Raw genomic sequence first — 57,671 nt, forward strand, 5'->3', positions numbered from 1 at the left:
GGCTGTCCGTGTACCGAATCCGCGTCCTTCGCTTCATACGCAACACTCCTGCTGCCCTGGCAGCTAGCCATGTGTTGCATCGATCGTATGAAACCGCCCCCGGAAGCAGACACTCATGCGTTCGGTGGGCAACCCTTTACTTTGCAGGTCCCTATTGGGGCAGCACAGTACAGCCCCTAGCCGGTGCCGCTATTAGTTCGCTTGGCTGGAATCCCTAGCACCCCGCGAAAGCCGCATCGCTGCGGCCCCGATTCACTTCAATTCCCAGCTGCCCCCTCTCCCGCCACCGGGAGAGGGGCAGGGGTGAGGGCGCGCGACAGTAGCGAGCCGGCGCAAGTATCGGCACCAAGCCGCGCCCACCAATCGATCGGGCACGCACCGCCTCAGGCACCCGTCCGCCTACGGCGGCACCATCCCAGCGGCGCGGCCAATCGCCTCAGAGCTGCGGAAGCAGATGCTCCGTCAGCAGCTTGAACGTCAACAGGTGCGGCTGGCGCTCCTGGTAGTTGGTCGTCGTGATCACCACCACCGCTTGCTTCTCCGGGAACAGGAACACCGCGTTGCCGCCATTGCCGGCCATCGTCGGCGCGGTGACCACCGTGTCGCCGACGGGGATATGCATCAGCCACCACAGGTAGCCGTAGTCCGCCTCTTCGCCGGGCGTAGCCTTTGGCGACAGCGACTGGCGCACCCAGTCCGCGGGGATCAGCTGCCTGCCGTCGGCGCGGCCGCCGTCCAGGTACAACTGGCCCAGCTTCCACAGGTCGCGCGTGCGCAGTCCCAGTCCGCCGCCCGCCTGCGCCAGCCCGAGCGGCGAGAACTGCCACTTCGGCGCCTCGATCCCCAGCGGATCGAACAGGCGCCGCTGCGCGTAGCGCTCCAGCGGCTCGCCCACCGCGGTTTGCAGGACCTCGCCCAGCGTCGTCACCCCGGCCGTGCAGTAGCGGAAGCTGCGCCCGTGCGGCGAATCGGCCGGCTTGGGCATCCACTTGGGGAATCCCTGCACCGGCAGGTCGGCGTAGAACTGCACCCAGTCCTCGATCAGGTACATGCGCTCCTCGTTGCCACGCGAGTACTCGTTCTCGTCGTTGCATTCCACCAGCGATGACATCGTCAACAGGTCCTCGACCGCAATGGCCTGCTTGCGCGGATCGGGGTTCTGCATCCGCTCCAGTCGAACTGGCGGGAGATGCTCGAAGATCCGCGCCGACGCACCGGGGAGATGGCCGTCGGCCATCGCGGCTCCTGCCAGCATCCCGGCCACCGTCTTGGTCGCCGAACGCGTATCGCGCCGCGCCTGCGAGCCGTCGCTATCGAAGTAGTGCTCATAGACCACCTCGCCGTCCTGGGCGACCAGGATGCTGGTGATGGCCTTGAACTCGCCTTGCTCGACCGCTTCGCGGGCCGGATCGAACGCGGCGGCATCGGCCGCATCGGCCGGGCCAATGGATATCGCCAGGCACAGGCACAGGGTGGAAAGGGTTTGCTTCATCGGGTTCTCCTTTGACCGCCCAAGGCTACCGGCTTGCGAGCCGCGCATCTTGTATCCGCGCAACCTCGCGCGGCCCGAGCGCCAGCCGGCGAAACGCACCGGGCGTCATTGCGTACTCGGCGATGAAGCTGCGGTGCAGGTGGCTTTCGTCCACGAAACCCAGCGTCGCGGCCGCATGCGCTAGGCTGCGGCCGCGGGCGATCAGCGACACCGCCTGGTGGACGCGGCGCTTGCGGATGTAATCGGCCGGGCCGATGCCGTAGTGCCTGCGGAACGCCCGGGCGAGGTAGACCGGGTGGTAGTCGGACAGGTCGGCCAGTTCCTGGATCGAAGGCAGCGGCAAACCGATCGCTTCCAGCCGCTCCAGCACCCGCTGCAGTCGATCAGTGGGCCCGCTGCGATCGGCGCCCGGCGGCCGCGCGTCGGCCAGCACTTCGCTGAAAACCGACTCCACGGCCAGCGGCGACTCGCTGCCCCACTGCCGGACCTCCGGCAGCAGTCGCATCGCGCAGGACAGCGCCTGCCGCGGCAACCGGCGCGGCCCGTCGCCCAGCCGCACATCGCCATAGCGCTGTTGGAACACTTCCGTGGGCATCGTCAGCGTCAGGAACAGCCCGTCGCGCGAACGGAATCGGTCCCGATGCTCGGTCCCCGGCGGATTGAAGATGAGCGAAGGCTCCGCGCACACATCCGGCATGCCGGTCGCATCACTGACATAGGCCCCTTCGAGCACCAGCACCAGGTGCATGTCGTCGTGCTGATGCCGGTGTATCCCGTGCTCCGGGATTGTGGGCCGCAGGTGCGCGATGGCCAGCTCGCTGGTGGCCTGGTGGCTCAGCGCCAGGCCCTTCACCCCAAGGGAAACGGTGCGCTGCAGGGCGCGCGGCGTGGACTCTATGGTCGACGGCATGGCGGCTGATGGCGTTGTGGGTGAGCCCGAAGCCTACGCGGGAAGCCGATGTGGACGCCAAGGCCAAAAGGCGGGGCACCTGCGAGCCCATCGATGCCGCCCCGCCGCATTCCGTGCGTCGAGGAGGTCTGAGGCCGACCGCAAGGGCGGCGACTGGAGCGGGCGGTTGTTCCAGAGTGGCGGCGGTGGCGCCATGTGGGGTTCACCTGCAGCAGCGAGAGTAGAGCGACCGCTATCGACCCATAGTGGACGTGCAGGCGACAAAGAGCCGCTCGTACCGGTCGTCCGAATCGCCGGGGTGGGCGAACCCGAGGCACAGGCGCGCAGGTCGCCGCGTGGACCGAGCACCAGCACGGTCGCTTCATCCGCATCGCGTGCCATGCCAGACGCGCGCAGGATCGATGCGTCCCTGGAAATCCGGGTTTCGAAGGCCTCACCCGCGTCAACTTCGCGACGTTGCGGATGCGGCTGCAACGCGACGACGGTTCACAAGCCAGTGCCCGCTACACCCGGGGCTCGTTGACCGCACTGCTGCGGGCCTCGGGGTGCTCTTCGATTCGGCGTGCGGCGAACAGCGTGAGCAGAGGCCCGGCGGCGCAGGTCAGCAGGATCACGATGATCACCGCATCGACGATCGAGGCGTCGAGTAGCCCGGCCTCCTGTCCGGCCACGCTGATCGCAAGCGTGGCTGCGGCCTGTGGAAGCGTCAGGCCGATCATCAGCAGCCGTCCGCCGCGGCGGTAGTCGTAGCGCGCGCCGATGGCCCATGCGGCCCCGGACTTGCCGAGAACGACCGCCAGGCACATCAGGCCTGCAATTCCCCATACGCGCAGGTCGCCGGTCAGCACCTGCAGTTCGAGCTGCATGCCGGTGGATACAAAGAAGAACGGCACGAACAGCATGCGGCCGACGAACTCGACGTGACGCCGTGTGTCCTCATGGGCCGCGAGCACGCGGTTGAGGCACAGGCCGGCGATGAACGCGCCAAGTATCGTTTCGCCACCGGCCAGATCGGCGGCTGCAGCGAGGCCGAGGAGCACGAACAGCGCGAACAGCGAGCGCTCGGTGGGCGTGATCCACTCGCGGGCGTACAGCGCGCGGGTCAGGCGCGGCAACAGCATGGCCGACGCGCCGGCCAGCAAAGCGAGCAGCAGAAACGGGATCCACCAGCGGTCGAATGATCCATGGTCGCCGCCCGAGGCCTGCAGCAGAACGGTCAACAGCACGAGCGCCAGCGTGTCGGTCAGCACTGTCCCCCCGACCGCGGCGACCGCGGGGTGCTTCTGCAGTAGACCGAAGCGCTTGAGCATCGGATACGCGACCAGGGTGTGTGACGACAGCAGCGTTCCGACGAGCAGCGCCGCTGTCCACTCCAGACCGAGCACGAAGCCGGCGGCCGTGCCGAGCGCCAACGAGAACCCGAACGCCGCGGCGCCGAAACCGAAGGTTTCGGCGCGATGTTCGCGCACGATGTCGAGGTCGATCTCCAGGCCTGCCGTGAACATGATGTAGACCAGGCCGACGGTGCCGAACAGGTCGACGACCGGTTCGTGTTCGAGCACGCCGGCGCCCCCGGGGCCGAGCAACATGCCGAGCAACAGCAGGCCGAGCAGGCCCGGGATGAAGATCCGTTCGAGAGCGACTTGCACGAACAGCACCGCGCCGATCAGCAGGGTGAACTGGAACAGAAGATCGGTGATCGGGAAGTCCGGCTGCATCCGTTTGTGCTCCTCAGGTCATGTGTTGGTAGCGCTCCGGAATCTTCGCGCGCGCTAACACACGGTACCGGGACACCCCATAACAGCAGGCCGATTGGGATGGCATCGTGCACGCGTCCCTGATCCTGCGGCACGCACCCGTGTCACATCTCGGCCCAGGCACGCATGGCCCCGGCGTCGTCGCTGCTGGGTGTCACGGTCCGCACGCTTGGCTGGCCGAGCAACGCGCCGGGGCCGATGCACTCGTCGTTCCAGGACGCCGCATCGAACCTTTGAACTGCGTCGGCACCGGTGTCGCCTGCGCGAGCACAGCGGCACCCGGCAAGACGGTAGCGCCCTGTCCATACCGACCGTGCGAGCTGCATGTACTAAACGCGTTGATCTCTAGTATCGGTCGGGCCTGATCGTTCGGCTGGTTCTGACCACGACCGCTTCTGGCCGATAGCGGACCTGCAGGAGTCAAGCGTCGGTCTGTTCGCCGCCACGCGTTCATTGGCAAGACGGCACAACACAGTGGCGTGGACATCAAGGCGCCGCTCGGAGCCTCGATCCACGCGCCCGCTGGCGGCGAAGAGCGACAAGTACGGCACTGTCGCTAAGATCAGGCGTCTCGGTGGCTTCCGCACCACGTATGCACACCTGCAGTCCACGCAGCTGAAAGCCGGCGACGTCATGCCTGTGGGCGCAGAAATCGGTCACGTCGGGGCGCATGTGACGCCAAAAACTGCTGCAGGATGTGCAGGGCCACGTCGGCAAACGGGGAAAATTGTGAATAAGGCAACTCACATGACGAGCAGCGGTGAGCGTCTCGGTGTGCTCGACTTCGTTCGTGGCATCGCCGTATTGGGCATCTTTGTCATCAACATCGAGAGCTTTGCCTTTGCCGATGCCTTCAGCCCGAGCCGTTTTGGTTTCTCTACCGATCTAGACCGCGACTTCCGCTTCTGGACGTACTTCTTGTTTCAGGGAAAATTCTTCGCCCTGTTTGCGTTGCTGTTCGGTGTCGGCTTCTACCTGTTTCTCGAGGGGGCAGCCAAATACGGGCGGCAGGGCGTCGACCTGTACGCGCACCGCATGCTCTGGCTGTTCGTGTTCGGTGTGTTGCATGCCTACCTGCTGTGGCCCGGTGACATCCTTTATCACTATGCAGTCTGCGGGTTGCTGTTGCTTCCCGCACGCAGCTTACGTGTGTCGCAACTGGCCGCTTGTGTCGTCGCGCTTGTCGTGCTGCTCGGCTGGCAGAGCGTTGCCTCCACAAACCGACTGCTGAATCAGCAGGCCGAGTACGAGCACGCTGTCGCCACGCCGGCAGCCGAACGGGACAAGTTGCAGCTGGACGTTGTCGCGCGCTGGGAGGAGCGCCACTCGCCCAGGGCAGCAGAGACAGAAGCAGGGGGCGGCCCGAGGCTTGGCGGCTATGCGAGCAACGTTGCGGCGAATTTCGAATCAGTGGATGTCTGGAAAGGCCAGATTTATTACCGCGGAATTCTGTTCCGGACGTTGTTGCTGATGCTCTCGGGCATCCTGCTTTACCGGATCGGAATATTCCACGAGGTCCTCAAGCTGAAGGGCTATTGGTCAATCACCGCTGGCATGCTCGCGGTGGGCCTGACAGCAAACTACTCGCGGCACTGGGCCTGGACCTACGAGTACTTCAGCCCGGTCACCAGCTACATACCTGCGCTCGGGCACCACTTCTCCAAGGAGATCCTCGGCATCGCCTACTTGCTCGTCCTCAACGGCATCTACCAGAAGTACCTTCACCGGCTGTCGTTCAATCCCCTGGCCAGCGTCGGCAGGATGGCGCTCACCAATTACCTGTTCCAGTCGGTGGCGGCGGGCTTCATCTTCTATGGGTACGGGTTTGGCCTGTTCGGCAGCATAGGCCGCTCCGAACTCTGGCCCCTCGTCCTCGCTGTCTGGACGGTGCAGCTGGTGCTCAGCGTTGTCTGGCTGCACTACTTTCGCCAAGGGCCGATGGAAGCGCTGTGGCGATGGCTGATGTATTCAACGGCGATACGCCGCCAGGGAGAGAAATGCCCGTCTTAAGCGGCAAGGAGTCGCCCTACCTGGTCCGGAACAAAACGAGAGCCACGTTGCTCGCCGCTCTTACCTAACGGGCGCAGCTACCGGAGCACAGAAGCTTCACCTACGCGCAGGCCCAATCAAGGCCCGGAGGAGGTGCCGCATGCCACGTACCGTCGAGATCAGTCTGCCGGGAGAGCGCAGCGGCGAGTTGCTGGACCAGGTCGGCGCGATCGACGAGGTGATCGCCATCCGCGTGCAGAAAGGGATTTCGCTGAAGCCCCCCGGGCGATCTCGTCGCCGTCACGCTCACTGACCGTGGGCTGCCGTCACTGATGGAGCTGCTCGACCAGCTCGAGCTGACTTCCGGCAGCTCGTCGTCGATCAGCACCAGCCGCCCCGACAGCATTATTTCGCGCCCGGACAGGGCCCCGATCGCGCACGACCATAGTCACGCCAGCTGGGAGGAGCTGGAGAGCGTGCTCAACAAGGAAAGCGCCATGGACGCCAGTTCGATGGCGACCATGGCGATCGCCGGGACGATCGCCGCGGCCGGCAGCGTCTGGTGGTCGAGATCGCCATCGTGGCGCTGATGACGCTGCTCGTGTTCGGACTCAAACGATGGCGGGTCGAGCGGCGACGATCTTCGATGTGAAAATGCCGCCCCGGCACTGCAGGAACACTACGTCGAGCTCGACGCACACCGCACGGCAGCTTGGACGCCATCTTCCGGCGCAAGCTGTCATGGCGTCTTCCCCCCTCCTCCTGCAAGGCGCCACGCCGCAGAGCTGAAGACGCTCGAACCTGCTGTATGCGTGTTCAGCGCCGAAACGGCTCCGCAACCGGGTTGACCGCGTCGGCGGGCCCTGAAGGCAGCTGATCATCGGGACCGGAAAGTCCGCTCCCGGTCCAAGCGGCCATCAGCTCACGAGCGGCCTGGCAGGTGATGCCTCCGGAAATGGTCAACTGAAGCCTTCAATTACCTGGGCCGGTGGTGCGCACTATGGTGACCGGGTGATGAAACAGTTAACGCTACGAGACGTAGACTTCGCCCCCAGTCGGGTGGGCGCCGGAGGGAGCCTAGCAATGCAAACTGTGTGTGCTGAGTCGGCCGACGCTTTGAGCGCCATGTCTTTGCCCGAACGGCAACTTCTCGTCATGGAGGGCATCCTGCGCGCCGAGCCGCTGCCCGACCTTCTGGCGCAGCTTTGCCAGATTGTTGAGCAGGAAGCTGACTCGCTTGTCCGTGCGGCGATATTGCTGGTCGACGAGTCCGGATCCCGGCTCGTGCACGGCGCAGCACCCAGTCTTCCAGATGAATACAACCGTGCGATCGACGGGCTGCTGATCGAAAACGATCGAGGCACCTGCCTGGCGGCGGCAGCCTGCAACGACGTGGTGGTGACCCCCGACTTCGCGGCCTGCCCCGGATGGGAAGGAATTGCTCACCTGCCGCAGCAGATCGGGCTGGCGGGCGCCTGGTCGATGCCGATCCGAGACACCCATGGCCGGGTTCTGGGAACCTTCGGCACGTACTTCACCGAGCCGAGCGAGCCGAGCGCTGTCGAGCGCACGCTTGTGGAGACGTGTGCCAGAACGGCGGCGATTGCCATTGAGCGAAGCTGTGACGAGGCACACCGCGTCGCAAGGGCTCGGCGCACACAGTTCCTCGCCGATCTGGGGGAGGCAACGCAGCCATTGGTCGAGCCGGCTGAGATCATGCGGGTTTCGGCCCGCCTGCTCGCGGAATTCCTTGGCGCCGACCGTTGTGCCTATGCCAACGTGGACGACGAATCCGTATTCGTCATTACCGGCGATTACAGCCGAAACGGCCTGGACAGCATCGTCGGGCGCTGGCCCGTGGCCGCGTTCGGCAGCGTGTGCGATGCCGCCATGCGCGCCGGGTCGACTCATGTCGTGACGGACAGCAACAAGGATGGCCGGCTCGAGCCGGCCGATCGCACCGCCTACGGAGCCACGCGGATAGTGGCCGTGGTCTGCGTGCCCCTTCTCAAGAACGGCGTGTTCACCGCGGCGATGGCCGTCCATCAGGCGTCTCCACGGCACTGGACGCCCAACGAGATCGACCTCGTCGAGCAGGTCGTGTCGCGTTGCTGGGAGTCGCTCGAACGCGCCCGGATAGCCCGCGAGCTGCAGGACAGCGAGGCGCGATACCGTGCCATGGTCGAGGCCAACCCCGAGTGCGTGATGCTTGTCTCCCAAGACGGGACGTTGCTGCAGATCAACGCAGCGGGCTTGCGCATGATCGAGTATGCAGGTCCAGAGGCCGCGGTCGGCACCTGCGTATATGACGTCATCGCGCCCGAACACCGGGAGGCGTTCCACGCGCTCAATCAGCGGGTATGCGCCGGCGAGCCTGGGCACCTGGCCTACGGGATCATCGGACTCCAGGGCACGCGCCGGACCATGGAGACCACGGCCGTTCCGCTTGCGCTGCCGACCGGAGGTCACGCGCACCTGGCCGTTACGCGGGATGTCACTGAGCGCCATGCGTCCGACCGCGCCCTGGCCGACAGTCGTGCGCGGCTGGACTATGCGGTACGCCTGTCGGGCATTGGCTTCTGGTATTGCGACCTCCCCTTCGATGAGCTCAGTTGGGACACTCGCGTCAAGCAACACTTCTGGTTCGAACCCGATGCCCGGGTGACGATCGGGGCCTTCTACGAACGCATCCAGTCACAGGACCGTGGCCGCGCTCAAGAAGCGATTGAATCCTCGATTGCAAACCGCACGCCCTACGACGTGCAGTACCGGACGCTCGACCCCGAGACCGGAGCGGTCAAGTGGATCCGCGCACTCGGCGGTACCGCCTACGATCCTGATGGAGTGCCCACGCGGTTCGATGGGGTGACAGTCGATATCACTGCGCAGAAAAACGTCGAGCATTCGGTCAAGGCCCTTGCGGCCCGCCTCCAAACCATCATCGACACGATCCCGACCGGCCTGATGATGCTGGATGAAGACGGCGCAGTCACGCTGGAAAACGATGAGTGGAAGCGGATCTGGGCGGGCAACGCTGATGTGAATTCCGTCGTCGACTACGATCGCTACAAGGGCTTCCGCCCGGACACGGGCGAGCGGATATCGGCGGAAGAGTGGCCGTACGCGATTTCCCTCAAACAGGGCATCGAGACCCGGGACGTGGTCCTCGATATCGAGCGGTTCAACGGGACGCGCGGGACGATCGTGGTATCCAGCTCCCCGCTCCGCGACGACACCGGGCGCGTGATCGGAGCGGTCGCCGCGAACATGGACATTTCGGAGCTTCGCGTTGCGCAGAAGCGATTGGAGGAGGCTGACCGGCGCAAGGACGAGTTCCTGGCCATGCTGGCTCACGAACTGCGCAACCCGCTGGCCCCGATCGGCACCGCGGCCCAGATCCTGAAACGATCTCAAAACGATGCCGCCAGGATCGGCCAGTCGGCCGAGGTCATTGAGCGGCAGGTTGGCCACCTGACGAGCTTGGTTGACGATCTTCTCGACGTGTCGCGTGTTACCCGCGGCCTGGTCGCCATCGAGCGTGCACCAGTCGATCTTCGACGCGTGGCGGCGGCGGCGGAGGAGCAGGTTCAGCCGTTGCTGCATGGACGGCGCCACGAGCTGCGCACCGCGGTCGCCGCAGGCGAGTTCTTCGTGGAGGGTGACTTCAACCGTCTGGTCCAGGTCGTGACCAACCTTCTGACCAACGCGGCGAAGTACACGCCCCAGAACGGCAGCATCGCGCTGCAGATCAGCTCCGAAGGCAACCAAGCGATCATCGGCGTGTCCGACAACGGCGTTGGGATCAGTCCGGACATGCTGCCCGGCGTGTTCGAGCTCTTTACCCAGGCAGAGCGCACTCTAGACCGCACTCAGGGGGGCCTTGGCATCGGGCTGGCCCTCGTGCGCAGCCTCGTGGGTCTGCACGGCGGTACCGTCGACGCCCACAGCGAGGGCGCCAATCGCGGCAGCACCTTCACGGTCCGGCTACCGCTGGTGTCATCGCCCGCCCGAGTGCGGCCGACGAGCCCAGTGGAGGACAGCGCTACGCAGCTGCACCGTGTGCTGGTGGTGGACGACAACGCCGACGCCGCCGATACGCTGGCCGGACTCCTCCGCCTGCTCGGACATGAGGTCGCGACCGCTCCGGATGGTGCGTCCGCGCTCGAGGCTGCGGCGGCGGGCCATTGGGATACCTACGTCCTGGACATTGGCCTGCCGGACATGACGGGCTTCGCATTGGCCCAGCGCCTGAAAGGCGGACCTGCGGCTCCGGATGCGATGTTCATCGCACTTACCGGCTACGGGCAAGCACACGACCAGGTGATGTCGAAGGCCGCAGGATTCGACCATCACATGGTCAAGCCGCCGAACGTCGCCAAGCCGATGTCCATTCTTGAACATCGCGAGCGTTGAGCAGGCGCAATGTCCACCCGGGCGCGAAGCGGCCCCTGTTGATGCGAGGCACCTGAGCCCCGAAGCTCCGCGGTGAACTCGCTGATCTCCGAAAGTTGGCGCTTTGTCGCCAAGGGCCCCCACGGGACGCGTTGCGGAGCCGTTGGGCTGGCCGACGCGCCGGCGACGCTCAACCCTCGCCCATGCCCTCGGCCGGCTCCGGCGCGCTGCCGGCGCGGACCTCGTTCTCGATCCGCTGGCCGACATCGAGGTCGATGTTCTTCCAGTACTCGAACGCGCGTTCCAGCACCGGGCTGCGGACGCCGCCGAGCAGGCTGCCGGCGACCTGGTCGACCAGCGCCTGGCGCTGGGCGTCGTCGAACACCTCGCGCACCATCGTGCCGGGCTGGCCGAAGTCGTCGTCCTGGGCATGCAGGGTGTAGGCGCTGCGCACCATCTCGCCATCGGCTTCCCAGCCATCTGCCACCGGTCCGCTCTGGTCGGCCCACGGGCGGCCGCCGCTGTTGGGTGCGTGCACCGGCGCATTGCCGCTGTGGTGGTAGGTCATCTGGCCGTCGAACAGATAGGTATTGACCGGCACCTTGGGCTGGTTGACCGGCAACTGGTGGAAGTTGGTGCCGATCCGGTTGCGCTGCGCGTCGGCGTAGGCGAATGCACGGCCGAGCAGCATCTTGTCAGGCGACAGCCCGATGCCCGGCACCGTGTTGCCCGGCGAGAACGCCGCCTGCTCGATCTGGGCGAAGAAGTTCTCCGGGTTGCGGTTGAGCGTCATCCGGCCGACCCGGATCAGCGGGTAGTCAGCGTGCGGCCAGACCTTGGTCAGGTCGAAGGGGTTGAAGCGATAGTCCTTCGCGTCGGCGTACGGCATCACCTGCACCGACAGGATCCAGCTCGGGTGCTCGCCGCGCTCGATCGCGTTGAAAAGGTCGCGGCGGTGGAAGTCCGCATCGTGGCCCGCCATCTCCGAGGCCTCGGCATTGCTGAAGAACTGCATGCCCTGCTCGGTGTGGAAGTGGTACTTGACCCAGAACTTCTCACCATCGGCATTGATCCACATGTAGGTGTGCGAGCCGTAGCCGTTCATGTGGCGCCAGGTGCGCGGCAACCCGCGCACGCCCATGAGGTAGGTGACCTGGTGCGCCGACTCCGGGTTGCTGGTCCAGAAGTCCCACTGCATGTGGTTGTCGCGCAGGCCCGAGTCGGGCAGGCGCTTCTGGCTGCGGATGAAGTGCGGGAACTTCATCGGGTCGCGCACGAAGAAGATCGGGGTGTTGTTGCCGACCAGGTCGTAATTGCCCTCGTCGGTGTAGAACTTCAGCGAGAAGCCACGCACGTCGCGCCAGGTGTCGGGGCTGCCCTGCTCGCCGGCGACGGTGGAGAAGCGCGCCAGCATCTCGGTGCTTGCGCCCGGCTGGAACATTGCGGCGCGGGTGTACCTCGACACGTCCCCGGTGGTCTCGAACACGCCGAACGCGCCGGCGCCCTTTGCGTGCGGCTGGCGCTCGGGCACCTTCTCGCGGTTGAAGTGCGCCATCTGCTCGAGGAAGTGCACGTCGTGCAGCAGGATCGGGCCGTCCGCACCGATGGTCAGCGAGTTGCGGTCGCTGGAGGCGGGGGCGCCGCTGCCGGTGGTGGAGCCAGCCGCCGGCTGCTTGTCTGCGGGGGTGCTCATGGGCTACTTGCTCCGTTCGGTGGGTCGTTCAAGTGTCCTCCGCGGCATGACGGGTCGCAAATCGAACGTTCTGATCGCAGCGATAGGCGGCGCGCGCGATCATCACGCCGCCGCCAGCATGTAGGTGACACTTATATGGTCGCGGCCGGGGCCGTCGTCTGACGGCAACAGGCCGCGTGGCCGCGGCAACGATGAAGTCGATCATGGCGCAGGCAGATGTGACCCGGCTTGACCGATCTAAAGCATCCTCCGCTGGAGAAGAGGCGAACTCGGTGCGGTCGCCCGCCTCCGCGCGCGGCGCACACCAAGCTCGCGGGAGGAAGCCGCGGCCACCAGCCCGAGGGAGGATGCTCCCACTCTGGCAAATCAGTTGCGCTTCAGATCTCCGGCGTGGACGATCTCGTCCAACACACCAGGAGTCCGCTCGATCCCAACGGTCTGCTGGACGGGATCGATCCGATACGTGAGGTAATGCGACAGGGTCGCCTCCGACAGCGGGTCGGGCCTGAAAGCGGCGAGGCAGCTACCGTTGCGGCAGCGCGCCGACGCGTACAGCAGGCCCGGCAGCCCCTGACTGGCAGCGCGCTTCCCGATCGCCTGGGTCGCCGCGTAATCGTTGGACAGGATCTCCGGGTGATCCACATGCTTGTCGCGCAGCTCCAGGAACAATCCCTGGGCCCTGACCTGGTACACCGCGCGGTACCGGACGACCACGTCGGTCTCGCCCTCCAGAGCGAGGACCTGCTGCAGTGCATGCCAGCAGGTCTCTGCACGCGCCGTCGGCTCGTCCATCGCGCCATACCAGACTCGCACCGTGCCGTCGCCAAAGCGGCTGTTTACCGTCACATCGCTGGTGAACGGGTACCCGATCGCCTCGCTGTAGAGCAGGCCACGCTCGATGATCCCGGGTGGCGCATGGCGAACACGCATGTCAGCCGCGATAGCGGCCGCCCGGGCGGCCGCGTCGTCCACCAGATCGTCGAAGAGGTCCCGGGATACGCGCAGCGACACGATATTTCGGGTGACACGCGCATCCAGGTCGATGAGCGTGTCGAACAGTGCCACCTATTGGCCCCGCTGGAAGTCGACGAACCGGGAAATGCGGGCCACGCCCACCAGTCCGTCTTCGACCATGACCTGCAGTGGTGTACGCCCATCGAGCATCCGGTTGCCCACCTGGACCCAGCGGTACCGAAGCGCCTCGTTCTCGGGGAACAGCAGCCGCAGACCCTTGTGGATCCCCAGCAGGTAGCCGGCGCGATCGAGGGTGTCGCGGCTGTTGGGCAACGCCCGCTCACCGCGGCGGTACAGCGGAAGGAGCTTGCGGCTCTCCGGGCTCATGCCCAGCAGGCTAAGTTGAACCTCACCCGGCAGATCCCACTTGTCGAACAGAGCGGACACTACTCGGGCCAGATCCCGGCGGGTGCCTTCCTCGGCCAGCGAAGGCACGGAGACAGGGGGGGCGACAGCGTTCATGGCCCTTTCCTCGTTTACCTGTCCCTAATAATACGGGATACATCCCGCAAATCAAGCAGACTGAGCTCGGGCGACTGGATGCGCGCGCAGCTTCCCGGCGGCAGGCGCAAGACGCTCCCGGCCCATTGCGATGGAAGAAGACAAGCTCTCCGCGAGAGTTGCTTCAGCCCCCTGGTCTACGGCAGGCACCAAACCTGTGGTTGTGGTCGATTGATCTGCCCAGGATGTGACCCCCGTATTGATCCGCGATTTGGCCATTGTGAGCAGCAGGAAAAGCGACATGCGGAACGATATCCGGCACGCGACGCATCATTGGCAAGTCGTCGCTTCTCCTAGATTTGACAGCAGTCCTAGACCCACGCGTGGTGACGGCACGGCATGATCATCGGTCAACAGCGAATGGCTGCTTTTGGCCGGAAGCGAACCTCGACTGGGCAAAAAGTCTCGGACCCCAGAAGTCTTTCATTGCCTGGCACGGCCATCGAGTAGGCGCTGCGCTTGGAATGCTCGGGACCAGCGCGTTCGCGGCCGACGCGTTTCGAGTCCATCAACTGCAACGCAACTTCCTTGCCTCGCACGCAAGCCGGGGCATCCCGCGGCCGTGAGCCGTTCTCGCTGCTATTCCGCAACACCGCTGCCCTGCGCAGCTTATCGGGCCGCTCGTGCATCCAACGCTGGGCGAAATTGCTGCTCTACTGGTGCCGGTCGCGCGCGAGGGCGAAGTCATAACCCATCAGGCGCTGTTCCAGCCAGAGGTTCCCATCTCATTGACAGGTGCGTGGCGTGCTCGTCGACCGCGCCGCGACGGAAGCCGAGCCGCTCGTAGAGTCGCCGTGCCTCGACGTTGTCCAAGCGGACACTCAAGCGCACCCCGCGGCCGAGCGAGGCCGCCAGCGCCTGGGTGCGCTTGATCAGTGCTCGCCCGACGCCTTGGCCCTGAATCTGGGGATCCAAGCTGATGTCGATGATCAAAAAATCGGAATCCCGCAAGAGATAATAACGCCCGACCTGGGCAGCCCTGCACTGCAGCACCATGAAGCTCGCGCCCGGGAAATGCCGGACATAGTGTGCGTGCTGCAGCGCGAACTGCTGGTCCAGGAAAGCGCGCTTCGCAGCGGGCGGCCAAGGCACCTGCGCCATCTCCGCCTCGCGCATGTCGGCATAGAGCTGGCGAAGGTAGGGCAGGTCGGAAGCGATGGCGGCACGTAGCAAAATCCCGCCGGGGATCCCGTGCGCGAGGGCTGCGGCGTCGCCGTCTCCCTCGCGGAGCTCCGGGAAGCCCGGGGGCCGCGTTGCGGTCAAGCCGCGGTTCTCAGTCGAACGACGGATAGATGCCCTGCAAGGCGATGCAGAAGTTGACGCCGAGGTAGGGCTGTTCGTTCGGATGCGCCTGGCCACCGCCGGCGGGGCCGATCAGGCTTGGCGCAAACGTCGTCGTCGGACTGGATGCCACGAATGGCGCGCCGTTACCCGGATTGGATACCGCGCTGCCTGCCGCAGGTGCGCCGCTCCGGCGGCTCGGGTCGGGCTGGGCGTAGAGCGTCAGCCCGTGCTGATGCGCGGGCATCTGCGCCGAAGTCAGTGTCACGGCCGATTCTCCGAACGCCTCACCTTGCCGTCGTGGGGCAAGGCCGGGCCCTTGGCCGCGGTTGCAGGCGGCGCGGCCCATGAGGTTGGGAAGGCCGAACGTGGTCGTGCCGTTGCCGCCGTATGTGGTCCCGAGAAGGGAAAACAGTGCTGTGTTCTGCGAGATCGACAGCAACGCGCCATTGCATTGAGCCCAGCCCTTGGGTGCGAAGTTGAAGCCGACAGCCTGGATCTCACCAACGAATGGTTCAGTCATTACTTGTCTCCTGATCGGTTGGCCGCGCGTTGCCGCGGCTGACTGTACGAAGGCCGCAAACGGCTCACGGCCGCGTCGGGAAGATGCCCTCCGCAGCGATGCAGTACTGCACCGCCAGCGTCGGCATCACGTTGTTGTGAGCTTGGCTCCCGCCCTCGGCGGTGGTCGACTGCGGAGACATCGCCGCCGCCGTGGTGCCGGTGAGGTCGGAGACGTACATCGTGTCGCCGGCCAGTGCGCCCAGACCCAGCGTCGAACCCGGCGTGACGGCGCTGGCGGCCAAGGTCGTCGCGGTGATGGAGTGGGAGTGAGCAGGTATTTGAGTGGCGTTGAGCGTGACCGCTTCGCTTCCACCGAGTTGGCCTATCGTCCTCGGCGACAGGCCGGGGCCCGTTCCAGCGTGCAGCGGCAGGCGGCCGCGCAGGTCTGGCACGGCAAAGGTGCTGGCACCGTCGCCGCCGTAGGCCGTGCCGATCAGCGCGAACAGGGCTTCAAAGCTCGCAATGGGCAGGAGGCCGCCGTCGCAGGGCAGCCACCCCCTGGGAACGCGCGAAAAACCGAGTAGACGGATCTCTCCGATGAAGGGTTCGCTCATGACTGGGGCTCCTATGCTCGATCGTGGCCGCGGGTGGCCGGCGGTGGCTCAGTTTCGCGACGGGAAAATCCCGACCAGCGCGATGCAGTAGCTGGTCACCTGGAATGGCTGCATGTTCTCGTGCGCCCCGTTTCCGCCCACCGGCTCAACCGTGCTTGGCTCGAGTGATACCTGCGGTCCGCTGGCTGCCGCGTAGAGGGCAGTGGAATTCGTGCCGTACAGGTTGCCTGCGGGCTTGCGTGCGGTGCCCTGTGCGGTCACGGCCTGCAGCACATGTGTGTGCGGCGGCAGGTTGGATGCTCCCAGCACCACGGACTCCGCGCCTGCGGATTGCCCCATCTGCGTCGGCGGGGGATTCCACGCCGGGTCGGCGGATACGCCGGCGCCCAAGGGCGTGCGGCCGCGCAGATCAGGAAGTGCAAAGGTGGTCTTTCCATCGCCCCCGTACTGGGTTCCCAGTAGCGAATACAACGCCTGGTGCTGGCTGATCGACAGCAACTGACCGTCGCACAGCGCAAAGTCGCGCGGCGCAAAGTTGAATGCCGTAGGCATGATCTGCCCGATAAAGACCTCGCTCATCTCCACCCCTTTTTGGCGCGGCCGGGTTCGCCCGCAGCGCAACTCTCCTCTTCAGGTATATAAATAGCAACCGGCGGGGGCTCTGCGGACAGCAGGCAGAAGCAGGCTCCCGGCGAGCGGGTGTGTGACACCGATCACACGTTTTGGTGTTTTAATGCTGAACAAGGGGCGGCTGAACACCGGCTGATGATTCCGAACTGATACCACTGGCGTGCCGGCGGCGAGAGCGCCGGCGCCGTCGGCGCACGACTTCCGGGGACACATCATGTTTCAGCATCGGGCGGCGCAAGCCGTGAGCGGTTCGTACCTCTGCGGCGCCTTGGGGCGCGGATTTCGCGTGCTGGGGATGCTGGTTCTGCTGGCACTGCTGCTGCCGTCGCTGGCAGTGGCCCAGACCAGCCCGCCGTCCACGCTTTGCCCGACCCTGAGCATGTCGGTCGCCCACGGGGCCTCGCAAACGCTCAATGTCGATCACTGCCATACCGGGTTCGGCATAGGCACCGTCGGCACCGCGCCCGCGCACGGCTCGGTTTCGATCGCCAACTTTCCCAGCAGCATCACCTACACCCACGTGGGCGGCTCGAACGTCGCCACCAGCGATTTCTTCAGCGTCCGCGATGAGGACGGAAACTGGATGTCGGTATCGGTGACCATCGCGGCACCGACCTCGGCCATTTCCATCGAACCGTCAACTTTGCCCGAGATGTTCGCAGGCACCGCTTTCAGCCAGCAGCTCAGCGCCACAGGCGGCACGGCGCCATACACGTACTCCATCACCGGTGGCGCGCTCCCGCCCGGACTGACGATGACGTCGGCAGGCCTCATTTCCGGCACCCCCACCCAGCGCGGCGACGCGAGCTTCACCGTCGGCGTGGTCGATGCCGTGAGTGATACGGGCAGCCGCGGCTACACCGTAAGCGTCGCGGGGGGCACGCTTTCGGTGTCGCCCAACCCGCCGCCGAGCGGATTCACTGGTCGGGCCTACTCGCAATCGTTCACCGCATCCGGCGGCGTTGCGCCCTACACCCTCGAATGGGAAGCCGATCCGGGCAAGCCGTTGCCGCCTGGGCTTAGCTTCAGCGGCACGACACTGAGCGGGACGCCGACCACAGTCGGCAACTACACGTTTGGCATCCGGGTCACCGATTCGAGCACCGGTACGGGGACTTGGTTCCAGGTCGTCGACGTATCGATGACGGTGAGCGCGCCACCGACGATCACCGTCGACCCGGCCACGCTGCCGGGCGCCACGGTTGGTGCTGCCTACAGCCAGACCGTGACCGGCGGAGGCGGCACCGCGCCTTATACCTTCGCGGTGACGGCAGGCGCCTTGCCGGCGGGACTCGTGCTTGCGTCCACCACGGGCGTGATAAGCGGAACTCCCACGGCGGGAGGCAGCTTCAACTTCACGATAACCGCCACCGACGCCGATGCATTCAGCGGCTCGCGCTCCTACGCATTCACCGTGGCCGCGGCCACTGTCGCGCTGGCGCCGGCGACGCTTCCTGCGGCCACCGTAGGCGCCAGCTACAGCCAAGGGGTTAACGCCAGCGGTGGCACCGCGCCATACACGTACGCCGTGAGCGCGGGCGCATTGCCTGCAGGGCTGACACTCGCCAGCGACGGCTCGCTCACGGGAACCGCATCTGCCGGAGGCAGCTTCAACTTCACCGTGACCGCAACCGACAGCAGCACTGGCACCGGTCCGTTTACAGGTGGCCAAGCCTACGCGTTTACCGTGTCCGCACCGACGGTGACGATCGCGCCTACGACGCTTCCCTCGGCTACAGTCGGCGCCGCCTACAGCGAATCGATCACCGCCAGCGGCGGCACCGCGCCGTACACGTATGCCGTTACCACGGGTATGTTGCCCGCGGGCTTGACGCTGGGAAGCGGCGGCCTCCTCAGCGGCACAGCGACCGAGTCGGGCGCCTTCAGCTTCACGGTGACTGCCACCGACAGCAGCACCGGCACCGGTCCCTTCAACGGCAGCCGGGCCTATTCGTTCACTGTGACCGCGCCCACTGTGACGGTGGCGCCGACGACATTGCCTGATGCCATGGTGGGCGATGCCTACAACGAAACCGTGACGGCAAGCGGGGGAACCGCTCCGTACGTGTTCACCGTCACCGCGGGCGCATTGCCTGCCGGCCTGAACCTGGCGTCGAACGGCACCTTGTCCGGTACGCCCACGGCACCGGGCTCCTCCAGCTTCACCGTCACCGCCACCGACAGCAGTGGCGGTACCGGGCCATTCGCCGGCAGCCAAGCCTATTCCGTGGCGGTCACCGAACTCGCACCGGTCGCCAATCCGGTTTCGGCGACAGTGGCCTACGGCAGCGGCGCCAACGTGATCGCCCTCGACATCGGCGGCGGCGCCCCGAGCTCGGTCGCCGTGGCCAGCGCAGCGACAAATGGCACGGCCGTCGCCTCCGGCACGACCATCAGCTACCAGCCCGACGCCGGGTTTTCCGGAACCGACAGCTTCACCTACACCGCAACCAACTCCGCAGGCACCTCGGCTGCGGCGGCCGTGTCGATTACCGTGTCCGCGCCGACGATCACCGTCAGTGCGAACGATCCGCTGTCCACTCCGGTCGGCACGGCGTACACCCAGACCTTCACCTGGTCCGGTGGCGCCGCGCCCTATAGCGGCTACACGGTCACTGGGCTCCCGGCCGGCTTGGTGATCAGCGCATCAACCACCACCAGCGTGACTGTGTCCGGCACGCCAACGGAGGCCGGCACGTTCGTGCTGGCGGCCACCGCAACCGACAGCAGCACCGGCAGCGGACCCTTCGCCCACTCCGGGGACTTCTCGCTGCAGGTCACCGCGGCGACACCGGTCCTCTCTCCCGCTGCGGGCGTCCTGACCGCCGGCTATGCCACCGCGTACAGCCAGATCTTTTCCGCAAGCGGCGGCGTTGCGCCGTACACCTTCAGCATGAGCGGAGCCTTGCCTGCGGGACTCGTGTTCGACACCGGCAGCGGCACGCTTTCGGGCACGCCGACGCAGTCCGGCAGCTTCCCGATCTCCGTTGCGGTCACCGACAGTTCCACCGGTGCGGGTGCGCCGTTCTCGACTTCCAACGCGTACACGCTCGAGATTGCCGCGCCCACCTTGCTCGTCACTCCGGCCACCTTGCCGGAAGGCACGACTGGTGCGGCCTACAGCCAGACCATCGCCGCCAGCGGCGGCGTCGCGCCATACACCTTCAGTCTTTCCGCGGGTACGTTGCCGGCCGGGCTGACGCTGGCGGCAGATGGTGATCTGGCGGGTACACCGACCGCGGCGGGCACGTTCAACCTCGACGTCACGGTCAGCGACAGCGCCGCTACACCATCGACGACGACGCGTGGCTACGCGCTTGTGATCGGCGCACCGCTGATCACCGTCGCGCCATCGGCGCTTGCCGACGCGACCGCCGGTGCCGCGTACAGCCAGACCTTCACCGCCAGCGGGGGCACAGGTGCCTACACCTTCGCCGTCAGCGCCGGAGCGCTGCCTGCGGGATTGGTGCTGTCGACTGCTGGCGAATTGACCGGCACGCCCACGGCGCCCGGCGACTTTGGGTTCAATGTCACCGCGATCGACAGTCTCGGGTTTGGCGGTAGCGCGACCTACACGCTGCGCGTGACCCAGGCAGCGCCGGTGGCGGCGGATGACAGCGCCGAAACCGGCGCGGGGGAGGCTGTCACCGTTGCAGTCACCGCCAACGACGAAGGCGACATCGACTCCATCGCCATGGCGATGGAGTCGAGTCACGGCACCGCCGTGGTGTCCGGACTGGCGATCATTTACACGCCCGCAGCAGGCCATGTCGGCAGCGACAGCTTCAAATACCGCGCCACCGGGCCGGGAGGCACGTCGGGAGATGCCACGGTAACGATCACGATCGATGCTGGCGCGGTCCCGCAGGGCATAGCACAGGCGCTGACCACGCTGGCCGGGCAGGCAGTGACGCTGCACGCGGCTGACGGCGCCGGCGGCGGTCCCTTCACGGGCGTCACGGTGGTGAGCGCGCCTGCCATCGGCACCCTCACCATCGCAGGCACCGAGCTTCATTACACACCGCCGGCGGATGCATCTGGTCCTGTCTCGGTGGGCTACACGCTGGAGAACGCCTTTGGCTCCTCGGCACTGATCACGTCGACCATCACCGTCAACCCGTTGCCCGTGCCGGCCTCCTCGGAGGTCGAGACGGTGGCTGGCGTGCCGGTGCAGATCGAGCTGACCACGGGCGCGACCGGCGGTCCGTTCACCGGCGCCGAGGTGGTGTCGCTTTCGCCCGCGTCCTCGGGCACTGCGACCATCGCAGCAAGCGGCAGCGGCGCCAGCGCGATGTTCCGCATGACCTTCGCCCCCGCGCCGGATTTCACCGGCACGGCCACGGTCTCCTTCAACCTGAGCAACGAATTCGCGACCTCCCAAGCCGCGACGGTGACAATAAATGTCGCGGCGCGACCGGATCCAGCGGCCGACGCGGAGGTGCTCGGTGTGCTCAATGCGCAGGCGGATACCACGCGACGTTTCGCCACGGCTCAGATCGGTAACTTCCAGCAGCGACTCCGCGCCATGCACGACGGCGGCGCCAATGGGGCCCGCTTCAGTAACCAGCTGACGTTCGTCGTCGACCGCAGTTGCAATGATGCGGTGTACCCCGGCAGCGGGCGCAGCTGTGCCAACGCGCGGCCCGCGGACGAACAGGCGACGGTGAGCGAATCGGCGGCGGAGACGACAGAAGCCACGGCCTTTGCGACCTGGACCGGCGGTGCGCTTGGCAGTGGCGACCGTGATCGCCGCAACGGCAGCAGTGCGCTGTCGTTCGAGACCAGCGGAGTGAGTGCGGGCGCGGATTACCGGGCGACCCAAGCCTTCGCGTTCGGCGCCGGGATCGGCTACGGCCGCGACCGCACCGACGTGGGCGAGAATGGCAGCCGCAGCGATGGCGACAGCCGCGCCGTTGCGCTATACGCAAGCTGGCACCCGGGCGATGCGTTGTTCCTCGACGGATTGGTCGGCTATCAGTGGATGTCGTTCGACATCCACCGCCACGTCGCGGCCAACGACGCCGTGGTGCAGGGCGAGCGCGACGGCACCCAATGGTTCGCGTCCATCTCTGCTGGGCTCGACCACCATCGCGGGCACCTGAGCGTCTCGCCATACGCGCGCCTGGATCTCTCCCGCGCCCGACTGGACGGTTACACCGAGCTTGGCGACCCGTTGTACGCCCTCCGCTACGAATGGCAGGACGTCGATGCCACGACCGGCAATCTCGGTCTGGACCTCGACTACCGGAAGCCAATGAGCTGGGGCACGTTCGCGCCGCAGTTGCGGCTGGAATACCAGCACGACTTCCAGGGCGATGGCACGGCAACACTTCGCTATGCCGACCTGCTGGCCGGCCCGGTGTTCCGCGCCGATCTCAACGGCTTTGATCGCAACCGCTTCATGATGGGCTTTGGCGCTGCGTTCTACTTGCAACGCGACCTGACCCTGCGACTGGAATACCGCAGCCTGTTCGGTAGCGACGACGAGCAATCGCTGCTGTTCAACCTGGAAAAGAAGTACTGAGTCGGCGGGGTCGTCCGGCGTTCAGCGCCGGGCGACCTCGATGTCGACCCCGCTCACCAGCCAGTCATCAGGTTCGGCCGACACCGCGCGACGCCCAGGTGCGGAGATCCAGATCGCTGCCCCTGCCAAGGCGACACACGCACCTGGTGCTCGCCCTCCGGGGTGCCGCTCGGAAGGCTGAAGTGAATTGAGCTGGTTCGGAATTGAGTCGTAAGCATATCCGAGGAGCAGTGTCGGCTTCTGGAGGAGAATAGGCGTGCCGCCCGAGTGGTCGCTTCTGGCCGAGCGCCCATTTGCTAAGCCTCGGTCTGCTCAGATATCTCTAGGGCGTCGTCGACCTCAATCCCCAGATAGCGAGCCGTGCTTTCGAGCTTGGTATGGCCGAGGAGCAACTGCACGGCCCGAATATTTCGGGTCCGGCGATAGATGAGCGCGGCCTTGGTTCGCCGCATGGTATGCGTTCCGTAGGAGCCGCTGTCGCGCCCGATCTCAGCTACCCATCGGTGGACGATTCGAGCGTATTGCCGTGTAGATAGGTGCGGTGAACTGCCAGATCGGCTTGGAAACACGAAATCCGAGCCGCGTAGCCCTGACTGCCTGTTCCACGCCTGGATCGCGTCCCGGCTCAACTCGGTTATCTCGAACTGCACCGGTCGGTATGTCTTCCGCTTCATCCGCAACACTCCTGCTGCCTTCGCAGCTAGTCAGGTGTTGCATTGATCGTATGAAACCGCCACCCGAAGCGGACATTGCAGATCATCAGAGCAAGCCGTTCGCTGCCAGAGCGAGAGCGAGAGCGAGAGCGGGTACAGGAGCGCGACATTCCGAGCCGAGACAGGAGTTCTGCCGAAGCAGAGCGTTTGCCGAATCCGGGCCGGTTGCGAGTCCGGTTTGCGAGCCTGCGCGGTGGTCTCGAGAAGCTGATGGTGATCAACGCATAACGGTATGCGCAGTGGATGTGCCGTGGAGCATATCTCCCGGGGTAGATGGGCATATGACGGCGCCGGTAGGGCGGTCCCGTTCGCTCCACAGGTTGGCTGCTTTTTTACCGGCTAGTCCGGTAGTTGCTTCAATCCTCCAAGTTCCGTCCCCAGAGGCAGGCTAGGATATGCTTCTGATCCGTTTTGGGGGGAGAGAAGTCGGGATGAAACAGGTCAAGGGACTGTTGCTGGGGATCGCTTTGGGAGTAGCAACCCTACCGACGCACGCATTACCTGCGGTGGGCGAGGCGCCGCCGGACTCACTTGGCGTAACGCCTAAAGGAGAAGAAATTCGGATCAGCGATCGGCGGGGTAAGGTCGTGGTGGTAGCCTTCTGGGCATCTTGGTGCGGCTATTGCCGTAAACAGTTACCAGTTCTGGAAGCGATACAGCAAGCGGCGGGTCGCGAGCGGCTGGAAGTGGTACTGGTCAACTTCAAGGAGCCGCCACGGACATACCGCGAGATCGTCCGCAAGCTCAAGCGGGCTACGCTTACCCTGACTCACGACCGCGACGGCACAATCTCGGACGCCTACACGGTCGACTCGGTCCCCCGGCTATTCATGATAGACAAGGCTGGGCGCGTGGGCTGGACCCATTACGGTTATTCGGAAGAAAACCTTCCTAAGATCGGAGCCGCTGTGGACCGTCTGTTGGCCGAGCCGTGGCAACCTGAAGAAGCCACTCCGGTCGCCGCATCCCAAGGTACCTGAGCAGGCGCGAAGACTTAATCCACGTGCTCAGGTGCGGGCCAAGCATCGTCGGCACCAAGATTCGACACGCGAAGTGTCGAGTCACAGTTGTCAAGTGCTCGAAGCCTAATTGCTTTCAAGGCGCGGAGCTTTGTGCAAGCAGATCTATCATTGTCCGCCGAAAGCGGTCGCGTACGTGCGACATCTGCTTTCGACCCGAACGAGGCAGCCGTGAGAGCTCCGCTTCTGGAAGCGTGTCCCCTTCCCCACTGACGGGCGCAACTTGCGGTGACAGCAGAACGAACGACGGGCTTGAGTTCTCAGGGACGTGGTTCAACTACCCTCATGGTGAGCAACTGGTGCAGTTGCCCGATCATCCACGACAGGGTTACGCAACCCGTGCCGGCCATGATCCACGGCAGCGCGCCGCCAGCCGAAGCTTGCTGCACTGCTCGCCACCATTGCCCACCGTAGAGCGCGGTCACGATGACCGAAGCGGCTGCAAGGACAAGCAAGAGGCCACGGAACAGCGCACGCTCGATCCCCGCCTCCCGACGGGCGACCTGCTCCACAACCCCGGCGACGAAATCAGCTGGCGGCTCACGACGGGGAGCGCGGATCACGGCCAGCGCCACCCGGCGGTAGCTTTCCGCTGCCGGGTCCATCGGGTCCTTTCCAGGACCACGCGCTGCACGCATGCCGCGCTCCTGGGTTTCCCACTCGTGATCATCAATGGGAGGCGCCTGCTTGCCGTTCATACGGGAACCCCTATGCGCGTTTCCAGGAGGCTCCGCAGGCGTTTGCGGCTGCGGAACAGGTGGCTTTTGATGGTGCCCTCTGCAAGCCCGGTGACCTGTGCGATCTCGCCGATCGGCATCTCCTCCAGGTGGTAGAGCGTGAGCAGGGTGCGCTGTAACGGCGGCAGGGCCTCGATGGCGGAATGCAGGTGCATGTTGATCTCCTCGTCCGACGCGGTCGCCTCCAGGTCAACGCCGTCGCTGAGCGACTCTTCAAGGCCCGGACCATCCTCGTCATTGCACTTCTCGACGATCGGAATGCGTTTTCGCTCCAGGTGTCGCCTGGCGACCGAGTAGGCAACCTGTGCAATCCATGATTTCAGTGCGCTGTCGCCACGGTACTGATGGAGGGAGCGATGTATGCGGAGGAATACTTCCTGGCACAGCTCGCGCGTGTCATCGGGGTGGCGGACCATGCGATCCACCACATGCCAGCACAGGCCCTGGTACTCGCGCACCAGGCGTTCGAACGCGCCCGGCTTGCCTGCCAGCACGGCATCGGCGAGCGTCCGGTCGGTGGTCAGGACGTCGGTGGAAGGGGAGTCGGGTACGGGCATCGGACATAGGGATACGCCGGGCGGCGTGGCGGTTGCAAGCAGGGGACCGCAACCGCCGAGCCCCTCGGCGTATCTCCTCTGCCGAACCCACTACGGATACGCGCCATGGACTTCGCCCTCCTCATCCCCATTGTCCTGTTCGTCTGCATCGCCTACGCCATCAAGGTGACGGTCGATGCCTATACACGCAGGCGGATCATCGAGTCGCGCGGCTCCGAGGAGCTGGTGAGCTCCTTGCTCGATGGCGACGCCCGACGGCGGCGCCAAGGTTCGCTGCACTGGGGATGCGTGCTGCTTGCGCTGGCGGTCGGATTTGGACTGGTGGAGCTGGTCGGGGCGAACGACGTCACGCCGGGTGTCGTTGCACTGCTGCTGGGCGCCACCGGGCTTGGCAACCTGGCGTACTACGTGCTGGAGCGTCGGTTGAAGCAGCCATGACGGCAGCCCTCCCGTGTCCAGACGCCGGCCCCACTGCCCTCAGCAAGGAAACCCCATGAACCACCTGGCCGCAATAGTGGTTGCCGTCACGGCGGCCGCATCCACTCCGACGATGGCCGGACCCTTCCCGGATCTCGACGGGCTGGCCGACCTCATCCATGAGACGCATGACGCTACCGCGCATCCTTTCGGCACGGCGGTGGCCGTCGTCAAGGACGGCGAGGTCATCTACGAGGGCTATTTCGGCTTCCGGGACATCAAGCGACAGGCGCCGGTGACCCGCGATACGGTCTTCTACATCGCCTCGGCGACCAAGCCCTTCGTGGCACTGAACGCACTGCTGAAAGAGCAAGAAGGGCAGCTGGATACGAGCACTTCAGTGCGGCAGATGTTTCCCGATCTCCGCTTCGCGGGCTTTGATCCGGAAGACGTGACCATCAGGGACCTGCTTGTCCACACCTCCGGCATCGACAATCCCGCGCTGGTCTGGGCGACCGCATTCAGCGGGGTGCACGACGCGCAATCTCGGCGCCGCCTCGTCGCGGCGTCCCGACCGCACGAGGAGGCGGCGCGGGGAGCGTTCGAGTACACCAATGTGGGCTACAACATCCTCAGCGTCTGGCTGGATGAGCGCTTCGGGATGTCCTGGCAGGACCAGCTGGACAACACGCTCTTCGAGCCACTGGGCATGCAGCGCACGTCGGCCCGTATGAGCGAGGCTTCGATGAAGGGCTGGCCGCTCGCAGAACCCTATTCGTTTGCCAGTGCGGAACCGGACGAGCCGCTGTATCTGGTCAAGACCGACAACACCATGCACGCGGCCGGTGGCATGGTCTCCACCGCGCCGGATCTGGCGAAGTTCCTGGTGGCCCAGCTTTCATCCGGCGTGCCGGGTGACCATCCGGTTTTGCCGGCCGCCTTGATAGACCGCTCGCATGTGCCCCAGGTGACGCTCGAATCCAGCTATCTGGACTTCCGGCGCACGGGCTATGCGTGGGGCTGGTACACCGGTGAGTACAAGCACAGGACGATGCTGCATCACTTCGGCGGATTCGCGGGATTCCACGCGCATTTGTCCTTCATGCCGGACGAGAACATCGGGCTGGTGGTCCTGAACAACGACGACTTCCTGGGTGCGCGCCTGACGAACCTGATCGCTGACCATGTGTATGGCGTCCTTCTGGAACAACCGGGGATACAGTCAGGCGTGGCGAAACGATTCGACGAGCTCCGGATAAAAGCCGTGGAATTTCGGGGTTCGGCGCAGGAGCACCTAAAAGAGATCAGGGCGCGTGCGTGGAATCTTTCCCGGCCGCGTGTGGCATATGCCGGTACCTACTCGAACGATCTTCTGGGCGAGATGACGGTCGCATCGAGCGATGACCAGGAGATGCTCATCCGCTGGGGGCGGTTGCTGACAACGGCGACCGGCCATGAGCAGGAGGACCATGTCCGTGTCGAGCTTGCACCAAACTCGGGCAAGGTTCTTCGCTTCCAGGTCAACGGCGGAAGCGTCGAAGCCCTTGTGTTCGACGGGATCGAGTTTGTCAGAGCACCTTAGGTGTACATGGTGACTCGCACTCATGCGGTCCTCGGCGATCGCCCTGGAGGGGCAGCTCGTGGCCGTAAGCGGTCGCGGGCATGGCCCGCTCCTACAAAAGCATCGATCGCGGGTGGCGGGCTCCCGCAGGATCAGACAGTCCTTCACGCAACGCGCCGCAACGAAAAAGCCCCGCATCGGCGGGGCTTTTTTGCTGACGCCATCGGGCGGCGTTTATTCCTTGGCAGCAGCCTTCTTGGCCACTTTCTTGGCCGGCGCCTTGGTGGCGGTCCGGGTGGTGGTGGTCTTCTTCGCCACCGGTGCGGCCGGGGTGCCGGCGGTCTTGCTCACGGCCTTGCGGGCGTTGCCGTAGCTGGAATTGAAACGCTTGCCCTTGGCGGTCTTGCGGTCGCCTTTGCCCATGGTCGTGCTCCTGAAAAAACAGTGTCTAAAGAGGTCGCGCGGCTGCGCGCGAGGCTGCGAAGCCTAGCATATCCGGGGCTCGCAGCGGGTCAGCGGCGTGTGGCGTGGGTCAGGCGCAGGTTGATCAGGTGGGCCGCCGCCAGCGCCAGGCCGCCGATGGTCATCATCACCACGTGGGTCATGGTGTGGTCGTGCAGCGCGGTGAACGAAGCCACCCACACCAGCAGCAGCCCGGGCACCAGCAGCACCCAGGCATGGAAGGCGCGATGGCGGCGGTAGCCCAGGCCCAGCGTGGTCGCGCCCAGCAGCGAGGCGAACACCACGAACGCCTGGTCGAAGTCGATCCAGCCGCCGATCTTCAGCCCGAGCGCCGGTATCAAGCCCAGCAACACCGGCAGCAAGGCGCAATGCACGGCGCAGAGGAACGAAGCGGCGAAACCGACGCGGTCGGCAGTGCGTAGGGTCTGGGATGGGGGCATGGCTGGAGGCACGACGCTCAAGGGGGTGCGGAACGACTTGAAACAATATAACATTTCGATTCGTCTCCGTAGTGTAGCCCTTCTTCATGAATTCGTCTTTCATCCGACGCGACTGCGCTCCACGCGCCGCACTCCAGCGCGCCCCGCTGTATCTCGCCCTGCTGGCTGTCTCCCCGGTGCTCTGGGCCCAGGAGGACCCGCGCCACACCGAGGCGACCGACCTGGATGCGGTGGTGGTGCGGGCCAGCCCATTGGCGCGCACCGCCGAGGATCTCGCCCGCCCGGTCGAAGTGCTGGCCGGCGAACGGCTCGATGCGGCCAAGGCCAGCTCGCTCGGCGAGACCGTGAACAAGCTGCCGGGCGTGCAGTCGTCGTACTTCGGTCCCGGCGTCGGCCGGCCGGTCATCCGCGGGTTCGATGGCGCGCGCGTGCAGGTGCTCAGCGATGGGCTCAGTTCCGGCGACGTGTCGACCGTCAGCGTCGATCACGCGGTCACGGTCGAGCCGTTCCTGGCCAACCAGATCGAGGTCCTGAAGGGCCCGGCGACCCTGCTGTACGGCAGCGGCGCGATCGGCGGCGCGGTCAACGTGGTCGACGGCCGCATCCCCGAGCTCACCACCCTGCAACCGCTGGAAGGCCGCGCCGAGCTGCGCGCCGGCACGGTCAACGACGAGCGCACCGGCATGGCCCGGCTCGATGGCACCTCGGCGTCGGGCAATCTCGTGTTCCATTTCGACGCGCTGCATCGCGAGACCGGTGACTACGAGATTCCCGGTTTTGCCGAGAGCGCGGCGCTGCTGGCGTCCGAAGGCGAGACGCCGGACCCCGACGAGCAGGGCGTGCTTCCGAACAGCGCGTTGCGCACCGACAGCGGCGCGCTCGGCCTGTCCTGGGTCGGCGACCGCGGCTTCATCGGCGTCGGCGCCAGCTTGTTCAACACGCGCTACGGCGTGCCAGGCCATGCCGAACACGAAGAGCACGGCGATGAAGACGAGGAGGAGCACGAGGAAGAAGAGGAAGAAGGCCATGGCGAGGAAGGCGCGGTCCGCATCGTCATGGACCAGCGCCGCAGCGAGATCCGCGGCGGCCTGAACGACCTCGGTACGCTCGGGGGGGCACTCCAATCACTGCGGATAAAGCTCGCCAACACCGTCTATACCCACACCGAATTCGAGGGCGACGAAGTCGGCACCGTGTTCGACAACGACAGCATCGAGGCGCGGTTGGAACTGGTGCACCAGCCGCTGGCGGGCTGGGACGGCGCGCTCGGTGCGCAGTTCTCGCAGCGCGATTTCCTGGCGATCGGCGCGGAGGCGTTCGTGCCCGGCTCCGAGTCACGCGACACCGGCGTATTCTGGATCGGCGAGCGCCGGCTGTTTGACGGCGCAAACGGCGGCGCGATGGTCGAACTGGGCGCGCGCCACGACCGCAACCGGGTCGATGTCGACGATGCCACCGCGATCGGGCCGGACCGCGCGTTCGAGACCATCAGCGCCTCGGCCGCGTTGCGCTGGAACATCAGCGAGCCGTTCCACGTCTCGATCGGACTCGATCGGGCACAGCGCTCGCCGACCGCCGAGGAGCTGTATTCCAACGGCCTGCACGTCGCCACCGGCAGCATCGAGTTGGGCAACCCGCGGCTCGACGTGGAGACCGCCAACCGCGCCGAGTTCGGCCTGCACTGGCACACCGGCCCGCTGCGCGTCGGCGCGCAGGTCTACCACGTGCGCTTCGACGACTTCGTCTACCTGGCCGACACCGGCACCGCCGACGATGGCCTGCCGGTGCGGGTGTGGACCCAGGACGATGCGCGCTTCAACGGCGCCGAGGCCGAGGTCGACTGGACCTTCGCCGACAACGACAGCGGCGCCTGGGCAGTGCGCGTGTTCGGCGATGTGGTCCGCGCCGAGCTGACCGGCAGCGGCACGCGGCCGCTCGATGTCTCGGTCCCGCATGGCGACCGCACCGACGATTACACGGTCGATCTCACGCGTGGCGGAAACCTGCCGCGCATCGCGCCGTCGCGGCTGGGCGGCGAGCTGCGCTGGGAACACGGTCCGCTGCGCGCCTCGCTGGGCGCGGTGCGTTACGCGCGCCAGGATGACGTCGCCGCCTTCGAGACCGCGACGGCGGGCTACACCCTGGTCGACGCGCACCTCGCCTGGCATATCGACCGCAGCGGCGGCAACGCGTGGGAGGTGTTCCTGGACGGCAGCAACCTGCTCGACGAGGAGGCGCGCGTGCATACCTCGTTCCTCAAGGACCTGGCGCCGTTGCCGGGGCGTGGGGTGGCGTTCGGGGTGCGGGCGTTCTTCTGAACCACAATCGCCGCGGCAGGCCCCCGAAACCGTAGGAGCGGCTTCAGCCGCGACCCGTTGTCTCCTGTAGGAGCGACGTGAGTCGCGACCGCGCAGGTTCGGATGCTTGCGCGGTCGCGACTCACGTCGCTCCTACAGCTCCGGCGCGCTTGCTCGCTTCGCACAAGCAGCACACAACCCATGCACTTCCAATGTCTGCGCCTGCGGCACGAAGCCCAGCGCGCGCGCACGCTGGTCGAGTGCATCGACGATCTGCTCGTCCTCCAACTCGGTCGCGCAATGGCAGCGGTCGCAGATCAGGAACGGCACCGCGTGCTGCTCACCGCCGGGGTGGTGGCAACCGACGAACGCGTTGATCGAGGCGAGCTTGTGGATGAAGCCGTGCTCGAGCAGGAAGTCGAGCGCGCGGTACACCGTCGGCGGCGCGGCGGCGTCATGGGTTTCCTTCATCTGGTCGAGCAGTTCGTAGGCCTTGAGCGGCCGGTCGGCATCGCCGATCAGCCGCAGCGCGTGGGCGCGGATCGGGGTCAGCCGCAGGCCGCGCTGCTCGCAGGCCCGCTCCACTTCCTGCACGTAGGCGGCGCCGTCGTGGACGTGGTGGTGCGGGTCGGTGCAGGCGTGGTCTTCACTCATTGCAGGTGGCCTCCAAGGGGCTCATCCGGCGGCGGGAATCTTGCCCAGGGCGGTGTCGATGCGTTGCAGGGCCTGCGCCTGGCCGGCGAGATACACGGTGTGCGAGATGTCGGGACTGACCTGGGTGCCGGTGATCGCCACGCGCAGCGGCTGGGCGACCTTGCCCATGCCCAGCCCCAGCGCCTCGGCGGTCTCGTGCAGCGCGCCCGCCACCGCCTCTGCGCTCCAGGCGGGAAGGCGCGCGAGGCGTTCGCGCGCACCGGCCAGCGGCGCCTGGGCGCCCGCGTTGAGGTGCTTGGCGACGGCGGCATCGTCGTACTGCTCGATCGGGCGGTACCAGACCGCCGCGCGCTCGGCCATGTCCTTCAGCGTCTGCACGCGATCGCGCAGCGCGATCACCACATCGGCCGGCGCCGGGCCGCTGGCGAGGTCGAAGCCGTTGTTTTCCAGATGCCACACCAGGTGCGTTGCGACCTCGGCCGGGTCGTCGGCCTTCAGGTATTGCTGGTTGAGCCAGCCGAGCTTGGCGGTATCGAAGCGCGCGGCCGACTGGTTGACGTCCTCGATCCGGAACAGCCGCACCATGTCCTCGACCGAAAAGATCTCCTGGTCACCGTGCGACCAGCCCAGCCGCACCAGGTAGTTCAGCAGTGCGTGCGGCAGGTAGCCATCGTCGCGGTACTGCATCACCCCGACCGCGCCGTGGCGCTTGGACAGCTTGGTGCCGTCGGCGCCGAGGATCATCGGCAGGTGGGCGAACGCCGGCACCGGGGCGCCGAGCGCCTGGTACAGGTTCACCTGGCGCGGGGTGTTGTTGACGTGGTCGTCGCCGCGGATCACATCGGTGATCCGCATGTCCAGGTCATCGACCACGACCGCGAAGTTGTAGGTCGGAAAACCGTCCGAGCGGATCAGCACCAGGTCGTCGAGCTCGGTGTTGCTCCAGACGATGCGGCCCTTGACCTTGTCCTCGAACGCGACCTCGCCCGCCAGCGGGTTCTTGAAGCGGATGACCTTGTTGGGGTCGTCGCGGTCGGGCAGGCCCAGGTCGCGCGCGCGGCCGTCGTAGCGCGGCTTGTTGCCGGCGGCCTGCGCCGCTTCGCGCATCGCGTCGATCTCCTCGCGCGACTCGTACGCGTAATAGGCCTTGCCGGCCTGGACCAGCTCGCTGGCGACCTGGCGGTAGCGCTCAAAGCGGTGGGTCTGGTAGATCGGACCTTCGTCGGCGTCCAACCCGAGCCAGCGCATGCCGTCGATGATCGCCTGCACCGCCGCGTCGGTACTGCGCTCGCGGTCGGTGTCCTCAACGCGCAGGATGAACTGGCCGCCTCGGCGACGCGCCTCCAACCAGCAATACAGCGCAGTGCGCGCACCGCCGATGTGCAGGTAGCCGGTGGGACTGGGGGCGAAACGGGTGCGGCAGGACATGCGGTGGCGCTCGATAACGACAATGCGCGATTTTACCGCGTAGAGCCGAGCTTGCTCGGCTGCGCCTCTCCCACCTTCCCGCAGCCGAGCAAGCTCGGCTCTACGCCGAAGGAAGTCCCATCAACAGCGGATATCGGAGGACAATGCCGCCATGCCCACCCTCTTCATCTCCGACCTGCACCTGGACGCCGAGCGCCCGCAGATCACTGGCCTGTTCGAGCGCTTCCTGCGTGACCAGGCCCGTAGCGCCGAGGCCTTGTACATCCTGGGTGACCTGTTCGAGGCCTGGGTCGGCGACGATGATCCCTCCGAGACCGGCGCGCGCGTCGCAGCCGGGCTGGGCGCGCTGCGCGAGGCCGGGGTGCCGGTGTATTTCATCCGCGGCAACCGTGATTTCCTGCTCGGGCTGGACTACGCGCGCCGCGCCGGGATGACCATTCTGCCGGACCCGGCGGTGGTGATGCTGTACGGCCGGCCGACCCTGCTGATGCACGGCGATACCTTGTGCACCGACGATGTCGCCTACCAGCATTTCCGCGTGCAGACGCGGAATCCGCAGTGGCAGGCGGAGTTCCTGGCGCAACCGCTGGCCGCGCGGCTCGCGTTCGCGCAGCAGGCGCGCGCGGCGAGCCAGGCCCACCAGTCGGGGCTGCAATCGCAAGGGACCATGGAGGCGATCACCGACGTCGCGCCGGCCACGGTCGAAGGCACATTGGCGCAGTTCGGCATCGACACCCTGATCCACGGGCATACCCATCGGCCGGCGGTGCATGAGCTCGAGATTGCCGGTACCCCATGCCGAAGGATTGTGCTGGGGGACTGGTACGAGCAGGGCTCTGTGCTGCGGATCGATGCAACCGGCGCTCGCCTGGAGGTCTTGTAGGAGCGGGCCATGCCCGCGACCGGAGATTCGCTGCGGCGTAATCGCGCCCATGGGGCGCTCCTACAAAAGCCGGCGCGGTCTTGTAGGAGCGGGCCATGCCCGCGACCGGGAGTGCGCGGCGGCGGGCATCGCGCCCATGGGGCGCTCCTACAAAGAACGGATCAGCGTGCGGCGAGTTGCTGCAGCATCGCCAGCTCCCGCTCGTCGAACCCGGCGGCGCTGCGCGCCTCAAGGTTGAACGGACCGCGGAGGGCGGTGCGTGCATATTCGCCCAGCAACTCGCGGAACTTCATGGCCGGGTCGGCGCCTTCGCGCTCGCAATACCAGCGGAACCAGCGTGAACCGGCGGCCACGTGCGCAACTTCCTCACGCAGGATCAGCTCAAGAATCGTGACCGTGGCGTGGTCGCCGAGGCCGTGCAGCCTGGCGATCATCCCCGGGGTGACATCCAGCCCGCGCGCTTCCAGCACCCGCGGCACCAGCGCCATGCGGGCCAGCCCGTCATGCGCGGTTTTCTCGGCCATCTCCCACAGCCCGTTGTGGGCATCGAAATCGCCGTAGTCGAAGCCCAGCTGCCGCAGGCGCTCGCGCAGCAGCATGAAATGGCGCGCCTCATCAAAGGCGACGCCGACCCAGTCCGCATGGAACGCCTGCGGCAACCCGCGGAAGCGGTAGACCGCGTCCCAGGCCAGGTCGATCGCGTTGAACTCGATATGCGCGATCGCATGCACGAACGCGGCGCGGCCTTCGTCGGTGCCAAGGCCGCGTTTGGGCAACTCGCGCGGGTGCACCAGCCTGGGCCGCTGTGGCCGGCCGGGCATGCCGATCGACTCCGGCGGCGGCGCATCGTCGGGGATCGCCAGCTCGCCACGGGCGAAGGCCTCGGCGGCGGCGAAGGTCGCGCTGACCTTGGCCTCCGGCGTGGCGGCATCGAGACAGGTGCGGGCGGCGTCGAACAGCGATGGATGCATCACAAGCTTTTGTAGGAGCGGCTTCAGCCGCGATGGAAATGACGCGTTGCGCCTGAAAGGGCATGCTCTCGTCTACTGTAGGAGCGACGTAAGTCGCGACCCGCAGGACACGGGAAACCACGCAGGTCGCGACTTACGTCGCTCCTACCATCGGACTGCGCGCTCTGGCCCGAGCCTGGGCAACCGACTCTGGTTCGCGGCTGAAGCCGCTCCTACGAACGATGGTTACGAGGCCCGGCGCGTGGTCTTGGCTTCGTCGGACCGCAGGCGCTTGATGCGCTCGAAATAGTCGGCCTCGGTGCCGGTCACGTAGTGGCCGTTGAAGCACGAGGCATCGAAATGTTCGATGCGGTCCTTGGGCCCGGAGACTGCGTGCTCCAGGTCCGCCAGGTCCTGGTAGATCAGCCAGTCGCAGCCGAGCAGGGCCTGCACTTCCTCGTCGGTGCGATCGTGCGCGATGAGCTCGTCGACCGAGGGCATGTCGATGCCGTAGATGTTCGGGTGCCGGACCGGCGGGGCGGCCGAAGCCAGGTACACCTTGCGCGCGCCGGCATCGCGCGCCATCTGCACGATCTGGCGCGAGGTGGTGCCGCGCACGATCGAGTCATCGACCAGCAGCACCACCCGGTTGCGGAACTCCAGCGGGATCGGGTTGAGCTTGCGGCGCACCGATTTGGCCCGTTCGCCCTGGCCCGGCATGATGAAGGTGCGGCCGATGTAGCGGTTCTTGATGAAGCCTTCGCGGTACTTCACACCGAGCGTGAGCGCCATCTCCAGCGCCGAATCGCGCGAGGTGTCGGGGATCGGGATCACCACGTCGATGTCGTGGTCCGGGCGCAGCCGCAGGATCTTCTCGCCCAGGGTCACGCCCATGCGCATGCGCGCCTTGTGCACCGAGATGTCGTCCATCATCGAGTCCGGCCGGGCGAAGTACACGTACTCGAAGATGCACGGTGTGTGTGCACGCGGTTCGGCGCACTGGCGGCTGTGCAACTGGCCGTCCTCGGTGATCAGGATGCCCTCGCCGGGGCCCACGTCGCGCACCCGCTCGAAACCGATCAGGTCCAGCGCCACCGATTCGGACGCCACCGCGTACTCGTCGTGCCCGCCGCTGTTGCGCTTGCCCAGCACCAGCGGACGGATGCCGTGCGGATCACGGATCGCGACCAGGCCCAGGCCCAGCACGGTCGCCACCGCGGTGTAGCCGCCCACGCACCGGCGGTGCACGCCCTCGATCGCCTTGAACACCGCATCCGGGGTCAGCACCCGCTGGGTGTCGAGCTCGTGCGCGAACACGTTCAGCAGCACCTCGGAGTCGGAGTCGGTGCTGATGTTGCGGCGGTCCTGCTCGAATATTTCCAGGCGCAGCGCATCGGTGTTGATCAGGTTGCCGTTGTGCGCCAGCGCGATGCCGAACGGCGAGTTGACGTAGAACGGCTGGGCCTCGTCCAGGCCTTCGCTGCCGGCGGTCGGATAGCGGCAGTGGCCGATGCCCATGTGGCCCTGCAGCACGCGCATGGCCTTCTCGCCGAACACCTCGCTGACCAGCCCGCTGCCCTTGTGCACGCGCAGCTTGCTGCCATCGGCGGTGGCGATGCCGGCCGCGTCCTGGCCGCGATGCTGCAGCACCGTAAGGCCATCGTACAGTTGCGTCGCGACGTGGCTGCTGCCGACGATTCCGATAATGCCGCACATGGGATTAAGTCCTGACCGTGGTCGATTGAGTGTGTCGTAACGGTGTCAGGCGCCTGCTGGCACCGGTAACACCGAGTCGTTGCCGCTGTCGGGCGACGCACTTGCGCCGCCGCTGAAATCCACCTGCGCCGCGACGCCGTCGGGCAGCCACGCGCGCAGCCATTGCGCCCCCGGCACGAATACCGGCACCACCCGCGAGTGGCGCCATTGCGATTCGCGCGGCATCGAGGTCAGCCCGAGCAGCAGCACCAGCGCGCAGGCGACGAACACGCCGCGCGCCACGCCAAGGCCCAGGCCCAGCAGCCGGTCCGGGCCGGACAGTCCGACCGAATGCACCAGCTTGCGCACCAGCCACCCGACGGCCCCGACCACCAGCAACACGCCGATGAAGCTCAGCGCATAACCGGCGAGCAACTGCCCCGCACCCGGTTCGCCACCGCCGGCGAGCAGCACCGCCGCCTGCGCGCCGAAGCGGAATGCCGCCCAGGCCGCCAGCACCCAAGCGGCCAGCGAGGCCAGCACGCCGACGAAGCCGCGCATCAGGCCCAGCAAGGCCGACACCGCGACGATCGCCAGCAGCACCCAGTCCAGCGCCATCATCCGCGCACCGCCGACACCGCCGCCTCGCCATCGTGCGCGCGAGGCCCGCATGAGCACACCCGGCGCACCGTCAAGGGTGCGAACGGACCAGGCCGCTTACGCCCAGCCGCGCCGCCAATTGCGCCTTCATCTGTTCGGCGTCACCGCGATCGGCGACCGGTCCGGCGACCACGCGGGTCAGGGTGCCCTGCTCGGTCCGCACCGTCTGCAGGAACGTGGTGAAGCCGGCGGCGCGCGCGCGATCGCGCAGCTTGCCGGCCTCGGCCGTGTTGCTGAATGCGCCCAACTGCACCGCGAAGCCGACGTCCGCGGCGGCTGCCGGCGTGGCTGATGGCTGTGCTGGTAGTGACTGGGCGACACGCTCGGCGGAGTCGTCGGCCTCAGGCAGTGCCTTTGCCACCGAATCCGGCGCCGCACCCTCGTCTGCGCCCGTGGCGTCGGCAACGCCCTCGGAGGGGTCCACCGTGTCGCTGGCGGCATCGAGCGTGACCACCCGCGCGCCGACATCGTCGCGCACGTGCGCCGCGCGCAGGCGCGCCGCTTCGGCCTCGGCCCGCGAGCCATAAGGGCCGATGCGCACGCGATGGAGCGTGCGATCGCCGCTGCCGACGGTGGTTTCCTGATAGCCCGGCAACTGCGAGGCGCGCAGCGCATCCACCACGCGCTCGGCATCCGAAGCACTGGCGTAGCTGCCGAAGCTCACCGCGTGATCGCCGCCCGCGGTTGGCGGCGGCATCATGCCGCCGGTGGCGCCGGCCTGGTCGGCGGTGGTGTCTATGGTCGGCAGTACACCTCCGCTGGCCGGCTGACCGGAGCGCAAGCCGGTCACGCCGTCGGCGCCGGCGGCGCCCGGGGTCACCAGCGGCAGCTCACGGGTCTCGTATGCGCCCTGCGGCGGATCGGGCAACTGCATCGGGACGTCGGACACGCCGCTTTCCGGGGCCGGATCCTTGATCAGCATCGGCAGGAAAATCACCGCCAGCGCGACCAGCACCGAGGCACCGATCAATCGCTGTTTCAGGGCAGGTTCCATCGGCTGCTACATACCTCGTGCGGATGCCGCGTCGAATTATACCCGCCGGCGGGCGCGCGCCGGGCGCTGTACCGGCGGACTGTTCAGTGTCCGGCGAGTACCGCCAGCGCCCTGGCCGCGGTGCGGAACGAACCGAATACGAGGATGCGATCGCCAGGCGTGGCCGCCGCCCTGGCCGCCGCCAGCGCGTGCTCGACATTGGAATGCCGCCGCGCATCGGCCGCGGCCGTGCCGGCCAGCCGTTGCACCAGCGCATCGGCCGTGGTGCCGCGGGCGTCCGCGTCGGCCAGACCGGCGACGTGCCAGGCGTCGATGCGCCCCTGCAGCGCCGCCACCACGCCCGCCACGTCCTTGTCGCCGAGCGCGGCGAACACCGCCCGGGTGCGGCCGGCGACCGGCGTCGCGGCCAGCCACGCCGCCAGCTCGCGCGCGGCCTGCGGGTTGTGGCCGACATCGACCACCACCTCGACCCCGTCGCATTCGAAGCGCTGCAGGCGGCCGGGCACATGCGCATTCGCCACGCCCTGCCCGATCGCGCTGTCCGGCAGGTCCAGATCCAGCGCACGCAGCGCCGCGATCGCAGTGGCGGCGTTGCGCAACTGTGCGGGCGCGGCCAGTTGCGGCAGCGGCAACTCGATCTCATGGCCGATCTCGTGCCAGCGCCAGCCGCCGCGGTCGTGCCGCTCGAAGAAGAAATCGCAGCCGGCCCGGACCGCCGAGGCGCCGATCGCATAGGCATGGCGCAGCACGCTGGAAGGCGGGTCGTCGTCACCCAGCACCAGCGGTTTCCAGCGGCGCGCGATCCCGGCTTTCTCCAGGCCAATCGCTTCGCGGTCCTGGCCGAGGTAGTCCTGGTGGTCGAGGTCGACGGTGGTGATCACCGCAACGTCGGGATCGACCAGGTTGGTCGCATCCAGCCGCCCGCCGAGACCGACTTCCAGCACCGCCAGGTCCAGCTGTGCCCGTTCGAACAGCCACAGCGCGGCCAGCGTGCCGTACTCGAAATAGGTCAGCGGCACCTCGCCGCGCGCAGCTTCGATCGCCTCGAACGCGGTCACCAGCTCGGCGTCGCCGACATCGACGCCATCGATCCGCACGCGCTCGTTGTAGGCCAGCAGGTGCGGCGAGGTATACGTGGCGACTTTGTATCCCGCCGCGCGCGTGATCGCTTCGATGAATGCGACGGTCGAGCCCTTGCCGTTGGTGCCGCCGACGGTGACCACGCGCCGCGCCGGACGGCCCAGGTGCAGGCGATCGGCGACCTCGCGGATCCGCTCCAGGCCCATGTCGATCGATCTGGGGTGGATCCGCTCGATGTAGGCGAGCCAATCGGGAAGCGAACGGGTCATGGGCAGCGGGCGATGCGGGGCCGGACATTATCGCCGCTCCGTCGCAGCGCGTTTTGTAGGAGCGGCTTCAGCCGCGAGCTTTTTGTGGCCCGCCGCGTCGATGCATTCCACGTTGCAGGATCGAGGCCTGGTCGTGCGGCAACAGGGGCAGACGATTCTGGTTCGCGGCTGAAGCCGCTCCTACAGGGCGCGGTGCACCGCTTCGCCGAACAGGGCGGTGTGGTGGCTGCAGTCGTTGAGGCGGACCACCTCGAGGTGGTCGATATCCGCGCCCTCGAGCAGGTTCAGCGTGGTCGGCGCCTGGCGGAAGCTCCACAGGCGCGACAGAGGAATGCCGAGCACGCGGCACAGCAGGACCCGGTTGACCGCGTCGTGGGCGACCAGCAGCAGTGTGTCGTCGCTGCCCAGACCCTCGCAGGCGCGCGCCAGTGCGGGCCAGGCGCGATCGATCACCTGTTGCAGCGATTCGCCGTCTGGCATCCGCACGGTGTCGGGGGTGTCGCGCCAGGCGAGCAGGCGGTCGGGGTCACGTGCGTGGATATCGCTGGCGAGCAGGCCCTCCCAGGTGCCGTGGGCGATTTCCATCAAGCCGGCATCGGTGGTCAGGATCGCCGCCCGGTCGCCCAGGGCGAGCTCGGCGGTACGCCGCGCGCGCGAAAGCGGCGAGGCCACCGCATGGCTGATCGCGACCTCGCGCAGGCGTTCACCCAACGCGCGGGCCTGCGCCTCGCCGACCGGTGACAGCGCGATGTCCTCCTGGCCCTGGTAGCGGCCTTCGGCGTTCCACGGGGTTTCGCCGTGGCGGGCGAGCATGATCTTCATCGGCTACGAATCCTCGATTTCATCATCCGGCCTGCGCAGGAAAGACCTGGCTTCACCTGCGGCAATGCGGCGTAAAACGACTCAGACCTGCTGCAGCGAGAGGATGCCGGGCGTCGCCCGCAACGCGACCAGTTGCTCGTCCTCGACCGGTCGGTCGACCGTGATCGCCGCCCTCGCCTCGCCGTGGCCGGCCGCGCCGAGTGCGAAATTGACGATGTTGACCCCCGCCGTGCCGAGTTGCGAGCCGACCAGGCCGATCATGCCGGGGCGGTCCTCGTTGCGCATCAGCAGCACGTGCGCCTGCGGGTCGAACTCGATCTCGACCCCGTCCAGCCGCACCACGCGCGGGCCGCGGTGCAGGGTCGCCTCGATTTCGCGGGTGCGCGTCTCGCCCTCGACCTTCAGCCGCAGCAGGCGGTCGAAGCCGTCACCGTCGCCGCCCAGCGTTTCGGCCACGGTGAGGCCACGCGCGGCGGCTTCCTGCAGCGCGTTGACCGGAGTGACCCGGCCCGACGCGGTGCCGAGCAGGGCCGCGACCAGCAGGCGGGTCAGCGGCCGCGTGTCGAGCGCGTCAGTGCGGCCGGCGTAGGTGATGTGCAGCCGCGTAGGCGCCGGCACCAGGCGCGCGGCCAATCGGCCCAGCGACGACATCAACGGAATCCACGGACCGACCTCGCGCGCGGCCTGTGCCGTCAGCGGCGGCAGGTTGACGCAGCCGGCAACCGCGCCGGTCCCGACGAAGTCCAGGATCTGCCGCGCCAGGATCGTGCTGACCGCCTGTTGCGCCTCGCTGGTGGATGCGCCCAGGTGCGGGGTCAGGATCAGCTTGGGGTTGCTCCGCAGCGGCGAGTCTGGCTGCAGCGGCTCGGTGGCGAAGGTGTCCAGCGCAGCCCCGGCGAGATGGCCTTCCTCGAGCAGCCGCAGCAATGCGGCCTCGTCGAGCAGGCCGCCGCGCGCGGCGTTGATGATGTAGCCGCCGGGCTTCATCGCGCGCATGCGTGCCTCCGACAGCAGGTTGGTGGTCTCCCGGGTGCGCGGGATATGCAGGGTGAGGATGTCGGCCCAGGCCAGCAGCTCGTCGAGGGTCTTCAGCGCCACGCTGCCGTTGCCCGCGGCCGATGCCGGCAGGAACGGATCGTGCGCGGCGACCTCCATGCCGATGCCCTGGGCCTTGCGCGCGACCGTGCCGCCGATACGGCCCAGGCCGATCACGCCGAGCTTCTTGCCCTCCAGCTCGAAGCCGGTCAGGCCGGCCTTGGGCCATTGCCCCGCCTTCATGCCGGCGTCGGCGCGCGGGATGTGGCGGGCCAGCGCGAACAGCAGCGAGATGGCGTGTTCGGCCGCGGCCAGGGTGTTGCCGTCGGGCGCGTTCATCACCGCGATGCCGCGGGTGGTCGCGGCCTCGACATCGATGGTGTCGACCCCGGCGCCGGCGCGGCCGATCACGCGCAGATGTGGGGCGGCGGCGATCGCCTCGGCAGTGACCGGCGTGGCCGAGCGCACCAGCAGCACGTCGACCCCGTCGAGCGCCCGGGCCAGCGCAGCCGGATCCTTGATCGGATCGGAAACCGCGACCTCCCAGTCCGCTTGGCGGAACAGGGCCAGGCCGTCGTCATGGATGCCATCGCAAGCCAGTACTTTCATCGCAAAGCTCCTGCCGTGGGGAAACGGGTGCGGAGCTTGCCAGCCGGCAATGCGGAATCATCAGAAGATCAGCGCCGCACGAGGCGGCGGTGGCACAGGGTCGGGAGACGGGGCCGGCTGGCATGGGAATCCGCGAACGCCTGCAGACTAGCAGAGCTGCGCCTTGGGTTGGAGCGGCTTCAGCCGCGAAAAGCCCGATGGCGGCGTGATCGTTCATGCGGCTGTTGCGGCGGTATCGCTGCGACTTGTGGGCGACGAGGGGGACCGGTTCTGGTTCGCGGCTGAAGCCGCTCCTACAAAAAAACGCCGGCCGTTGCCGGGCCGGCGTTTCGGGGGTTCAGCTCGCGGCGTGTGCTTTATTGCTGCGCGGCGTCCAGCTCCTGCAGCAGGACCGGTGCCGGGAACACCTCCTGCATGATCCAGCGCATGTAGCGCGCATCGACCGCGATCATGCGGGTCATGATCGGATCGAACACCCAGTTGGAGCTGACCGACTCCCAGTTGCCGTCGAAAGCCAGCCCGACCAGCTTGCCCTGCGCATCGAGCACCGGCGAGCCGGAGTTGCCGCCGGTGATGTCCAGGTTCGACAGGAAGTTCACCGGCACCGTGCCGAGCTCCGGGTCGGCGAGGCCACCGTAGTTCTTGGCGGCGATCGCATCGAGCTGTGCCTGCGGCGCATTGAACGGCTCCTCGCCGGTGGCCTTGGCCGCGACTTCCTCCAGCCGCGTGAACGGCGCCTGCTCGCTGCCGTCGGTCTTGGTGTAACCGGTGACGTTGCCGAAGGTGATGCGCAGCGAGGAGTTGGCGTCGGGATAGACGAACCCGCCCTGGCTCTGCTTGTGGTCGGCTACCGCCTGCAGATAGACCGGCTGCGCGAGCAGCGCCTCGCCGGCGCGCACCTTGCTCGCCTCCTCCAGCTGCAGCACGGTCGGCATCACCGCGACCGCGAACTGCAGCGCGGGATCGTCGCTGGCCTCGAACTCGGCGCGATCGGCCTCGAGCAACGCCAGGCGCCGCTCGGTGTCGCCCAGTTCGGTCCCGGCCAGTCGGTCGAGCGCGGCCTGGATGGCCGCCTCGTCATCGCCGCCAAGCCATGCATCGACCGCAGCCACCCGCTGCGCCTCGGGCAGCTTGATGTACTCGCGCAGCCAGTACGCCTGCAACTGCCGGTCCATGCCCGGCTCGTAGCGGCGCTCCATCTGCTTCAGACCGCCCTCGAAGGCGGGCATGTCGCGCTGCTGGTAGCCCTGTTCGCGCTCGGCATCGGGCTTTTCGCGTTCGATCGACAGGCGGTAGAGCCGGCCGGCGGCACCGAGCACGCTGGTGTTGCGCAGCTGACCGAACACCAGGTCACGATCGCGATGGGCGCGGGCCAGTTCGCCCAGTGCGACCAGCTGCGCATGCGCGGCCAGTGCGGCCTGGCCGTCTTCGCCCTGCTCGCGCAGCCACGCCAGCACCGCGGCCTCGTCGGCCTGCTTGGTTTCGCTGGCGCCGATGCGCTCGAAGCCCTCGAGCTGACCGGCGTAATTCTTCATCGCGTTGTGCCAGCCGCGCACGGTGCTGGCGTACTTCACCTCGACGTCGGGATTCTTTGCGCCTTCGGCCTCGACCAGCGCGACCAGGTTCTGGAAATGCGCACCGACCACCGGGTAGGCCCAGTTCGCGGTGTGGTCGAAGTCCGACGCCAGCGCATAGCGGCTGGTGCGGCCGGGATAACCCGCGACCATCACGAAGTCGCCCTCGCCCAGCGGCTCGTCGGCGATCTTCAGCCAGTGCTGCGGCTGGTACGGCACGTTGTCCGCGGAATACGCGGCCGGCTTGCCGTCCGGGCCGACATAGGCGCGGTAGAACGCGAAGTCGCCGGTGTGGCGCGGCCACATCCAATTGTCGATGTCGCCGCCGTAGCTGCCGATGCTGTTGGGCGGCGCATACACCAGCCGCACGTCCTTGATCTCCAGGTTGCGGAACAGCCGGTAGGTGTTGCCACCGGCGAAACTGTAGAGCCGGCAGCGGTAACCGGCTTCGGCCTCGCAATCGGCAATGAGCTGCTTCTCGATGGTCTCCAGCGCCTGGGTGCGCGCGAGCGCATCGGGCGCGGCGGCCACGACGGCGTTGACCTGCTCAGTCACGTCCTGGATCGAGTCCAGCGCGTAGACGCGCGCGTTGGGGCCGGCCGAGAGCTCCTGCTCGAGACTCACGGCATTGAAGCCGGTGTCGATCAGGTTGTTCTCCGGGGTGGAGTTGAGCTGGATCGCGCCGTAGGCGCAATGGTGGTTGGTCACCACCAGTCCCTGCGGCGAGACGAAGCTGGCGGTGCAGCCGCCCAGCGAAACCACCGCGCCCATCGGGTCACCGGTGAGGTCGGCCAGCTGGCGCGGATCGAGTTCCAGCCCGGCCTGCTTCAGCGGCCCGGCGATCTCCGGCAATTGTTGCGGCACCCACATGCCCTCGGCGCCGATCGCGGCGCCGCTGAGCCCCATTGCCGCAATCGCGGCGGCTACTACTGTCTGACGCATGCACTACTCCTGGCGGCGGTTTCAACCGGGCGAGTCTAGCCGGTGGGCGGGGCTGCGGCCATGGCGGTGTTGGGCGCCGGTGTCCGGGAAAGGCCGGTGTCTGCCAGTCGCGATGCTTACCCGCGCCGTCCCGGCCCGCTCACGGTCGCCGCGTATAATCGACGCTTCTTTCCGCGCGACCGCGCGGCAGCCAGGGGCACAGGTTCCATGACGCAGACAATGAAGGCGCTGGTCAAGCGCGAAGCCGGCAAGGGCATCTGGATGGAGCAGGTGCCGGTGCCGACGCCGGGCCCCAACGAGGTGCTGATCAAGCTGGAAAAGACCGCCATCTGCGGCACCGACCTGCACATCTACCTGTGGGACGAGTGGAGCCAGCGCACCATCCAGCCGGGGCTGGTGATCGGCCATGAGTTCGTCGGCCGCGTCGCCGAACTCGGCTCCGGTGTCACCGGCTACAAGCTCGGCCAGCGCGTTTCCGCCGAGGGTCACATCGTCTGCGGCCACTGCCGCAACTGCCGCGCCGGGCGCCAGCACCTGTGCCCCTACACGGTCGGCATCGGAGTGAACCGCAACGGCGCGTTCGCCGAGTACATGGTGATGCCGGCGACCAACCTGTGGCCGATCCCGGACCAGATCCCCAGCGAGCTGGCCGCGTTCTTCGATCCCTACGGCAATGCCGCGCATTGCGCGCTGGAGTTCGACGTGGTCGGCGAGGACGTGCTGATCACCGGCGCCGGGCCGATCGGGATCATCGCCGCCGGCATCTGCAAGCACATCGGCGCGCGCAACGTGGTGGTCACCGACGTCAACGACTACCGGCTCAAGCTCGCCGCCGACATGGGCGCGACCCGTGTGGTCAACGTCGCCAACACCTCGATCAAGGAGGTGATGAACGACCTGCACATGGAAGGCTTCGACGTCGGCCTGGAGATGAGCGGCAACCCACGCGCGTTCAACGACATGCTCGACTGCATGTACCACGGCGGCAAGGTCGCGCTGCTCGGGCTGCTGCCCAAGGGCGCCGGCATCGACTGGGACCGCATCATCTTCAAGGGGCTGACCGTGCAGGGCATCTACGGCCGGCGCATGTACGAGACCTGGTACAAGATGACCCAGCTGGTGCTGGGCGGTTTCCCGCTCGGCAAGGTGCTGACCCACCAGTTGCCGGTCGACGAATTCCAGCAGGGCTTCGACCTGATGGAGGCGGGCAAGGCCGGCAAGATCGTGCTGAGCTGGAACTGACCGAAGCGCATAGTCCTCGGGCTTTTGTAGGAGCGGCTTCAGCCGCGATACGAGAACCGGGATCCCTTCGCGGCTGAAGCCGCTCCTACAAAAAGCGGGGCACCCATGTCGCTGACCGATCACTACGCCGCCGAACTCGACACCATCCGCGAGAATGGCCTGTTCAAGGCCGAGCGCATCATCACCAGTCCGCAATCGGCCGAGATCACGCTCGAGGACGGGCGCACGGTGCTGAATTTCTGCGCCAACAACTATCTCGGCCTGGCCGATCATCCCGACATCATCGCCGCTGCCCGGGGTGCGCTCGACACCCACGGCTTCGGCATGGCGTCGGTGCGCTTCATCTGCGGCACCCAGGACCTGCACAAGCAACTCGAGCGGACCATCGCGGAGTTCTTCGGCACCGAGGACACGATCCTCTATGCCGCCTGCTTCGATGCCAACGGCGGTCTGTTCGAGCCGCTGCTCGGCCCCGAAGACGCGATCATCAGCGACACGCTCAACCACGCCTCGATCATCGACGGCGTACGCCTGTGCAAGGCCAAGCGTTTCCGCTATGCCAACTGCGACATGGCCGACCTGGAGGCGCAGTTGCAAGCGGCCGACGCGGCCGGCAGCAGGACCAAGCTGATCACCACCGACGGCGTGTTCTCGATGGACGGCTTCGTCGCCCCGCTCGACCAGATCACCGCACTGGCCCGCAAGTACAACGCGCTGGTACACATCGACGACTGCCACGCCACCGGATTCATCGGCGCGACCGGGCGCGGCTCGGCCGAGGTCAAGGGCGTGATGGACAAAATCGATATCTTCACCGGCACCCTGGGCAAAGCCATGGGCGGCGCGGTCGGCGGCTTCACCACCGCTCGCCGGGAAGTCATCGAACTGCTGCGCCAGCGCTCGCGCCCGTACCTGTTTTCCAACTCGCTGCCGCCGCACGTGGTCGCCGCCGGCATCAAAGCCTTCGAGATGTTGTCGGCCGCCGGCGAGCTGCGCCAGCGCCTGGTCGAGAACACCGCGTATTTCCGCGAGCGCATGACCGCCGCCGGCTTCGACCTGCGGCCCGGCGACCATCCGATCGCGCCGGTGATGCTGTACGACGCGCCGCTCGCGCAGAAGTTCGCCGCGCGCCTGCTCGAAGAGGGCATCTACGCGGTCGGCTTCTTTTTCCCGGTGGTGCCGCAGGGCCAGGCGCGCATCCGCACGCAGCTGTCGGCCGCGCATACCCGCGAACAACTGGATCGCGCGATCGCCGCGTTCGTCAAGATCGGGGACGAATTGGGCGTGCTGAAAACCTGACGCCGAACCGCCGGCTCACCAGGCGGCAGCGACGCCCCCCCCCCCACTGGGGCGCCGCCGCTCACGATCCTACTTGCTGGCGACTCCCGCCGCGGCCGCTCCGGGTGCGGCCGCGGGTTTGCCGGTGGCCACGCGCACGCCGCGGGCCTTCATCCACGCATCGAACTGCTCGGCGGTCATGCGCTTGCCGTCCTGCTCCATGTCGAAGCGCCACGGCGTGTTGTCGTGCTCGGTCTTGGGCTTGTAGCTGGCGGCCTCCGCGACCGCCTCGGCGACGCTGTCCTTCTCCTTGGCCGCGATTGCAGTGGCCATGAACATCGACGACAGCAGCGAGACGACGAGGACCGTCCTGATCCTCGCTCTCTTCCCCATCTCTCTCTTCCCCATCTCTCTCGTCCCCATCTCCGTGCTCCCCTTCTGTGTCTTCCCCATGTCGCGTTCTCCCCAACGAAAGCGCACTTGAGTTTAGGAGACCGGACGGACACGCGGGCGCTTCAATTGGTGCGCGCGCGCACAGTCCGCAACACTCGGGCCTGGCGCGTCGTACCTCGATGGGCGGATGGGTGATCACCCCGGTGCTGCCTGCGCCTGTCGGAGCGGCTTCAGCCGAAAACCGGTTGTTTGGCCGCTGCTGTCGCACGGTGGCGATTGCGCAGCCACCCGGTGATCGGTGTTCACTGCGATCGAGCGGGAAAAGCGCGCGGCTGAAGCCGCTCCTACAGGTGGTCTACTAGGGACCCGCTGGGGGCGCCAGGTCGCTGGATTCCGCGGCGCTGAGCTCGCGCCACTGGCCTTTGCCGAGTGCGCCCAGCGCCAGGTTGCCGATTGCGACGCGGATCAGCCGCAGCACGGCGATGTCGAATGCCGCCAGCAAGCGGCGGATCTGCCGGTTGCGGCCTTCATCGAGCACGATCTCCAGCCACGCGTTCTTCTCTCCAGCGCGCAGCAGCACGGCCGATTTCGCATGCAGGCGCTCGCCGGCATCCGCACCGGCATCGGTGACGCCTCCCACCAGCGCCGCCAGCAGGGCGGCGTCCGGGAGGGTGTCGACCTGGACGTGATAGGTCTTGTCCGGCCCGTGCCCGGGATCGGTGACACGTGCCGCCCACTCCGGGTCGTTGCTCAGCAACAGCAGCCCTTCGCTGGCCTTGTCGAGCCGGCCGACCGGCGCCAGCCACGGCAACCCCGCGCCGTCCAGGCAGCGATACACGGTGTCGCGGCCGCGCTCATCGCGGGTACTGGTGACCAGACCGCGCGGCTTGTTGAGCGCCAGATAGACGCGCGGCGTGGCGTCGAGCGGCTGGCCGTCGACCGCGATCCGGTGCTGGTTGCGCACGATCGGATGCTCCGGGTCGCGCTCCACCCGGCCATCGACCGCCACCCGCCCGGCCAGGATCCAGCGCGCCGCCTCGCTGCGCGAGCAGACCCCGAGCTTGGACAAGGTGCGGGCCAGGCCCTGACGCGTGGGACTGTTTCGCACGGGCGTGTTCCGCATAAGGCCCTTCGGCTTGAGTGGGTTCATCGCCAGACGGTGCCAGAGTGCCGAGCGCACCGCGAGGATATCGGCCCAGCGGCGCCGGAGCGCGAGAAGCCCGACGTCCGGCGCGGCGCGGCGCGGACGCCGGCAACCACGGGACGTTTTGACCACGCCCCGGCTCAGTTCTGGATGTTCAGCTCCGTGCGGCGGTTTTCGGCACGGCCCTGCGGATCGTCCGAGCCGTCGGGCTTCTGGTTCGGGACCAGCGGACGAGTCTCGCCGAAGCCGACCGGTCCGATCAGGCGAGCCTCGCCGATGCCTTTCTCGACGAGATAGTCGTAGACGGCCCGGGCCCGGCGTTCCGACAAGCGCTGGTTGTACGCCGCGTCGCCGGTGGAGTCGGTGTGGCCGGCCACCTCGACGGTGAGGGTCCGATACCGCAGCAGGATCGCCACCGCCTCGTCCAGCACCGACCTGGCATCCGCGCCCAGGGTCGCCTGGTCGTAGCCGAAGGTCACGCCCTCCAGGTCGATCGACACCGGCACCGGACAGCCGTCCGGCCCGATGGTCTGTCCGGCGGTCGAGTCCGGGCACTGGTCGAGGCAGTTGATGATGCGGTCGCCGTCGCTGTCGCCCTTGTCGCCCTCTGGTGTGGGGCAGTTCTGCGCCAGCGGCGTGGCGGGCCTTCCGGTCGCCACCCGTACCCCGCGCTGTTTCATCCATGCCTCGAAGGCGTCCGCGGACATGCTCTTGCCGTCCTGCTGCATGTTGAAGCGCCACGGCGTGTTGTCGTGCTCGGTCTGCGGCACATAGGTCGATGGATCGCTCACCGAGGGATCCGCGCCTGCCTGTCCGGGCGGAGCCGCCGGAGCCTGGTCGGGTGCGGCGGAGGTTGCAGCCTGCCCGGGCAGCGATGCCGGTGCCTGAGCGGCAGTCGCCTGATCCGCCGGTAGATCCGTCCCCGGAGGCTGCTGCGCTGGCGCGTCCGGTGCGGTTGCGGATTGCTCGGCCGATCGCTCGGCTGGTTGCGCGTCGGCCTGTTCACCGCTGCTGGCGGTGCCGCTGGTCTCGGTGGCCGGCGGCGGGCTCTGGGTCAAGGGCGCGGCCGAACATGCCCCCGAAACAAACAGCAGCACGCTCGACGCAACCGCGAACTTGTTGATCAAAGCCATGGTCCCCGATCCTGTTGGAAGCGTCGCGCAGTATATGGGGCCACCCGGGGAGCGACGGATGAAGACCGGCAATGTGCTCGGTACTCTCGAGCCGATACGACGAAGCCCGGCACGAGGCCGGGCTTCGGGGTACTGCCTTGGCGACTCCGGAGAGTCCCCGGATGCGGCCTAGTTCTCGACGTTCAGCTCGGTGCGGCGGTTGCGCGCACGACCCTCGGGGTTGTCCGAGCCGTCCTCGTTGGTGTTCGGCGCGATCGGGCGGCTCTCGCCGTAGCCGATCGGGCCTTCCAGGCGCGAGGCATCGATGCCGTTGCTGGTCAGGTACTCGTAGACCGCGGTCGCACGACGCTCCGACAGGGCCTGGTTGTACTCGTCGGTGCCCTTGGAGTCGGTGTGGCCGGCCACTTCGACGCGCAACTCCGGGTAACGCTGCAGGATCTGCGCCGCCTCGCCCAGGATCGCCACCGCGTCGGGACGCAGCTCGGAGCGGTCGAAGTCGAAATTGACGCCCTTCAGGTCGATCGAGACCGGCACCGGGCAACCGTCCGGACCGATGGTCTGACCGGCCTGCGAATCCGGGCAGCGGTCATCGCAGTTGTTGACGCCGTCACCGTCGTCATCCAGATCGGCGCAGCTCGGTGGAGCCGGCGGCGGCGGCGGCGGCGGGGCCGGCGGCGCCGGTTCCGGACCCAGCGGGATCACGAGCCCGATGGTGGCGAGCAGGTCGCCGAACCAGTCGTCGTCCGGCGCATTGACGCTCTCGCCGTCGAAATCGGCGCGGTAGGTCAGTTCGGTGCGGACGCCGACGCGGCCCATGTTCGACTGCATGCCGACACCGATCTTGGCCGCCAGGTTGCCGCTTTCACGCTCGCCCGGGGAGTCCGGGCTCGGGAAGTTGTCGAACTCTTCCTCGGCGCGCTGGTAGCCCAGGCCGAACAGGCCGTACGGGTTCCAACCGCGGCCCTCGGTGAGGAAGTGGCGACGCAGGTCCAGCGAGACCCCGTACTGGCTCCAGTTCAGGTCCTTGTCCGACTCGAGGCTCGGGTTCTGGTGGTTCAACTCGACGTCGAACGACCACGTCGGGCTGATGTATCGGCCCAGGCCCACCGCGAACAGCGGCGCGTCGTCGGTGCCGCGCTCGCTGGCCTGCAGGTTGAAGCCGGTGGAACCGGTCAGGTACCAGCGATCGTCGAATTCTTGCGCGCCGGCCGCGTGCGAAAAGGCCAGACCCGCGAGCAACGCGGTGCTCAACAAGCGAATCTTCATGTACGGACTCCTTCAGTTAAACGATTGGAACGGTTGGACAGTTGATCCAAGGGAAATTGATTGACGGCGCAATCCGGCAGGGGACACGTTCAGCACGGATCGGCCGGCGCGCGGTCACTGGCGGGGCGATCATACACCGTCACCCGGTCTTGTTAATACACCTTAACGCGGCCCGCGAACATGCCTTCCGCGCAAGTCGAAGCCCGGCACGAGGCCGGGCTTCGGGTGCGGCGGCGGCTCCGAAGAGCCCACCGGCGATGTCGCTCAGTTCTGGACGTTCAATTCGGTGCGGCGATTGGTCTCGCTGCGGCACTCCGGCATGGTCTGCGGGGTCGGCTCGAGCGGACGGCTCTCGCCGTAGCCGGTGGGGCCGCTCATGCGCGAGGCGTCAATGCCGTTGCTGGTCAGGAACTCGTACACCGCCGACGCACGGCGCTCCGACAGGCCTTGGTTATAGGTGTCGGTACCGCACAGATCGGTGTGACCGGCGACTTCGACGCGCAACTCCTGGTAACGCTGCAGGATCTGCACCGCCTCGCCCAAGATTGCCACCGCGTCCGGGCGCAGCTGCGAACGATCGAAGTCGAAGTTGACGCCCTTCAGGTCGATCGAGACCGGCACCGGGCAACCGTCCGGACCGATGGTCTGGCCGGCCTGCGAATCCGGGCAGCGGTCGTCGCAGTTGTTGACGCCGTCACCGTCGTCATCCAGATCGGCGCAGCTCGGTGGAGCCGGCGGCGGCGGCGGCGGCGGGGCCGGCGGCGCCGGCTCCGGACCCAGCGGGATCACGAGACCGACGGTGGCGAGCAGGTCGCCGAACCAGTCGTCGTCCGGCGCATTGACGCTCTCGCCGTCGAAATCGGCGCGGTAGGTCAGTTCGGTGCGGACGCCGACGCGGCCCATGTTCGACTGCATGCCGACACCGATCTTGGCCGCCAGGTTGCCGCTTTCACGCTCGCCCGGGGAGTCCGGGCTCGGGAAGTTGTCGAACTCTTCCTCGGCGCGCTGGTAGCCCAGGCCGACCAGGCCGTACGGGTTCCAACCGCGGCCCTCGGTGAGGAAGTGGCGGCGCAGGTCCAGCGAGACCCCGTACTGGCTCCAGTTCAGGTCCTTGTCCGACTCGAGGCTCGGGTTCTGGTGGTTCAACTCGACGTCGAACGACCACGTCGGGCTGATGTATCGGCCCAGGCCCACCGCGAACAGCGGCGCGTCGTCGGTGCCGCGCTCGCTGGCCTGCAGGTTGAAGCCGGTGGAACCGGTCAGGTACCAGCGGTCGTCGAATTCTTGCGCGCCGGCCGTTCCCGCCAGGCTCAAACCGCCAAGCAGGGCGGCGCAGAGGAGTTTCTTTTTCATTTTGGGTGCTCCTGCATTCAATGTGGGGAAACCGCGTCTGCGAATTTCTCTGCCGTCGGACGGCCGCACGCATGCGACGCCATCGCCGCGCAGCGTAGGTTTGCCGATGTGAAAGCGGTGTTAACTTTTCACCCGACGATAAAATGGGTGCCGCGCCTCGCGGGACCGCCCGTCCAACAGCGCTCAGACCTTGAACAGACCGAGCAACTCGGTGATCGGCATCGCCTCGAGCCGCTCCGGCTCGGCCGACAGCGCCAGCAGGCGCTCTGCCTGCGCCTCGGGGAGCTTGGCGCGGATGGCCTTTTCGAACTTCGCCATCAGCACCGGGATGCCCTCTTCGCGGCGCTTGCGGTGGCCGATCGGGTAATCGATCGAGACCTTGTCGGTCGAGCTGCCATCGTTGAAGAACACCTGCACCGAGTTGCCGATGTAACGCTTGTCGGGATCGAAGTAGTCGCGGGTGAACTGCTCGTTCTCGGACACTGTCATCTTGCCGCGCAACGCATCGATGCGCGCATCGCCGGCGACCGCGTCGGTGTAGTCCCCGGCGGTGAGCCGGCCGAAGATCAGCGGCACGGCGACCATGTACTGCAGGCAGTGGTCGCGATCGGCGTAGTTGGACAGCGGGCCGGTCTTGTCGATGATGCGCACACCGGCTTCCTGGGTCTGCAACTCGACGCGCTCGATGTCCTCGAGCCGGTCGCGGACCTGCTCGTGCAGCTTCATCGCGCACTCCACCGCGGTCTGGGCGTGGAACTCGGCCGGGAAGCTGATCTTGAACAGGACGTTCTCCATCACGTAGCTGGTGAACGGCCGCTCGAACTGGAACGACTTGCCGTTGAACGCGATGTCGTAGAAGCCCCAGGTCGGCACGCTCAGCGCGCTCGGATAGCCGACCACGCCCTTGACTGCGTTCAAGGCATGGGTGACGGCCCGACGGCAAGCATCGCCGGCGGCCCAGCTCTTGCGCGGTCCGGTGTTGGGTGCATGGCGATAGGTGCGCAGCACGCCGTTGTCGATCCAGCTGTGCGACACGGCGGTCCAGATCGCTTCCTTGTCGCCGCCAAGCATCTGCGTGGTCACCGCGGTGGATGCAAGGCGCACCAGGATCACGTGGTCCAGGCCGACCCGGTTGAACGAGTTCAGCAGCGCGTAGCCGCCCTGGATCTCATGCGCCTTGATCGCGTAGCCAAGCACGTCGCGCACGCTCAGCGGCTTGCCGCCTTCGGCTTCGGTCTTGCGCCCCAGGTAATCGGCGACGGCCAGGATCGCGCCGAGATTGTCGGACGGGTGGCCCCATTCCGCGGCGAGCCAGGTGTCGTTGAAGTCCAGCCAGCGGATCTGCACACCGAGGTTGTAGGCGGCCTGCGCCGGATCGAGCTCGTAGGAGGTGTACGGCACGCGCGCGCCACCGGACATGTCCGCACCCTCCACCAGTGGCCCGAGGTGCTTGACGCATTCGGGATGGTCCATCGCCATCGCCGCGCACGCCAGCGAATCGAGCAGCATGTAGCGTGCGGTGTCGAAGGCCTCCTTGGAGTCGATGCGGTAGTCGGCGACGTAGTCGGCGATGTCCAGCATCGGCTGGTCCGGCCGGGGCCGGACGGTGGAGCGGCTGTTATGGGCGATGGCGTTACCTGCGCTGGCGTCGTGCTGGCTCATGCGGGATTCCGGTGTGGGGGGAAGCCGCCCATTTTGCCGCGCCGCGAGACAACTGACCAACCTTGCCCTCCAGCGCGCCGCAGCGCGCTGCGAATTTCAAACCCCCGGCGTCCAATCCTTCGAGCATCCCTGCAGCGCAGCGGACCTTGCAGTCGGCACTACGGTCACGCCATGGCTCGGAGTTCGAGGGTACGCTCCGGCCACCGAAGCCTGTGGTTCGGCACCGACAGCAGCCAGCTCGGGCGTGCCCGGCTGCCTGACTGAGCCGAACGGACGCAGCGTCCCGTCCGCAGACATTTGAAGCATCCGCGCTCGACGCCATCTTTCCGCCATGGATACCCCCGCCCACCTGCCCACGCTGTTCCTGTCCCACGGCTCGCCGATGCTCGCGGTGGAGGACTCGCCCGCCGGTCGCTTCCTCGACCAGTTGGGCGGGGAGCTGCCGCGGCCCAAGGCGGTGCTCGTGGCCTCGGCGCATTTCACCGCCGACCGCCCGACGCTTGGCGCGGACCCGACGCCGCGGACCGTGCACGATTTTCGCGGCTTCCCGCCACCGCTTTACGACATCCGCTACCCGGTGCCGGGCGCACCCGACCTGGCGCAGCGCATTAGCGGCCTGCTGAGCGATGCCGGGCTGTCGCCGCAGATCCGCCAGGGAGACGGCATCGATCACGGGGTCTGGGTGCCGTTGCGGCGGATGTACCCGCAGGCCGACATACCAGTGGTGCCGCTGTCGGTAATGCCGCATGGCGATGCCGCCGCGCACTACGCGATCGGCCGGGCGCTGGCGCCGCTGCGCGCCGACGGCGTGCTGGTGATCGGGTCTGGCGGCTTCGTGCACAACCTCGGCGACCTCGACTGGCACGCGCACGATGTGCCGCTGTCGCCCTGGGCGCTCGAATTCAGTGAGTGGATGCACCGGGCGCTGGCGGGTGACGATCTGCCTGCCCTGCTCGATTGGCAGCACGCGCGCCGCACGCGCAACGCGCGCACCCGACCGTCGAACACCTGATGCCGCTGTTCGTCGCGCTCGGCGCGGCCGGCGAGTCGGCGGCGATGCGCACGATCCACCGTTCGCACCAGATGGGTTCGCTGGCGCTGGACGCGTTTGCGTTCGACTGACGCCGGTCGGATCACAGGGGTTTATAAGCCCTGCCCCTCGAGGGGCAGGAGACAAGCGCCCGGCCCTTACTGAAGGTCCGTCAGGATCCCTGCGCTTGTCCCTCCGCCGCTTTGGCGGCATCGTGGCGCCTCCATACGCCCGCGTACTTTCATGACCGCTGCCGATCATCCACTGCATCATTCCCTGTACCCGCAGCTGTTCGCCCCGCTCGATCTGGGTTTCTGCACGCTGCCCAACCGGGTCCTGATGGGTTCGATGCACACCGGACTGGAGGATCGGGCGCGCGATTTCCCGCGACTGGCGGCGTACTTCGCCGAACGCGCAGCCGGCGGCGTCGGGCTGATGGTCACCGGCGGCTTCGCGCCGAACATCAGCGGCTGGCTCAAGCCGTTCGGCGGCAAGCTCAGCTGGTCGTGGGAAGCCCGCAAACATCGCCAGGTGACCGGGGCGGTCCACGCGCACGGCAGCCGCATCTGCCTGCAGATCCTGCACGCCGGTCGCTATGGCTATCAGCCGCTGCAGGTCGCGCCCTCGCGGCTGAAGGCGCCGATCAACCCGTTCACACCGCGGGCGCTGAGCGCACGCGGGGTGGAGCGACAGATCGACGCCTTCGTACGCACCGCGCAGCTGGCGCGGGAGGCCGGCTACGACGGCGTCGAGGTGATGGGCTCGGAGGGTTACCTGCTCAACCAGTTCACCGCGCCACGGACCAACCGGCGCGACGACGCATTCGGCGGCGACGCGGCGCGGCGCAGGCGTTTCGCGGTCGAGATCGTGCGCCGCATCCGCCAGGCCTGCGGGCCGGATTTCATCCTGATCTACCGGCTGTCGATGATCGACCTGGTCGAGGGCGGGCTGAGCTGGGACGAAGTGGTGCAGCAGGCCCGCGCGGTCGAGGCCGCGGGCGCGACCCTGATCAACACCGGCATCGGCTGGCACGAGGCGCGCATCCCGACCATCGTCACCTCGGTGCCGCGCGCTGCGTTCGCCGGCATCACCGCGCGGCTCAAGCCGGAGGTCGGGCTGCCATTGATCGCCACCAACCGGATCAACACGCCCGAAGTCGCCGAGCGCCTCCTCGCCGCCGGCCAGGCCGACATGGTCTCGATGGCACGCCCGCTGCTCGCCGATCCGGCCTGGGTCGCCAAGGCGCGCGATGCCCGCGGCGACGAGATCAACACCTGCATCGCCTGCAACCAGGCCTGCCTGGACCACGTGTTCCAGAACAGGACCGCGAGTTGCCTGGTCAACCCGCGCGCCTGCCACGAGACCGAGCTGAACTACCTGCCGGCCGCGGTGCCCAAGACCATCGCCGTGGTCGGCGCCGGTCCGGCCGGGCTGGCCGCCGCAACCGTCGCCGCCGGACGCGGCCATCGGGTGACCCTGTTCGAGACGAACCACGAGATCGGCGGCCAGTTCAATCTGGCCAAGCGCATCCCCGGCAAGGAGGAGTTCCACGAGACGCTGCGCTATTTCCGGCGGCAGATCGAGCTCACCGGCATCGAGCTGCGGCTGGACACGCGAGCCGATGCGGCCGCGCTGGCCGGATTCGACGAGGTGGTGCTCGCAAGCGGCATCCGCCCGCGCCAGGTCGGATTTCCCGGCGCGCGCCACCCCAAGGTGGTCAGCTACCTCGACGTACTGACCGGGCGCGTGGTGCCGGGCCGCAGGGTGGCGATCATCGGCGCCGGCGGCATCGGCTTTGACGTCGCCGGGTTCCTGGTGCACGAAGGCCCCTCGTCCGCGCTGGATGCCGAGCGCTGGCACGCCGAATGGGGCGTGGACCTGGGCTACGGCGAGAACCGCGGCGGACTGGCGCCGACGCCGCGCGCGCCGGTCCGCCCCGCGTATCCCGGCCCGGAGCCCCCCGCGCGCGAGGTCTGGCTGCTGCAGCGCAGCCCCGGCAAACTCGGCGCCCGTCTAAGCAAGACCACCGGCTGGGTGCACCGCGCCGCGCTGAAGGCCCGCGGCGTGCGCATGCTTGGCGGAGTCGAATATCTCGGCGTCGACGCCGCCGGCCTGCATGTCCGCATCGACGGCACGTTGCAGACGCTCCCGGCCGACCACGTGGTGACCTGTGCCGGTCAGGAGCCATACCGGCCGCTGGCTGCAGAGCTGGAGGCAGCTGGACGGTCGTTCCACGTGATCGGCGGCGCCGATATCGCCGCCGAGCTCGACGCCAAGCGCGCCATCGCGCAGGGCAGCCGGATCGCGGCGGCACTGTGACCTTGGGAACCGGAGCTCCGCGGCTCCCAAGCGACGCCGGCGCTTGGGCTGGAGCGACTTGCTCAGCAGATCCGGAGCACAAAAACCCGCATCCTGAGCACAGCTTGAACCAGACATTCACCTGACGTTTATCTACCGGCGGGTACCGTGCCGCAACTTTTCAGCCGCCCCCGATGGCGGCACCCACGCCGCCCGCGCCCTCTGCGCGGATCCGGTGAAGGGGCAAAGCGCGCCATAGAGCTCGCCGCCCTCCCCAGTACGCCATGCCGGTTTGCGCCGCAGTAGCCGTCTCTACCAGGAGAAGGCCGCTGAAGTGCGGCCCGGCCCGCCCCCGCCCTTGCCCGCCCCTGCGGCACGGGAGAGGGCAATGCGAGTCCTCGACCAGCTCGAGGACGTGTACCCGGAGCAAGGAGTTCGACATGAAACTGGCCTGGATCCTCTGGTTGGCCTCGGTACTGCCACCACCCGCCGCCGATTCGTTGTGCCTGAGCACGACCTTGTACCTGGAAGCCCGCGACCAGTCGGTCCAGGGCCAGCAGGCAGTCGCCGAGGTCGCGCTGCGCCGCCGTGACAGCGGACTGTGGGGCGACAGCGTCTGTTCGGTGGTCACCGCGCGCGCGCAGTTCGCCCCGACGATCGTCTCGCCCAACACCCGCCTGACCAACACCGAGGCCTGGGCCGAGTCGGTGACGATCGCGCTGGAGGCCGAGCGCAACTGGGCGCTGCCCGTCGGCGAACGCAACGAGATCGTC

43 protein-coding genes and 3 pseudogenes (1 of these 46 running past the window's edge) are annotated in these 57,671 nt (G+C 67.2%); 15 read left to right on the forward strand and 31 right to left on the reverse strand.

Annotated elements, in window-relative coordinates:
- Window positions 1–436 precede the first annotated feature (436 nt).
- The 3 genes from ACJQWM_RS10355 to ACJQWM_RS10365 all read right to left on the reverse strand — a co-directional run bounded on the left by ACJQWM_RS10355 (window position 437) and on the right by ACJQWM_RS10365 (window position 4,120).
- Window positions 437–1,492 carry a serine hydrolase domain-containing protein gene (locus ACJQWM_RS10355; protein ID WP_332702731.1) on the reverse strand — a complete coding sequence of 352 codons (1,056 nt, stop codon included), beginning with the start codon at window positions 1,490–1,492 and terminating at the stop codon, window positions 437–439.
- Between the two features lie 25 nt (window positions 1,493–1,517).
- Complete coding sequence (locus tag ACJQWM_RS10360) at window positions 1,518–2,402, reverse strand: helix-turn-helix transcriptional regulator (protein WP_332702734.1); 885 nt, start codon at window positions 2,400–2,402, stop codon at window positions 1,518–1,520.
- Between the two features lie 503 nt (window positions 2,403–2,905).
- A complete protein-coding gene (locus ACJQWM_RS10365) occupies window positions 2,906–4,120 on the reverse strand; it encodes a cation:proton antiporter (protein ID WP_332702737.1) in 1,215 nt (404 codons plus the stop codon).
- A gap of 786 nt (window positions 4,121–4,906) precedes the next feature.
- On the opposite strand from ACJQWM_RS10365, the gene ACJQWM_RS10370 reads away from it, so the two are divergent.
- From ACJQWM_RS10370 to ACJQWM_RS10385, 4 genes are all read left to right on the forward strand, one after another.
- The gene (locus ACJQWM_RS10370; RefSeq protein ID WP_332702740.1) at window positions 4,907–6,169 is read left to right on the forward strand and encodes a DUF418 domain-containing protein; all 1,263 of its coding nucleotides are present in this window, start codon (window positions 4,907–4,909) and stop codon (window positions 6,167–6,169) included.
- Window positions 6,170–6,308: 139 nt separating this feature from the next.
- Window positions 6,309–6,461 carry a hypothetical protein gene (locus ACJQWM_RS10375; RefSeq protein ID WP_332702743.1) on the forward strand — a complete coding sequence of 51 codons (153 nt, stop codon included), beginning with the start codon at window positions 6,309–6,311 and terminating at the stop codon, window positions 6,459–6,461.
- A gap of 19 nt (window positions 6,462–6,480) precedes the next feature.
- On the forward strand, window positions 6,481–6,738 hold the full coding sequence (locus tag ACJQWM_RS10380) for a hypothetical protein (protein WP_332702746.1): 258 nt from the start codon (window positions 6,481–6,483) through the stop codon (window positions 6,736–6,738).
- Window positions 6,739–7,273: 535 nt separating this feature from the next.
- Window positions 7,274–10,561, forward strand: a complete 3,288-nt coding sequence (locus ACJQWM_RS10385) for an ATP-binding protein (RefSeq protein WP_332702749.1) — start codon at window positions 7,274–7,276, stop codon at window positions 10,559–10,561.
- Window positions 10,562–10,730: 169 nt separating this feature from the next.
- On the opposite strand, the gene ACJQWM_RS10390 is transcribed toward ACJQWM_RS10385, so the two are convergent.
- The 7 genes from ACJQWM_RS10390 to ACJQWM_RS10420 all read right to left on the reverse strand — a co-directional run bounded on the left by ACJQWM_RS10390 (window position 10,731) and on the right by ACJQWM_RS10420 (window position 16,726).
- Window positions 10,731–12,233 (reverse strand): catalase, encoded by a 1,503-nt coding sequence (locus ACJQWM_RS10390; protein ID WP_332702752.1) that lies wholly within the window; start codon window positions 12,231–12,233, stop codon window positions 10,731–10,733.
- Window positions 12,234–12,599: 366 nt separating this feature from the next.
- Window positions 12,600–13,298 (reverse strand): RES family NAD+ phosphorylase, encoded by a 699-nt coding sequence (locus ACJQWM_RS10395; protein WP_332702755.1) that lies wholly within the window; start codon window positions 13,296–13,298, stop codon window positions 12,600–12,602.
- Window positions 13,299–13,709 carry an antitoxin Xre/MbcA/ParS toxin-binding domain-containing protein gene (locus ACJQWM_RS10400; RefSeq protein ID WP_332702758.1) on the reverse strand — a complete coding sequence of 137 codons (411 nt, stop codon included), beginning with the start codon at window positions 13,707–13,709 and terminating at the stop codon, window positions 13,299–13,301.
- 723 nt (window positions 13,710–14,432) lie between these two features.
- On the reverse strand, window positions 14,433–15,011 hold the full coding sequence (locus ACJQWM_RS10405) for a GNAT family N-acetyltransferase (RefSeq protein WP_332702760.1): 579 nt from the start codon (window positions 15,009–15,011) through the stop codon (window positions 14,433–14,435).
- A gap of 10 nt (window positions 15,012–15,021) precedes the next feature.
- Window positions 15,022–15,552, reverse strand: a complete 531-nt coding sequence (locus ACJQWM_RS10410) for a phage tail protein (protein ID WP_332702763.1) — start codon at window positions 15,550–15,552, stop codon at window positions 15,022–15,024.
- A gap of 64 nt (window positions 15,553–15,616) precedes the next feature.
- Window positions 15,617–16,147, reverse strand: coding sequence for a phage tail protein (locus ACJQWM_RS10415; RefSeq protein WP_332702766.1), 531 nt, complete (start codon window positions 16,145–16,147; stop codon window positions 15,617–15,619).
- A gap of 48 nt (window positions 16,148–16,195) precedes the next feature.
- Window positions 16,196–16,726: a phage tail protein gene (locus ACJQWM_RS10420; RefSeq protein ID WP_332702769.1), complete on the reverse strand. Its 531-nt coding sequence runs from the start codon at window positions 16,724–16,726 to the stop codon at window positions 16,196–16,198.
- A 265-nt stretch (window positions 16,727–16,991) separates the two neighbouring features.
- On the opposite strand from ACJQWM_RS10420, the gene ACJQWM_RS10425 reads away from it, so the two are divergent.
- Window positions 16,992–22,301 (forward strand): putative Ig domain-containing protein, encoded by a 5,310-nt coding sequence (locus ACJQWM_RS10425; RefSeq protein WP_411306810.1) that lies wholly within the window; start codon window positions 16,992–16,994, stop codon window positions 22,299–22,301.
- 296 nt (window positions 22,302–22,597) lie between these two features.
- Here ACJQWM_RS10425 and ACJQWM_RS10430 read toward each other — a convergent pair whose 3' ends face one another.
- Entirely contained in the window at window positions 22,598–22,975 is a 378-nt protein-coding gene (locus ACJQWM_RS10430) for a tyrosine-type recombinase/integrase (protein ID WP_332702775.1), read from the reverse strand.
- 470 nt (window positions 22,976–23,445) lie between these two features.
- Here ACJQWM_RS10430 and ACJQWM_RS10435 point away from each other — a divergent pair, with 470 nt between their 5' ends.
- Window positions 23,446–23,994, forward strand: a complete 549-nt coding sequence (locus ACJQWM_RS10435) for a TlpA family protein disulfide reductase (RefSeq protein WP_332702778.1) — start codon at window positions 23,446–23,448, stop codon at window positions 23,992–23,994.
- Between the two features lie 299 nt (window positions 23,995–24,293).
- Here the strand turns inward: ACJQWM_RS10435 and ACJQWM_RS10440 are convergent, their stop codons facing one another.
- Both ACJQWM_RS10440 and ACJQWM_RS10445 read right to left on the reverse strand, forming a co-directional pair.
- Window positions 24,294–24,731 carry a hypothetical protein gene (locus ACJQWM_RS10440; protein WP_332702781.1) on the reverse strand — a complete coding sequence of 146 codons (438 nt, stop codon included), beginning with the start codon at window positions 24,729–24,731 and terminating at the stop codon, window positions 24,294–24,296.
- Window positions 24,728–25,327, reverse strand: a complete 600-nt coding sequence (locus tag ACJQWM_RS10445) for an RNA polymerase sigma factor (protein ID WP_332702784.1) — start codon at window positions 25,325–25,327, stop codon at window positions 24,728–24,730. Before ACJQWM_RS10445 ends, ACJQWM_RS10440 begins: the two co-directional genes overlap by 4 nt.
- 105 nt (window positions 25,328–25,432) lie before the next feature.
- On the opposite strand from ACJQWM_RS10445, the gene ACJQWM_RS10450 reads away from it, so the two are divergent.
- Both ACJQWM_RS10450 and ACJQWM_RS10455 read left to right on the forward strand, forming a co-directional pair.
- Window positions 25,433–25,765: a hypothetical protein gene (locus tag ACJQWM_RS10450; protein ID WP_332702787.1), complete on the forward strand. Its 333-nt coding sequence runs from the start codon at window positions 25,433–25,435 to the stop codon at window positions 25,763–25,765.
- A 55-nt stretch (window positions 25,766–25,820) separates the two neighbouring features.
- A complete protein-coding gene (locus ACJQWM_RS10455) occupies window positions 25,821–27,326 on the forward strand; it encodes a serine hydrolase domain-containing protein (protein WP_332702790.1) in 1,506 nt (501 codons plus the stop codon).
- Between the two features lie 213 nt (window positions 27,327–27,539).
- Here the strand turns inward: ACJQWM_RS10455 and ACJQWM_RS10460 are convergent, their stop codons facing one another.
- Window positions 27,540–27,728: a 30S ribosomal protein THX gene (locus ACJQWM_RS10460; protein ID WP_332702793.1), complete on the reverse strand. Its 189-nt coding sequence runs from the start codon at window positions 27,726–27,728 to the stop codon at window positions 27,540–27,542.
- Between the two features lie 89 nt (window positions 27,729–27,817).
- Entirely contained in the window at window positions 27,818–28,207 is a 390-nt protein-coding gene (locus ACJQWM_RS10465; protein ID WP_330970106.1) for a MerC domain-containing protein, read from the reverse strand.
- A gap of 86 nt (window positions 28,208–28,293) precedes the next feature.
- Between ACJQWM_RS10465 and ACJQWM_RS10470 the strand changes: the two genes are divergently transcribed.
- The gene (locus ACJQWM_RS10470) at window positions 28,294–30,525 is read left to right on the forward strand and encodes a TonB-dependent receptor (protein ID WP_332702797.1); all 2,232 of its coding nucleotides are present in this window, start codon (window positions 28,294–28,296) and stop codon (window positions 30,523–30,525) included.
- Between the two features lie 132 nt (window positions 30,526–30,657).
- On the opposite strand, the gene ACJQWM_RS10475 is transcribed toward ACJQWM_RS10470, so the two are convergent.
- A complete protein-coding gene (locus ACJQWM_RS10475; protein WP_332702800.1) occupies window positions 30,658–31,158 on the reverse strand; it encodes a transcriptional repressor in 501 nt (166 codons plus the stop codon).
- A gap of 21 nt (window positions 31,159–31,179) precedes the next feature.
- The gene (gltX, locus tag ACJQWM_RS10480) at window positions 31,180–32,586 is read right to left on the reverse strand and encodes a glutamate--tRNA ligase (RefSeq protein WP_332702803.1); all 1,407 of its coding nucleotides are present in this window, start codon (window positions 32,584–32,586) and stop codon (window positions 31,180–31,182) included.
- A gap of 151 nt (window positions 32,587–32,737) precedes the next feature.
- Between gltX and lpxH the strand changes: the two genes are divergently transcribed.
- Window positions 32,738–33,469, forward strand: coding sequence for a UDP-2,3-diacylglucosamine diphosphatase (lpxH, locus tag ACJQWM_RS10485; protein ID WP_332702806.1), 732 nt, complete (start codon window positions 32,738–32,740; stop codon window positions 33,467–33,469).
- 161 nt (window positions 33,470–33,630) lie between these two features.
- On the opposite strand, the gene ACJQWM_RS10490 is transcribed toward lpxH, so the two are convergent.
- The 8 genes from ACJQWM_RS10490 to ACJQWM_RS10525 form a co-directional block, all read right to left on the reverse strand.
- Entirely contained in the window at window positions 33,631–34,440 is an 810-nt protein-coding gene (locus ACJQWM_RS10490) for a ferritin-like domain-containing protein (RefSeq protein WP_332702809.1), read from the reverse strand.
- A 225-nt stretch (window positions 34,441–34,665) separates the two neighbouring features.
- Complete coding sequence (purF, locus tag ACJQWM_RS10495) at window positions 34,666–36,135, reverse strand: amidophosphoribosyltransferase (RefSeq protein ID WP_332702812.1); 1,470 nt, start codon at window positions 36,133–36,135, stop codon at window positions 34,666–34,668.
- A 45-nt stretch (window positions 36,136–36,180) separates the two neighbouring features.
- Window positions 36,181–36,732: a CvpA family protein gene (locus ACJQWM_RS10500; protein WP_411306811.1), complete on the reverse strand. Its 552-nt coding sequence runs from the start codon at window positions 36,730–36,732 to the stop codon at window positions 36,181–36,183.
- Window positions 36,733–36,805: 73 nt separating this feature from the next.
- Window positions 36,806–37,768, reverse strand: coding sequence for an SPOR domain-containing protein (locus ACJQWM_RS10505; RefSeq protein WP_332702818.1), 963 nt, complete (start codon window positions 37,766–37,768; stop codon window positions 36,806–36,808).
- An 83-nt stretch (window positions 37,769–37,851) separates the two neighbouring features.
- Window positions 37,852–39,123 (reverse strand): bifunctional tetrahydrofolate synthase/dihydrofolate synthase, encoded by a 1,272-nt coding sequence (gene folC / locus ACJQWM_RS10510; RefSeq protein ID WP_411306814.1) that lies wholly within the window; start codon window positions 39,121–39,123, stop codon window positions 37,852–37,854.
- A 174-nt stretch (window positions 39,124–39,297) separates the two neighbouring features.
- The gene (locus ACJQWM_RS10515; RefSeq protein ID WP_332702824.1) at window positions 39,298–39,939 is read right to left on the reverse strand and encodes a histidine phosphatase family protein; all 642 of its coding nucleotides are present in this window, start codon (window positions 39,937–39,939) and stop codon (window positions 39,298–39,300) included.
- An 81-nt stretch (window positions 39,940–40,020) separates the two neighbouring features.
- Window positions 40,021–41,583, reverse strand: a complete 1,563-nt coding sequence (serA, locus tag ACJQWM_RS10520; protein WP_332702827.1) for a phosphoglycerate dehydrogenase — start codon at window positions 41,581–41,583, stop codon at window positions 40,021–40,023.
- 356 nt (window positions 41,584–41,939) lie between these two features.
- Window positions 41,940–44,099 (reverse strand): S46 family peptidase, encoded by a 2,160-nt coding sequence (locus ACJQWM_RS10525; protein ID WP_332702829.1) that lies wholly within the window; start codon window positions 44,097–44,099, stop codon window positions 41,940–41,942.
- A gap of 207 nt (window positions 44,100–44,306) precedes the next feature.
- Between ACJQWM_RS10525 and tdh the strand changes: the two genes are divergently transcribed.
- Window positions 44,307–45,341 carry an L-threonine 3-dehydrogenase gene (gene tdh, locus ACJQWM_RS10530; protein ID WP_332702831.1) on the forward strand — a complete coding sequence of 345 codons (1,035 nt, stop codon included), beginning with the start codon at window positions 44,307–44,309 and terminating at the stop codon, window positions 45,339–45,341.
- Window positions 45,342–45,446: 105 nt separating this feature from the next.
- Window positions 45,447–46,640: a glycine C-acetyltransferase gene (gene kbl, locus ACJQWM_RS10535; RefSeq protein WP_332702833.1), complete on the forward strand. Its 1,194-nt coding sequence runs from the start codon at window positions 45,447–45,449 to the stop codon at window positions 46,638–46,640.
- Window positions 46,641–46,709: 69 nt separating this feature from the next.
- On the opposite strand, the pseudogene ACJQWM_RS10540 reads toward kbl, so the two are convergent.
- The 6 genes and pseudogenes from ACJQWM_RS10540 to ACJQWM_RS10565 form a co-directional block, all read right to left on the reverse strand.
- A pseudogene (locus ACJQWM_RS10540) lies at window positions 46,710–46,898 on the reverse strand (hypothetical protein); the annotation flags it as partial.
- A 472-nt stretch (window positions 46,899–47,370) separates the two neighbouring features.
- Complete coding sequence (locus ACJQWM_RS10545) at window positions 47,371–48,162, reverse strand: pseudouridine synthase (RefSeq protein ID WP_332702835.1); 792 nt, start codon at window positions 48,160–48,162, stop codon at window positions 47,371–47,373.
- A 134-nt stretch (window positions 48,163–48,296) separates the two neighbouring features.
- Window positions 48,297–48,749: pseudogene (locus ACJQWM_RS10550) on the reverse strand (OmpA family protein); the annotation flags it as partial.
- Between the two features lie 708 nt (window positions 48,750–49,457).
- Window positions 49,458–50,555 (reverse strand): OmpA family protein, encoded by a 1,098-nt coding sequence (locus ACJQWM_RS10555; protein ID WP_332702837.1) that lies wholly within the window; start codon window positions 50,553–50,555, stop codon window positions 49,458–49,460.
- A gap of 264 nt (window positions 50,556–50,819) precedes the next feature.
- A complete protein-coding gene (locus ACJQWM_RS10560) occupies window positions 50,820–51,908 on the reverse strand; it encodes an OmpA family protein (protein WP_411306812.1) in 1,089 nt (362 codons plus the stop codon).
- A gap of 183 nt (window positions 51,909–52,091) precedes the next feature.
- Window positions 52,092–53,570, reverse strand: coding sequence for a bifunctional 2-methylcitrate dehydratase/aconitate hydratase (locus ACJQWM_RS10565; protein WP_332702841.1), 1,479 nt, complete (start codon window positions 53,568–53,570; stop codon window positions 52,092–52,094).
- 331 nt (window positions 53,571–53,901) lie between these two features.
- On the opposite strand from ACJQWM_RS10565, the pseudogene ACJQWM_RS10570 reads away from it, so the two are divergent.
- From ACJQWM_RS10570 to ACJQWM_RS10580, 3 genes and pseudogenes are all read left to right on the forward strand, one after another.
- Window positions 53,902–54,692 (forward strand): annotated as a pseudogene (locus tag ACJQWM_RS10570) (DODA-type extradiol aromatic ring-opening family dioxygenase).
- A gap of 151 nt (window positions 54,693–54,843) precedes the next feature.
- Window positions 54,844–56,919: an oxidoreductase gene (locus tag ACJQWM_RS10575; protein ID WP_332702845.1), complete on the forward strand. Its 2,076-nt coding sequence runs from the start codon at window positions 54,844–54,846 to the stop codon at window positions 56,917–56,919.
- Window positions 56,920–57,338: 419 nt separating this feature from the next.
- On the forward strand, window positions 57,339–57,671 hold the 5' portion of the coding sequence (locus ACJQWM_RS10580; protein ID WP_332702847.1) for a cell wall hydrolase. 126 nt of this gene lie beyond the right edge of the window; the window shows 333 of its 459 coding nt (coding positions 1–333); its start codon is at window positions 57,339–57,341; the stop codon falls past the right edge of the window.

Source organism: Novilysobacter longmucuonensis (assembly GCF_046600735.1).
In the GTDB taxonomy this organism is placed as follows: Bacteria; Pseudomonadota; Gammaproteobacteria; order Xanthomonadales; family Xanthomonadaceae; genus Novilysobacter_A; species Novilysobacter_A longmucuonensis.

Bases quoted from the DNA above. Each gene is read 5' to 3' on its own strand.
- ACJQWM_RS10355 (WP_332702731.1), bottom strand. From the start codon at position 1,492: ATGAAGCAAACCCTTTCCACCCTGTGCCTGTGCCTGGCGATATCCATT.
- ACJQWM_RS10360 (WP_332702734.1), bottom strand. From the start codon at position 2,402: ATGCCGTCGACCATAGAGTCCACGCCGCGCGCCCTGCAGCGCACCGTT.
- ACJQWM_RS10365 (WP_332702737.1), bottom strand. From the start codon at position 4,120: ATGCAGCCGGACTTCCCGATCACCGATCTTCTGTTCCAGTTCACCCTG.
- ACJQWM_RS10370 (WP_332702740.1), top strand. From the start codon at position 4,907: ATGACGAGCAGCGGTGAGCGTCTCGGTGTGCTCGACTTCGTTCGTGGC.
- ACJQWM_RS10375 (WP_332702743.1), top strand. From the start codon at position 6,309: ATGCCACGTACCGTCGAGATCAGTCTGCCGGGAGAGCGCAGCGGCGAG.
- ACJQWM_RS10380 (WP_332702746.1), top strand. From the start codon at position 6,481: ATGGAGCTGCTCGACCAGCTCGAGCTGACTTCCGGCAGCTCGTCGTCG.
- ACJQWM_RS10385 (WP_332702749.1), top strand. From the start codon at position 7,274: ATGTCTTTGCCCGAACGGCAACTTCTCGTCATGGAGGGCATCCTGCGC.
- ACJQWM_RS10390 (WP_332702752.1), bottom strand. From the start codon at position 12,233: ATGAGCACCCCCGCAGACAAGCAGCCGGCGGCTGGCTCCACCACCGGC.
- ACJQWM_RS10400 (WP_332702758.1), bottom strand. From the start codon at position 13,709: ATGAACGCTGTCGCCCCCCCTGTCTCCGTGCCTTCGCTGGCCGAGGAA.
- ACJQWM_RS10410 (WP_332702763.1), bottom strand. From the start codon at position 15,552: ATGACTGAACCATTCGTTGGTGAGATCCAGGCTGTCGGCTTCAACTTC.
- ACJQWM_RS10415 (WP_332702766.1), bottom strand. From the start codon at position 16,147: ATGAGCGAACCCTTCATCGGAGAGATCCGTCTACTCGGTTTTTCGCGC.
- ACJQWM_RS10420 (WP_332702769.1), bottom strand. From the start codon at position 16,726: ATGAGCGAGGTCTTTATCGGGCAGATCATGCCTACGGCATTCAACTTT.
- ACJQWM_RS10425 (WP_411306810.1), top strand. From the start codon at position 16,992: ATGTTTCAGCATCGGGCGGCGCAAGCCGTGAGCGGTTCGTACCTCTGC.
- ACJQWM_RS10430 (WP_332702775.1), bottom strand. From the start codon at position 22,975: ATGAAGCGGAAGACATACCGACCGGTGCAGTTCGAGATAACCGAGTTG.
- ACJQWM_RS10435 (WP_332702778.1), top strand. From the start codon at position 23,446: ATGAAACAGGTCAAGGGACTGTTGCTGGGGATCGCTTTGGGAGTAGCA.
- ACJQWM_RS10440 (WP_332702781.1), bottom strand. From the start codon at position 24,731: ATGAACGGCAAGCAGGCGCCTCCCATTGATGATCACGAGTGGGAAACC.
- ACJQWM_RS10445 (WP_332702784.1), bottom strand. From the start codon at position 25,327: ATGCCCGTACCCGACTCCCCTTCCACCGACGTCCTGACCACCGACCGG.
- ACJQWM_RS10450 (WP_332702787.1), top strand. From the start codon at position 25,433: ATGGACTTCGCCCTCCTCATCCCCATTGTCCTGTTCGTCTGCATCGCC.
- ACJQWM_RS10455 (WP_332702790.1), top strand. From the start codon at position 25,821: ATGAACCACCTGGCCGCAATAGTGGTTGCCGTCACGGCGGCCGCATCC.
- ACJQWM_RS10460 (WP_332702793.1), bottom strand. From the start codon at position 27,728: ATGGGCAAAGGCGACCGCAAGACCGCCAAGGGCAAGCGTTTCAATTCC.
- ACJQWM_RS10465 (WP_330970106.1), bottom strand. From the start codon at position 28,207: ATGCCCCCATCCCAGACCCTACGCACTGCCGACCGCGTCGGTTTCGCC.
- ACJQWM_RS10470 (WP_332702797.1), top strand. From the start codon at position 28,294: ATGAATTCGTCTTTCATCCGACGCGACTGCGCTCCACGCGCCGCACTC.
- ACJQWM_RS10475 (WP_332702800.1), bottom strand. From the start codon at position 31,158: ATGAGTGAAGACCACGCCTGCACCGACCCGCACCACCACGTCCACGAC.
- gltX (WP_332702803.1), bottom strand. From the start codon at position 32,586: ATGTCCTGCCGCACCCGTTTCGCCCCCAGTCCCACCGGCTACCTGCAC.
- lpxH (WP_332702806.1), top strand. From the start codon at position 32,738: ATGCCCACCCTCTTCATCTCCGACCTGCACCTGGACGCCGAGCGCCCG.
- ACJQWM_RS10490 (WP_332702809.1), bottom strand. From the start codon at position 34,440: ATGCATCCATCGCTGTTCGACGCCGCCCGCACCTGTCTCGATGCCGCC.
- purF (WP_332702812.1), bottom strand. From the start codon at position 36,135: ATGTGCGGCATTATCGGAATCGTCGGCAGCAGCCACGTCGCGACGCAA.
- ACJQWM_RS10500 (WP_411306811.1), bottom strand. From the start codon at position 36,732: ATGGCGCTGGACTGGGTGCTGCTGGCGATCGTCGCGGTGTCGGCCTTG.
- ACJQWM_RS10505 (WP_332702818.1), bottom strand. From the start codon at position 37,768: ATGGAACCTGCCCTGAAACAGCGATTGATCGGTGCCTCGGTGCTGGTC.
- ACJQWM_RS10515 (WP_332702824.1), bottom strand. From the start codon at position 39,939: ATGAAGATCATGCTCGCCCGCCACGGCGAAACCCCGTGGAACGCCGAA.
- serA (WP_332702827.1), bottom strand. From the start codon at position 41,583: ATGAAAGTACTGGCTTGCGATGGCATCCATGACGACGGCCTGGCCCTG.
- ACJQWM_RS10525 (WP_332702829.1), bottom strand. From the start codon at position 44,099: ATGCGTCAGACAGTAGTAGCCGCCGCGATTGCGGCAATGGGGCTCAGC.
- tdh (WP_332702831.1), top strand. From the start codon at position 44,307: ATGACGCAGACAATGAAGGCGCTGGTCAAGCGCGAAGCCGGCAAGGGC.
- kbl (WP_332702833.1), top strand. From the start codon at position 45,447: ATGTCGCTGACCGATCACTACGCCGCCGAACTCGACACCATCCGCGAG.
- ACJQWM_RS10545 (WP_332702835.1), bottom strand. From the start codon at position 48,162: ATGAACCCACTCAAGCCGAAGGGCCTTATGCGGAACACGCCCGTGCGA.
- ACJQWM_RS10555 (WP_332702837.1), bottom strand. From the start codon at position 50,555: ATGAAGATTCGCTTGTTGAGCACCGCGTTGCTCGCGGGTCTGGCCTTT.
- ACJQWM_RS10560 (WP_411306812.1), bottom strand. From the start codon at position 51,908: ATGAAAAAGAAACTCCTCTGCGCCGCCCTGCTTGGCGGTTTGAGCCTG.
- ACJQWM_RS10565 (WP_332702841.1), bottom strand. From the start codon at position 53,570: ATGAGCCAGCACGACGCCAGCGCAGGTAACGCCATCGCCCATAACAGC.
- ACJQWM_RS10575 (WP_332702845.1), top strand. From the start codon at position 54,844: ATGACCGCTGCCGATCATCCACTGCATCATTCCCTGTACCCGCAGCTG.